Origin of the sequence: Paenibacillus hunanensis (assembly GCF_014645615.1) — a bacterium.
GTDB classification, from domain to species: domain Bacteria; phylum Bacillota; class Bacilli; order Paenibacillales; family Paenibacillaceae; genus Saccharibacillus; species Saccharibacillus hunanensis.
Genome location: NZ_BMMB01000001.1, coordinates 749,728 through 807,398 on the forward strand (window position 1 = coordinate 749,728; position 57,671 = coordinate 807,398).

Consider the following 57,671-nt stretch of genomic DNA (forward strand, 5'->3'; position numbering starts at 1 on the left):
AAGCTACAGGTGTATTTTCAATTGTCACGTAGTCCACACCAAGCTGTAGCAATTTACTGATATCACTGGAATGGAGAGTATGGCCCTTTTGCATAATGTGAATGCCGAATGAGTTAAATGTGTCGCTTGATAGTGTATCTCCCGGCTTTAAATCGGTCACATGTACTCTCAATGCGGGGCACCTCCGTAGATGAATAATACGTTTATCATATCAAGAAAAAAAATTGATCACAATCAAAAAATACTTGAGAAATTAAGACTTTGGTTGGACAGGATTCCAGGGGCCAGTCTGTACACCTTTCCATTCTGAGCCGTCTGCCCACATTTCCTTTTTCCAGATCGGTACGGTTTCTTTTAAGCGTTCAATGGCAAAGCGACTCGCTTCATACGCATCGTTTCGATGAGCAGAGGAGACGGCGATAATGACACTTGTTTCGGCAATACCTACCGCACCGATGCGATGACTGATTGCACAGCGGCTACCCCGCCATTGCTTGGCAATATGCTGACCGATCTTTTGTAGCTCAGACAATGCCATCGGCACGTAAGCCTCGTATTCCAGATACGTCGTCTGCATATCTCCAGTCATTTCGCGTGTTGTTCCGATAAAGGCGATCGTGGCACCATGATTATTATCGCTCACCTTGGCAACAACCTCTTCCGCAGATAGGGCGAGTGAAGTGATGACAAACAGCCCATCCTCGGTCTGTGCACTATTCTGATTGGCTCCAGAGCCACCGGATACGGGAGGAATTAGAGCAATCTCATCCTCTGGTTTAATATTATTATCGACAGAAGCATACTCCTGATTAACAGCAGCGAATGAGTGTGCAATCGCCTGAGCGGCTTCGGGGTATTGGGATGTGAGCGCAGCTTTAAGATCGGCTACGGTACACGATCCACTGTCTCCATCCGTTGCGGAGGTGATGTTCAAGGTGATCTCAGTCTGCCCGATCCGTTCGGCAAGCCCTGCGAACAATTTAATGGTATACTGCATAAAAGTAACGACCTCCAAACGATAGATTTATCCAATTTCATCTTATCATATTCACACGTTCATGATGTGAAAAGAAATACAATGACCGGAAGGAGCTGCCCGATGAGCAGAGATCAACGAACTTCTAATGATACCATTACCCTACTTCATACCAATGATATTCATAGCCATTTTGAAAATATGGGCATTCTGGCGGCGATTGCGAACGATTATCGGGAGCGTTATGGACCGGAGCATGTCGTACTGCTCGATATTGGCGATCATATGGATCGAATGTCACCGGAGACAGAAGGCTCGGAAGGAGCCGCAAACGTTGATATTTTAAACTTAAACCAATACGATGCAATCACCATCGGTAATAATGAAGGACTTACCTATACATCGGCTATTTTGAATCAGGCGTATGCCGGTATTCTGTGTCCTGTTGTCTGTTCTAATGTGACTGAGCATGCAACCGGACAGCCTCCAGTATGGATGCAGACCCATCGCATCATCGAAAAAGGCGGCTGGAGAATCGGTCTTGTCGGTGCAACTGCGCAATATGGGGACTTTTATGAGCTGCTAGGCTGGGACGTGGATGAGCCGGCTCGCTGTCTGGAGCCGCTTGTACGTGAGCTACGCGATCAGGTCGATCTGCTTGTACTCATGTCGCATCTGGGACTGTCTACCGATCAGCGGCTTGCCGAGCAATTACCACAGCTGGATGTGATTCTAGGTGGGCACAGTCATCATGTGCTGGAGCGTCCATTGTGGATCGGTCATACGGTCATCGGTGCCGCAGGTAAGTTTGGACATTATATGGGACATATGTGCTGGCAAAAAGCAGTCGATGGCGGACGTCCCAAGCTGCTGGACGGAGGACTGATTCCGACAGCCGATGAAAATATGCCGCGCGATGAACGTATCGAGTCGGCGATTGCACTGCATCGAGAGCGCGCTGCAGAGCGCATGAGTCGCACAGTAGCCATTCTAAAGGAGCCACTGGAGATTGGTTATGAGCATGAATCGCCGCTGGGCAATCTGCTTGCACAGGCAGTTCGTCGCTATACGGGAACCGAGCTGTCGATTGTGAATGCAGGGCAATGGCTAGGGCCGCTGCCAGCAGGCGAGATCAGCGAGGCACTGCTTCATCGTCTCTGTCCATCGCCGATCAATCCAAGCCAGACCTTATTAAAGGGACGCAGCATTCGTCTTGCATTGGAGCAGTCGCTGCTACCGGAATTTACCGGTCGAGCGATTATGGGCTTTGGTTTTCGAGGGAAGGTGCTTGGTTGTCTGTGTGTGGATGGTCTGACCATTCAATATGACCCGAATCGTGCGCCGTATGATCGTATCGTATCGATTACGACAACAGCTGGAGAACCGCTGGAGGACGAGCGTGAATACAGCGTAGGCACACTGGATATGTTTACCTTCCGTATCGGCTATGAGTCGCTCAGCGAGAGCACGAGTGTATCGTATATGCTGTCCGAATTTATTCGCGATCTGCTGCGTACCGAGCTACAAACACCGGGTGCGATCGATGTCTCTGCCGAACCTCGCTGGTTTATGTTATGATAAATAGGACCTTGTACCAACAATTGCATAATTGATGTGCATGACACTCGTTATGAACGGACCGGTTTGGGGTTAATACATGAAATAAGGTGAAAAACAAATGACAGTAATACACAGAAGTGAGTGGCCACTCAAGGAGCTTTCTCCAAGTAATGATCCGTGGGACCCGTTGCAATCACTTCGCCAGTATGGAAAACATACACTCACCAGTGTTGAGATGACCGTAACGAATCTGTGCAATATGCGCTGTGAGCACTGCGCCGTCGGCGATTCGCTTGTGATGCGTGAGCCGGATATGATTCCATTGCCGTTGATGCTGAAGCGTCTGGATGAGGTAGAGAATCTCAAGACGATCAGTATTACCGGTGGTGAGCCGACCTTCCGTAAGAAGACGGTAGACGAGGTAATTATCCCTTTGCTTCGCTATGCGCGTGAGCGTGGAGTACGTTCGCAGATTAACTCCAATCTGACGCTGGATATCGGTCGTTATGAGCCTATGTTGCCTTATCTTGACGTGATGCATATCTCGTTTAACTATACATCGCCAGATGACTTCCATGAGGTTGGCTTTGCGAATAGTGGGCATCCTGTTCCACGCGAAGCGGCTGTACGGATGTATGACACCATGATGGAGAACACACGCAAGTTAAGCGATGCCGGCATGTTCATTTCGGCAGAGTCGATGATTAACTACCGTACGCATCGTAAGCTACCAGAGATTCATCGTCTTATTCGTGAAATGGGCTGTAAGCGCCATGAGGTGCATCCGATGTATGCGGCTGATTTTGCGGCAAGCCTGCCGGTGCTGGCGCTGGATGATTTCCGGACAGCTATTCATGATTTGCTGGATCACCGTGATCCTGAGCTATGGATGCTGTTTGGCACATTGCCATTTTTCAGCTGTAATCCAGGTAAAGCAGATCGTGATCTGGTCGCACGTCTGCGGAATGAACCGAATGTGACGGTACGTAATGATCCAGATGGTCGTAATCGAGTGAATGTGAATATGTTTACTGGAGATGTATTTGTAACGGACTTTGCTGCCATTCCTGCGTTTGGCAACATTCATGAGCACAAGCTGGATGATATTTTCGGCGAATGGAGCAATAATCATCCGCTGAATCAGCAGGTCAACTGTCATTGCGATGCAGCCGCCTGCTGTGGTCCGAATCTGCTCGTTGCGGATATGTACTACAAAGGAACCGACTTCAAATCACGCAGAGCGATACTGTAAAAGCCGCATAGCTAGCGGACGTCGGTACGCCATGTATGGGCTCCGGCGGTGATTTGTGGCTGCTGTACCATATATCCGAGAAATGGGGCGTTCTGGTTGGAGCATGAGTTTGAGCTAGGTAATTTAATACTCAATTTGGCTCTTGTATTTATACTTGTATTTTTAAATGGATTTTTCGTCGCGGCGGAGTTTGCGCTTGTGAAGGTGCGTCATTCCCGGCTTACCGAGCTGCAAAGCGAAGGCAATCGATTGGCTGGCTATGCGCTCAAGGTAAACAGTAAGCTGGATGCCTATTTATCGGCGACGCAGTTCGGTATTACGCTGGCTTCACTTGGGCTTGGTTGGATCGGAGAGCCAGCTATATCGGAGCTGCTTTTAGAGCCGCTCATGTATAAGCTTGGATTTACCGATGGTACGCTGATTGCGACGATCTCGGTCATTATTGGATTCGCAGTCATTACGTTCCTTCATATCGTGCTGGGCGAGCTCGCGCCCAAATCGCTTGCGATTCAGCGGACAGACGGCGTATCGCTTGCATTGTCGGCGCCACTGTTGTTCTTTTACCGTGTGTTCTTCCCATTCATCTGGTTACTCAATGTCGCTGCGAATGCAGTGTTGCGTGCAGTCGGAATCGAGCCAGCCAGTGAGGCGGATGGTGCCCACTCAGAGGAAGAGATTCGTATTCTCATGAATCAGAGCGCAAAGAGCGGGATTATGGATGAGGGCGAGATTGAGCTGGTGAACAATATTTTTGAATTTTCCGACCTGCTTGCCCGTGAAGTCATGCTGCCACGTACCGATATGAATTGCCTGTATACGAATCTATCCAAAGAGGAAAATCTCGCAATCATTCAGGAAACGAAGCATTCTCGTTATCCGGTTGCTGTAGAGGATAAGGATCGGATTATCGGCTTCATACATATTACCGATGTGCTTCTCTCACCGGTCAATCAGCCGTATGATCTGGCTGCACTGGCAAGACCGATCCTGAATGTGCCGGAATCGATGGAGATCAGTCACGTACTACAGCTGATGCAGAAAAATCATGCTCAGATGACCCTTGTTGTCGATGAATACGGCGGTACAGCCGGCTTGCTGACAGCAGAGGAGATTCTGGAGGAGATCGTCGGCGAGCTGTATGATGAGTTCGAGGATGAGCGTCCAGATGTGGAACGTATTGGTGATATCATCTCGGTGGATGGACGGATGCTGATTGAAGATGTGAATGAGCTTGCCGGCGTAGAAATCGACGATGACGAGGTCGATTCGATCGGCGGCTGGATGTTCAAGGAGCTTGAAGGCGTACCGGAAAATGGGAAGACGGTCGAGGTCGATGGCGTAGTCTTTGAAGTGGCTGAATCGGAGCGTCTTCGCATTATGCGCGTGAATATTCATCCATTGCCTGAGCCAGAAGAAGAGTCTGAAGGCGAAGAGAAGGGTGAAGCGAGCCCGTCGTAGGTTTTGTAGGCTATGGTGAACCATGTTGGGCTCAAGATATAAAGTCCTTTAAGCTATAAAAAGGCGTTCATAGTATGGATGCTGAACATCATACACAGGTGCGGTTATTGTTGCCGCACCTGTCTTATTTTCCAAACTGCTATAACATTATAATCGTACATAACAAAGCGAGATAGATGATACGGATCGAGACGACAACGACATAAACTGTAATTAAGACAGATAGTAATGATAAGCACTGCAATGATGAATACAGACAAAAAGGAGTCGATCGAATGCACAATCAATCGGTATTGCACAAGCCGCAGGCGATGATGTTTGATATGGATGGAACCTTGTTTGAAACGGAAACGGTATTGCTACCTGCATATCATCGTACATTTGAACAGCTTCGCAGTGAAGGGTTATACGAAGGCGAGACGCCGCCAGAGTCGATTATATTGGGCTCACTCGGCATGCTGCTAGAGGACATCTGGGCGCGCGTGATGCCAGGGGCAAGCCGTCAGACGGTGGATCGTGCGAATGAGCTATTGCTGGAGCTACAGCTACAATTTATGGAGGAAGGGCTGTCCCGTCTGTATCCACACGTAGAGGAGACATTAGAGACGCTACACGCGCAGGGTGTCCGTTTATTTATCGCCAGTAATGGATTAGAGGGCTATGTGAAAGGGATTACTCGGGTGCATCAGCTGGATCGACTGCTGGATGGTGTGTATAGCGCAGGTGAATATCAGACAGAAACGAAAACGGAGCTGGTACGTCTGCTCATGGAGCAGCATGGACTACAAAGTGCATGGATGGTCGGTGACCGTTCGTCTGATATGGAGGCAGGAAAAGGAAATGGACAGCCGGTAATCGGGTGTCGTTATGCAGATTTTGGGGATGATAGTGAGCTCGCCGGAGCGGATGTTATCATCACATCGTTTGAGCAGTTGCTGGATGTGTTTAATAAAGCGAAGTGAGTACACCTGTTTTACTTCTGACAGCAAATCAGTTAACCTGTATAGGATGTGCTTGCGCCTGTGCTGTCTGATGCTTGAAGACAGGCTTTTAAGCATAAAATAACGAACATCCGTATCCATAAGGTGATGCGGCTGTATCGGAAAGTGGGGCTTATAATGACAAACATTTATGACAAGGCTAATGAGCTATCCAGCGCGATTCGTGATAGCAAGGAAGTTACGGATATTACAGCAGCGATGCAACTGATCGAGGCTGATCCAGAGAGCAAGCGTATGCTGGATGATTTCCGTGCGCGTCAGATCGAGGTTCAACAGCGTATGATGTCTGGCGATATGCCAAACCCGGAAGAAATGGAACAAATGGAGAAGCTGTTTGAGGTGTTGAACCTGAACCTCAACATCCGTCGTCTGTTTGATGCCGAGCAACGTCTGAGCACGATTATTGAAGATATTAACAAAATTATCACAGATAGCCTGAGCCATCTGTACGGTGGTCCTGAGCAATAATCTGTTGCATTCATCACTGCATAGCAAAGTATAACAGTGGCATAGTAGATAGCAGGAAAGAAGTGTATGGTGGTTATATTTTCATGTTATAGCTTCTCCTGCTACGATAATCTATCGCTTCTTAGCCTAGCTGTTAATGAATAAAGGAACGCATTTCACCCAACATAGGGTGAGATTGCGTTCCTTTTTTATGCTATAATGGAAAAACAGTAATACAGCTACGGAAAGGTGGTGCTACAGTTGCAGGAACATGATGAATCTATTACCAAGCATGAGCAGCTTTTGCAGCATATTGAGAAGTTAAAGATCGGTTCTAAAATTTCCGTCCGCAAGCTGGCACGCCAGATGGGCGTGAGTGAAGGAACAGCATATCGCGCCGTGAAGGAAGCCGAAAATATGGGAATCGTTGTCACCCGCGAACGGATCGGTACAGTACGGATCGAGAAGCGACCTCGTGGTGCCTCGGATCAGCTTACCTTTTCTGATGTGGTCGATATTATCGATGGTAAGGTGCTCGGTGGCAGCAGTGGTCTGGATAAGACGCTTGTAAAATATGCGATCGGTGCGATGAAGCTGGATGCGATGATGCGCTATGTCGAAGCGGGAAGCCTGCTTATTGTCGGTAACCGTGAGGATGCGCATCAGCTTGCGCTGGAGCATGGTGCAGCCGTGCTGATCACAGGTGGATTCACCACCAGCCCTGAGGTGAAGGCACAGGCAGATGTACGCGGACTGCCGATTATTTTATCCCGTCATGATACGTTCACCGTGGCATCGATGATTAACCGTGCGCTGTTTGATCGGATGATTAAAAAGAAAATTATGCTGGTGGAGGATATTATCGCTGGCAAGCCAAAGCCAGGCGTGCTCAAAGCCTCAAGTACCGCCGAAGACTTCTACGAAATGGCAGAACGGACAGGCTATCTGCGACTGGCTGTCGTGGATGAATGGAACCGGATTATCGGTATTATCGGACGCAAGGAAATGGAACAGCTTCCGCCAGGACAGCCGATTGAAAAGGTGCTTATTCGTCGCCCGATCACCGCAACACTGCAAACATCACTGGCATCAGCTGCTCAGACGATGATGTGGGAAGGGATCGACTTCCTGCCGATTGTCGATCGCAATCGTAAGCTGATCGGCACGATTACACGTCGTGAGGTGCTGCAAGCGATGCGTGATGCACAGCAGGAGCCAAGTGCAGGCACGATGGAGACATTTGATTATCTGATCTGGAATGGCTTTGCAGAGGAACGGGATGAAGAGGGAACGATCTTCTTCCACGGATTCATTACGCCGCAGATGGCGACTCAGCTCGGCAACATTTCCGAGGGGATTCTTATTTCCGTCATGATTCAGGCAGCGGTACGTACAGCACGTCTGCTCACTGGCAATGATTATGTACTCGATAATATGTCGACTTATTTCCTGCGTCCGGTTCAGATTGAGGATGCGATTACCGTTCGTCCGACCGTGCTGGAGGCGAGTCGACGTACGTATAAGCTGGAGATTGAGATCGTGTATGATAATGCGCCTGTATCCAAGTCGATGCTGACACTGCAATCGATCGATCACGGCTAATCGATCATCGCTAAGGGAAAGAAAGCATTGGATACAAAAAGTAATATTTGTTTTCTATGCAGCAGGTATAACAGGTAACAGTAGTAAGGTTTTATCGGAAATAAAAGTGTACTATTCCATGCCACTTCAAACGTTCATGCCTGCTACTCGTGATATAGCTATACGCAAAAAAGGATGACCTCAAGCCGAGGTCATCCTTTTGTATAAGCATGATGTGGTTCTGTATAGAGTGAAGCAGATCGTTAGACTTTGAGGATATACGGTGTAGCTATAGAGTACAGTCACAAGTCATTAGAGTGCTTAATAGAGCATGGCATCTCGCCACACTTTGAAGATATAAGGTGCATCTATATAGCAAAGTACAAGTGATATTGCTCGCTCAGGTATTTATACGATTATAGTTGATAAATGATAACCATATTAAACTTTAAAGCGTTCAACCATCGTTTTCAGATCATTTGCTACACTGGACAGCATTGCCGAGGAAGCAGAGATTTCCTGCATCGTTGCTAGCTGCTGCTCGGTAGCGGCAGAGACGGATTCGATCTCGCCTACTGCTTCACTTGTAATGCCAGACATCTGATTCACCGATTGGATGACCTGCTCGGTGCCTTGAGACAGCGTGGAGGAAGCTTCGGATACCCCTTCGATGCTTGTTACCACTTCATTCACATAGCTGCGAATGAGCTGGAAGGATGCGCCAGCAGTTTGTACCGCCTGGATGCTATGCTCGACCTCATGGGAACCCGAATTTGTTTTATTGACCACGGCTTCGATTTCCGATTGAATACGATCGATCAGTGAGCCAATCTGGTTGGCAGACGAGGAGGCTTCGTCTGCTAGATTACGAATTTCTTTTGCTACGACACTAAAGCCTTTACCATGCTCGCCTGCGCGAGCGGCTTCGATGCCTGCATTGAGCGATAGCAGATTCGTTTGCTTGGCAATCTGAGCGATCGCAACGACAATTTCACCGATCGTTTGAGAATGCTGACTCAGGCTACCGACCGAGCCGGATAGCTCACCGAAGATCGTTTGCAGCTTGTTGATTTCACGGCTAGCGGATTGTAATGCTTCATCGCCTTCATTGACTTTACTGGAGGTCAGTGACGCAGTAGCAGCTACCTGCTGAGCACTGCCAGCGATATGCCCGATACCATCTGCCATGCGATATACCGTTGCCGAGGTCTGTCCGACCTGCTCGGATTGACGCTCTGAACCCGTCGCTACCTGCTGAATCGATTCTGCGATATGCTGTGAAGCCTCTGACGTTTCACTGGCGCTGGAATTGAGCTGCTCTGAGGATGAAGCCAGATGCAGAGAAGTATCTTTTAAATGAGATACGATCTCTCGCAGACTGGAGGTCATCCGAGCAAGTGCATTCGACAGCGCGCCGACTTCATGCTTGGCTTTGATATCCCATGTCGTTGTCAGATCACCTTGAGCGACTGACTCGGTCACTTTGACCAATTGCAGAAGCGGACGGGCAATTCGGCTGGAGAACACATAGCCCGCTGTGATCGCAGCGATCAGCGATACGACCATAATGATGATACTGCTATAGAGCAGCTTGAAGTAATCCTGCATGATGACATTGTAGGATTGCTCGCTAAATACCGTCCAGCCTGTAATCGGGTCATGCACATAGGAGACTAGCTTTTTCGCACTACCTGCTCCTGATTCTACGGTACCCTGATTGCCTGCTGAGCCCTGCTGAAAAGCAGCGGTAGTATGGATATCAGCATCGAGCTGTTTGGAATCTGGATGTGCCAGAATAATCCCGGCGCGGTCAGCGATATACGCCGTCTGCCCATTGGTGGAGAACTCCTTGGCATAATCACTCATCGTATCGAGTGGAAGCGAGCATTGAACCAATCCGCTCAGCTTTTTATCATTGTCAAAGATCGGGTAAACGATATTTATAATCTTTTTCCCACTCGATTTACTGACGATCACATCAGAGATGACTGGCTTTTGAGTGGAAACTAATTGTTTGAAATAATCACGATCGCTCACATTGTCCAGTTCGGCGTCTGTGTTTTTAGCGATTTGCTGACCATTTACACTGCTGAACACGATCGTTTGCAGCTCGGGGTGAATCCCTGCCGTTTGAGCAAGCAGATTTTTTACCTGAGGCAGCTGTTCGGGATTGTATTGCTTTAATTCGGGATTGGTTGCGAGCTGCTGTAGCATCGCTAGCTCTGTGTTGACGAGTGTTTGTGCTTTTTGCAATACCAGCTCTACATTTTGCTCATTCATGCTGTAGGCATCTTTCTGAATTTTGTTGGTCGTACTGATCAAGCTGAAAGCGCCGAATACAAGCAATGGCACAATCGTAATGATCGATACGATCATAATGAGCTGTTTTTTCATCGTGTTATCCCCTGTCCTCATCATGAGAATGTTGTTTGAACATGTAATGAGCTATTTATCGGCAAATATTGGATGAAGTTTAGCTATTTATGTCAACATTTGTCGAGGTTGGCGAATAAATCTGTAATCACATACTGTTCCGTTGTCCGGATGTGATAAAATATAATAGCGAGGTATGGGCTGAAATGCCTGCTATCGCTGTAGTTAGGCGAACAATGATAGCTCTACCATTTTATAAATAGAAAGCAGGGAAGCGTATGACCCCATTCGTCCATTTGCATGTGCATAGTGAATACAGTCTGCTCGACGGGGCTGCGCGTATTCATGATCTGGTTAGTCGTGCAGCAGCGTCAGGTATGACCTCGCTCGCATTGACTGATCACGGTGTCATGTATGGAGCCATCCCTTTTTATAAAGCCTGCCTTCAGCACGGTATTAAGCCGATTATTGGCTGTGAGGCGTATTATACTGCCGGTTCACGGCGAGAAAAGGCAGCACGCAAGGATCAGCCGATCCATCATCTATTGCTGCTTGCCAAAAATGAAACAGGTTACCGGAACCTGATGAAGCTGTGTTCGATCGGGCATCTGGAGGGCTTTCATTATAAGCCTCGGATTGACGGGGAAGCATTGCGTCAGTATCACGAGGGTATTATTTGCCTGAGTGCCTGTCTTGGCGGCGAGATTCCACAGCATTTGCTGCATGGAGAGCCAGAGCTAGCCAAGCAGGCGGCACAGCGGTACTTGGATATTTTCGGTGAGGACTTTTATATCGAGCTTCAGGATCATGGGCTGGCAGAGCAGAAGAAGGTTACACCTCAACTGATCGCGCTGGCGCGTGAGCTGAATATTCCGCTTGTAGCTACGAATGATGTGCATTATCTGACTGAGGATGATGCAAAAACGCAGGATGTGCTGATCTGTATCGGGACGGGAAAAACGGTCGATGATGAGAGCCGTCTGCGGATTCCAACCAATCAATTGTATTTAAAAGATGGCGAGCAGATGGCAACACTGTTCCGTCATGTGCCAGAAGCGATTACGAATACCGAACGCATTGCCGAGAAATGTGAGCTTACCATTCCGCTCGGTCAACCGCTGCTGCCTTCGTATCATCCGTTACCAGATGATTGGAGTGCAGAGCGTTATCTGGAGCAGCTCTGCCATGAAGGCTTGGAGCGTCGTTACGCGGATGGCGAGCTGTGGAACGATACAAACGAACGGAGCAAGCTGGAGGAACGACTTGCATATGAGCTATCGGTAATTGGTAGCATGGGCTTTGCTGATTATTTCCTGATCGTTTGGGATTTTATGAGCTTTGCGCATCGAGCAGGTATTGCCACCGGGCCAGGGCGGGGTTCGTCCGCAGGCAGTCTGGTTGCGTATGTGCTTGGCATTACCAATGTCGATCCAATTCGCTATAAGCTGCTATTTGAGCGTTTTCTGAATCCAGAGCGGGTATCGATGCCTGATATCGATATCGACTTTAGCGATCTGCGCCGGGATGAGATGATCGATTATGTCGTTTCCAAATATGGACGTGATCGCGTCGCTCAGATTATTACCTTTGGTACGCTGGCAGCGCGAGCAGCTGTACGTGATGTGGGACGAGCATTAGCGGTGCCTTATGCGGATACCGACCGCGCTGCCAAGCTCATTCCTGCTCAGATTGGTGTAACGATTCAGCGCGCGCTGGAGCAGGTGCCAGAGCTGCGCGAGCGCTATGAAAAGTCTGCGGCTGTGCGCGAGCTGATTGATACGGCGATTAAGGTGGAGGGCATGCCACGGCATGCGTCTACCCACGCGGCAGGTGTCGTTATTTCCAGCGGCCCGCTGACCGATGTAGTGCCTCTACAGGAAGGCAGCGAGCATGCGGTATTAACGCAGTATGCGATGGAAAATCTGGAAGCGATCGGTATGCTGAAGATGGACTTCCTCGGTCTGCGTACCTTATCGATTATTGAACGCTGTCTGCAATGGATCCAGGAGCAGACGGGGGAAACGATTGATTTTAACCATATTTCTGTTGAGGATAAGCTGACGTATTATATGCTCAGTCAGGGCGATACGATGGGGGTATTCCAGCTTGAGTCTGCTGGGATTCGTCGTGTGCTACGCGATCTCAAGCCGAGTGAGTTTGAAGATATCGTATCTGTAAATGCCTTGTATCGTCCGGGTCCAATGGACTTTATCCCGCGTTATATTGATGGCAAGCATGGACGGATTACAGTGGAATATCCGCATCCAGATTTGAAGCCGATTTTGGAGGATACGTACGGTATTATCGTGTATCAGGAGCAGATTATGCAGATTGCCTCACTGATGGCAGGCTTCTCGCTCGGTGAAGCTGATCTGTTGCGTCGTGCTGTCTCCAAGAAGAAGCGCGAAGTGCTTGACCAGGAGCGGGAACACTTTGTTCGGGGTAGCCTCAAGCTGGGCTATACAGAGAAGGATGCGAATACAGTTTATGATATGATCGTTCGCTTTGCCGATTATGGCTTCCCACGTGCGCATGCGACGGCTTATGGTGTACTTGCATTCCAGACTGCTTATCTGAAGGCGCATTATCCAGTGCAGTTTATCGCGTCCATGTTGACTGCGGTAATGGGCACACATCGTAAAGTAGCTGAATACGTGCTGGAGTGTCAGCGTATCGGAGTAGAGGTGTTGCCGCCGGATATTCATTTGAGCGGTGTGAACTTTACGCCCGTGCTGGAGGAGTCGTCTACCGATTCTTCTACCTCTATTGCCGATCAGAATGATGGAGCAACAGCAACGGATGATCAGCCGGAGCTGCGTTTATATCAGGGAGGCGGGCATATCCGCTTCGGTCTGGGAGCAGTCAAAAATGTCGGTACACAGGCGATTAACAGCATTATCAAGGAGCGTCAGGAGCGACCATTTGATAGTCTGGTGGACTTTTGCCGACGCGTTGATCCCAAAGCATGCAATAAGCGCGTAATCGAATCGCTTATTCAAGCAGGCGCCTTTGATAGCTTGCCTGGACATCGTGCACAGCTGCTACAAATGCTGGACGAAACGATAAAGGAAGCGGCAAAATGGCGCAAGGAGCGCGAGGAGCTACAGATCGAGATGTTCGATTTTGATCTGGGCGAGAAGCCGAACTGGGAGGTATCCTACCCGGATGTGCCTCCATTTACAGCAGGAGAGCAGCTGGAATTTGAACGCGAGCTGCTAGGGTTATATCTATCTGGTCACCCACTGGATGACTACGAAGATGCCATCGAGCAATCCGGTTTATCACGATTGATGAATCTACATGAAGCGGCAGATGATTCAATTGTGGCGGTTGCGGGTATGGTTGTTTCACTCAAGGCAATTACGACCAAGCAGGGCAAGTCGATGGCATTTATGGAGATGGAAGACCAGATTGAGAAATGTGAAGTGGTCATGTTCCCTGAAATCTGGCGTAAATGTCGTGAGCTGGTCGATAAGGGCGTACTGCTGATTGTACGCGGACGCTTGCAGCAGGACGACGAGAGCTTCAAGCTGCTGGCAGAGGAGGTTGTCTCATTGACTCCATCCGCAGCAGCCGAGATGGCAGACAAGGTCAAGCAGCGGGCGCAAGCCACACGAAGCAAGAAGCCGGAGCGCAGTGAAGCTGCATCTGCAAGTCGTGCTACGGGTACAGGGGCATCGACAACAGCGACAAGCACGCGAACCTCGCATACCAAGTCGTCGACCTCGACTGTCAATGTGACCCGAACGGCTTCGAGTGATACAGAGGCTAACGTGAAGACCGAATCTGCTCCAGCGCAAGAGCGTACGCCTAAGCAGCACGTATATATCAAAATTACACGCGAAGCTCAGCAGGCAGGACAGCTAGAGCAGCTCAAACAGCTGTTAGCGGATCATCCGGGTCAGCTCGGTACGATGCTCTTTTATGAAGAGGGGCAGAAGCTGCTTGATCTTAGCGGAAGCTATCGTATCAAGCCGTCACCAGCATTATTTAGCGCCATTGAGCAGATGCTGGGCGAAGGCACGGTGCGTGTGAAGTAACGCGTAAAGTTCATCGCTGGATGCTGGCAAGCCATTGCTGGACGGCTTTAATGAAGTAGCAAGCATGGATTTTACGATTGGTTTGATCTGCGTTAAACTCGTTTTTTCATCCATTCCCTTTGGAATCGATCCATCTGATAGACGATACAGGTGGATCGATTTATTGTGTTGTCTCTTTGTTGCGGTAAAAAAGTGTGGTATGGTATCATTATCCCATTATGTGGGCTTACCACGTCCGGTTTTCACATCCCTGATGATCTGCCAGCAGACAGGTCCGGATGAAGTCCGGTTATACACGTTATTGATCTGGTAGCGCATACGCGCCTTAGGGCACAGCGCGCTAGCAGAATTACACGCTAATCATGCAGCAAACGCACATTGATAAACCGGGGAATAAGTATACGTCTGAAGAGGTGTAGTTGTGTTTAGAGATTTATTCCAAAAGAAAAAAAAATATGCGACCATTCCTTCACAACGTTGGAGCAATGAGCCCGCATCAGATGATGAGCAGCCACAGGAACGCCCAAAACGTGAAATTCCCGAAGGCCTGATGAACAAGTGCAGCAAATGTGGCACGATTCATTACAGTAAAGAGCTCGAAAAGAACCTTAAGGTATGCAGCAATTGTGGCTACCATATGCGTCTAAATGCGATCGAACGCATCGTTATGACTGTGGACGAGGGTAAATTCACCGAGATGGATGCAGGATTGGAATCGATCGATCCGCTGAACTTCCCAGGCTACGCGCAAAAGCTGGAGCAGCAAAAGATGAACTCGGGTCTACGTGACGCGGTAATTACCGGTCAAGGCGAGATTGATGGTCATCCGGTTATGCTTGCTGTAATGAGCTTTGACTTTTTCAGCGGTAGTATGGGCTCGGTTGTTGGGGAAAAAATTACCCGTGCTATCGAAGCAGCTGACGAGCGTGGCTTGCCACTAATCATGTTCTCCACTTCTGGCGGAGCACGGATGCAGGAAAGCATCATCAGTCTGATGCAAATGGCGAAGACAAGCGCAGCGCTTGCACGCTATCAGGAGAACGGCGGACTGTACATATCCGTCATTACCGATCCAACGATGGGTGGCGTATCCGCCAGCTTTGCGATGCTGGGCGATATTATTATCGCTGAGCCGGGCGCACTGTTTGGCTTTGCTGGACGCATCGTTATTGAACAGACGATCCGTCAAAAGCTGCCGGATAACTTCCAGACTGCCGAGTTCAACCTGGAGCACGGACAGCTGGATATGGTCACACATCGTAAGGATATGAAGTCCATGCTGGGCGATCTGCTGGACTATCATACGGGAAAAGGGGGATTTTAAGTGGCAGGAGAGATGCCTTTTGAAATGCCTCTCGTTGAATTGCGCAAAAAAATCGACGAGCTGAAGCAGTTTAGCCAGGATAAGGAAATTGATTTTACCGACGAAATTAACCGTCTGGAAGAGCGTTATCGCCAGATGGAAGGTGAAATTTATACGAATATCAGTGCCGCGCAGAAAATGCATCTGGCGCGTAATCAGCAGCGTCCAACAACGCTTGATCTGATCCCGCTGATCTTCACCGACTTTATCGAGCTGCATGGCGACCGCATGTTCGGTGACGATCTGGCAATCGTGGGAGGTCTCGCACGTCTGGAAGGCAAGCCGGTAACGATTATCGGTCACCAGCGTGGTAAAGATACAAAGGATAATATTGCCCGTTTCTTCGGTAGTCCGCACCCGGAGGGATTCCGCAAATCGATCCGTCTGATGAAGCAAGCCGAGAAATTTGGACGTCCGATTGTGACATTTATTGATACCAAAGGTGCGTATCCGGGTAATACAGCAGAGGAGCGCGGTCAGTCTGAAGCGATCGCTCGCAGTCTGTGGGAGATGGCGAAGCTTCGTGTGCCAGTAGTGTGTGTAGTTATCGGTGAAGGCGGTAGTGGCGGCGCGCTGGCGATTGCTGTCGGTAATCGGGTACTAATGCTGGAGCATGCGATCTATTCTGCTATTTCGCCTAATGGTGCAGCCTCCATTCTGTGGAAGGATGCGTCCAAGGCAGATCAAGCAGCCGAAGCGATGAAGATCACAGCAGAGGATCTGCTGGGAATGGAAATCATCGAAGGCATCGTGCCAGAGCCACAAGGCGGAGCGCACAAGGATTATGAGGAAACAGCTGCTGCGATCAAGCAGGAACTGCTTCACCATTTACAAGAGCTTGCTGGGATGGATGCAGAAGCGCTTGTATTGGATCGTTATAACAAATTCCGCAAAATTGGCGAATTTGTAGAAAAGCAGATTTCGACCAGCTTCGGAACACCCGATCAACAGGAACAAGGCACGGAGGCGACAGAGCAAGTAGCAGTCGCCGATGAAGACAGTGAGCATCTGTCTTCGGTTACGAACGCTTTCCATAACAGTGATTCGACGGATGCACTGCCTCACTAAGTGCTCCCATCGTCACAGCGTGTAATCATCGATGCCGTCCATGCCTCCCGGCAGGGAAGGTCATGGGCGGTATTGGTGCGTTTGGGAGGATATGGATGGCGACAGGGTGGCGGGATAAATATTGTCCATCTCCTGTATACAAAAGCGCGAATTTGTAGTAAATTTAATTGTTGGGGCCTGTTTGCTGTGAGGCGACAGGTTATGTTGGAAAACACACAATAGAGAGCCTTGAAAACGGAGGAAATCAATTATGCGCAAAACGAAGATTGTATGTACGATTGGACCTGCAAGTGAGTCCCTGGAGAACACAAAGAAGCTGATCATGGCAGGTATGAACGTAGCCCGTCTGAACTTCTCTCACGGTGATTTCGAAGAGCACGGCAACCGTATCAAAAACATTAAGCAGGCAACCCAGGAGCTGGGCAAAACTGTAGCGATTCTGCTGGATACAAAGGGTCCTGAGATCCGTATCGGCAAGCTGAAAGAAGAGCCTATCGATCTGGTACAAGATGAGTACATCACGCTGACTACCGAAGAGATTCTGGGCGACCAGCATCGTCTGACTGTATCCTATCAGGATCTGCCAAGCGACGTTGAAGTAGGCTCCACAATTCTGATCGACGACGGTCTGATCGGACTGAGCGTTGTACAGGTACAAGGTACAGAGATCAAGTGCCGTATCGTAAACGGTGGTCAAATCAAAGGCCGTAAAGGTGTAAACGTACCGGGCGTAAACATCTCCCTGCCAGGCATCACAGAAAAAGATGCGAATGACATTATTTTCGGTATTGAGCAGGGTGTTGACTTCATCGCTGCCTCCTTCGTGCGTAAAGCAAGCGACGTACTGGAAATTCGCGAGTTGCTGGAGCAAAAAGGTGCTAAGCACGTTCAAATCATCTCCAAAATCGAGAACCAGCAAGGTGTAGACAACCTGGAAGAAATTCTGGAAGTGTCTGACGGTCTGATGGTAGCTCGTGGTGACCTCGGCGTAGAAATCCCAGCTGAGCAAGTACCACTGGTACAAAAACAAATGATCGAAAAATGTAACCGTGCCGGCAAACCGGTAATCACGGCTACACAAATGCTGGATTCCATGCAACGTAACCCGCGTCCGACTCGTGCGGAAGCAAGTGACGTAGCGAATGCAATCTTCGACGGTACAGATGCAATCATGCTGTCCGGCGAAACAGCTGCGGGTAAATACCCAGTAGAATCCGTACTGACAATGTCCCGTATCGCTGAAAAAGCGGAATCTGCACTGAACTATCGTGAGATCTTCCTGAAGCAAAGCCATGCACAGCAAACAACAGTAACGGAAGCAATCAGCCAATCCGTAGCAAGCTGCGCAATGGATCTGAATGCAACAGCGATCATTTCCTCTACAGAGTCCGGTCACACGGCTCGCGTGGTAGCGAAATATCGTCCACAGGCACCAATCATCGCGGTAACAACGAACGAGCAAACGATGCGTCGTCTGTCTCTGGCTTGGGGCGTGCATCCGGTTAAAGGTTCACAGGCTCACTCCACAGACGAGCTGTTCAACGTTGCTCTGCAAGGTGGTAAAGATTCCGGTCTGCTCAAAGATGGCGATCTGGTTGTAATCACAGCTGGTATCCCACTGGGTAAATCCGGTTCCACAAACCTGATCAAAGTAGCACAAATGTCCTCGAACTAATCGAAGACCTGTGCTGTATAGCATAAGCAAAAAAGCAGTGGCATTGTCCATTGCTTTTTTTGCTGATTTTAGAAACGAAAAGTATGCTAATACGTACACATCAGTGTGAGCGGCCTCCTCACACGGGGTGAAATGAAAAAAGGATTTTTGCGAAGCAAAATATCCATACTACAGTGTGAGCGACCTCCTCACACGCGGTCAAATGAAAAAAGGATTTTTGCAAAGCAAAATATCCATACTACAGTGTGAGCGACCTCCTCACACGGGGTGAAATAAAAAAAGGATTTTTGCAAAGCAAAATATCCATTCTTCAAAGTGTGAGCGACCTCCTCACACGTCATCCAATGAAAAAGCGGCTATACGTTCGTCTACCTATAGCCTTGAACAGACTGCAATGATGATTGGGAGAGTGAAGTATGAGTAAGCAACAATTGAATCTGCCTAGTAACTGGCATGGGATTGCTTTTCGTGTTCGTTATCAGGAGAATGACCCGATGGGTGTCGTGTATCATACCAACTATTTGAACTGGTTTGAATTGGGACGTACGGAGATGATTCGTGATCTGGGCTTCCGTTATCGCGATATGGAGCAGGCAGGCGTGCTGCTGCCGCTAATCGATGCTTCCCTGGCGTATGGTCGTCCAGCCAGATATGATGACCGAGTAGCCGTATATACACGTATTGTAAATTTCTCGCGTCTTCGGATTGACTACGAGTATCGTATCCATCTACTCGCGGATGATGATCTGTCAGTAGGCGATGCATCGGCAGCGGGGACAAGACCGATATTTACAGCAGACGATAAGCTGCCCGGCGAGCCGCTTACGAGTGGTTCAACACGGCATGTATGGGTGAATCGTGAGTTCGCTCCGATCCGGCTTGATAAAGTGTTGCCATCGCTGTATGATGCACTTGTACGGTCCTTGCAGGACTAGAGAGGAGAGCTATCGTTTGAAAAAGTGGATTGCTGCATGCATTATTATTATACCGCTACTGGAGTGGTACGTTTTCCTACAAATGATTGATTGGATCGGCGGCTGGAATACGCTATTTCTGCTTATTGTGACATCGTTGATTGGCGTAGTGATGATGCGCTTTGAAGGTCGCAAGGTGCTTGAAGATACACGTGCTCTAATTGAAGCGAATCAGCCACCAGGACGTAAAATGCTCGATGGATTATGTGTGTTTATCGGTGGTATTATGCTCGTCCTGCCTGGTTTTGTATTGGATGTAGTAGGCTTCACGCTTGTATTTCCACTCACCCGACCACTTTATCGCAATTTGCTGCTCAAATGGATTGAAAAGCGTATGAAAAATGGCTCGATTACGATTTATCGTCCATAAACATAAGCGATAGTGCTTATGCGAACTTTTGAATTTGATAATGACCACCTTATTCATGGTGATCAAAATAGAAGCCTTTCATCGTCATCGAAGTGGAGCAGTCCACTTGCCAGACGGTGAAAGGCTTTATTTGTGCAGGTATTCATAAAATACGTTGATGAAGCGTATACGCAAATTTGCATAAATGTAAGTTGCATGAATGTAAGCCGTACAGAGCGAAGTCGATCCCCTTAATCTTTATGAAAGGGTATCTTCTCTTAGTAAAACCTCAGCAAGACAGATTGCGTACATACGCTAGATAAGTGAAGTCATATCTTTTCAGAAAGTACGATTCCATAGGTATTCCTCAGCGAACCTTCCCATTTACAATATAATTCCGCAGATCGCGAAATACATTGGCACGATTAAGCGCGGCTACCAGTACGAGTGTAACAGGCCCGATAATCAGACCGAGTGCGCCGAATAGCTTCAAGCCGACGAACATACTGATAAGTGTTGCTAGTGGATCAAGCCCGACATTGCTGGCAAGGATTTTCGGCTCCATCATCTGGCGTACGATCAATACAATCACATACAGTACACCCAGACCGATACCGAGTCCTACATTGTCGCTCATAAAGCTATAGATGGCCCACGGCACCATCACAATCCCAACGCCGAGATAGGGCAGCAGATCGACCAGCCCGATGAGCAGACCGATAATCAGCGCAGAAGGCACCTGCAAAATAAATAAGCCTACGATCACGATCAAGCCTGTAATCGAAATCAAAATGACCTGTGCCTTAATATAGCCGAATAGAGCCTTTTGCAGATCGTTCCAGATCGCGGTTGCAGGCTGCCGCACAGTAGCAGGGAACCAGCCGGATACGATACGAGTATGCCGCTCCCAGCTATTACTAATGAAGAAAGCTGACAGCACAACGACTACGATAATCCAGGCAAAGTTAGGTAGCGCCGTCAGGAAATCAAGCACATAATTCAAAATGCTTGTGACGATTCCGCTAACCATGCCGGTTAAACTTTGCGTGGTCTGTGTCAAATTGTCATTCAAGGCGCCCTGCGCTTGTCCCTGCTGTAAAAAGCCGTTGATCTGATCAATGATCGACTGAATACGATCATTTTTCGTCCAGCCGACAAACATGTCACGCCAGCTATCAATATGATCGTTAAACGAGTCCATTAAAGAGATCGTTTCCTGCACCAGTCGTGTAATCAGCAGCGATAGAATCGTGATCAGACCGCCAAAATATAGCAGCAACGAAAGGGATACAGCAAGCCAGCGCGGAAAGCGGAGCCGCTTTTGCAGTAAACGTACCAGTGGGTTCATCGAATAAGCGAATAGCCACGCCAGTAATAGTGGATAAAGTAAGGGAAACAGATAGCGTACGCCGATAATTGTCAAAACAATGATGATCAGCACCCAGACTCCCCGCAAAATCCGTCCACGGATAATAGGATTCAAGTAGTTTGTACTCCTTTCGATCGATCTATAGTGCCAGACAGCAAAATTCGATCTACTCGCCATGCCAGCAATATTATGTAATACCGTTCATAGTAAGAGTTAAACGAGCAAGCAGACCTTTGAAACGAATTCAGCTAGCAAGCGATATTCATTATTTTGCTCCGATTCTGATAATATACATTCGTGGGTGTGACAGTAAACCGATATGGAGAAGAATTGTGAGGTATGTATATGTAATTAAAATATGAAAATGAGTTTGCTATTCGTGATTGAAGCAAAATGTATACAGGCTAGCGAATTATAATCCAACGCGATGCACTATAATGAATGATTTGAATATTTATTCTTTATAATGAATATATAAACGAAAACTGAACTGTTGATGGATATAAGTTTTAACTGCGCATACCCTGTGCAGACGATATATCCCGTAACCAATAATGCTGTCTACACCGTCACTAATCGTCTATTTCCAAGCGAGCCGATGATCCTTTAACGCTCACAAGGCTCGCTTTTTAACTTCCAGAATAAAGGAAAAAACGTTGATAAAATGGTAAATTTCACAGTAATCTATTAGGTATGCAAAGGTTTACAAAAAAAAGTTATCCTCGTGATAAAACAATTTGATATACTAACAATATCTACTTTTGTTCACAAGTCCGTCAAAATAAAGTATGATGATATAAGGTTCTTGGAAGGTTAGTGGCAGGTGTAAGGTCCGGCGATGACAATTTACCCCGATTCCTGCATACAGTAATCTTCATTTTTTACATTTTTAAAAATGTAACGGTTTTCATTTACAAATTGGACAAACTTCAAGAATCGTTCTGCAAAGGAGAGAAGAATATGACAGCTACCAAAGGTTTGGAAGGCGTTGTCGCTGCAAGCTCATCCATTAGCTCCATTGTTGATGGAGTTTTAACGTACCGTGGGTACAATATTGATGACCTGGCTGTGAACGCTAGCTTTGAGGAAGTCGCGTATTTGCTCTGGTTTGGTAAGCTGCCAAATCAGAACGAGCTTGACCAGTTACAAAAGGATCTGGATAAATATGCAGTATTGCCGGATGCACTTATCGAACAAATCAAACTGTATCCTAAAAATATGAACCGTATGGCTGCTCTGCGTAGTGCGGTGTCTGCACTGGCATTGTATGATGAGGATGCCGACGACATGAGCCTGGAAGCGAATCAGCAAAAGGCGATCAAGCTGCAAGCACAGCTGCCAGCGATCGTTGCTGTACTGGGACGCATTTCCGAGGGACAGGAGCCTGTTGCACCGCTTCAAGGTGTATCGATTGCACATAATTTCCTCTATATGCTGACTGGCAAAGAACCGGATCAAGTTGCGATCAAAGCACTGGATCAGGCACTTGTGCTGCATGCTGACCATGAGCTGAATGCCTCTACATTTGCTGCGCGCGTAACCGTAGCTACGCTGTCGGATATTTATTCTGGCGTAACGTCTGCGATTGGCGCACTCAAAGGCCCACTGCATGGTGGCGCGAATGAGGCGGTAATGAAAATGCTGGAAGAGATCGGTTCCCCAGACAATCTGGAGAGCTATATCCAATCCAAGCTGGATAACAAGGAAAAGATCATGGGCTTCGGTCACCGTGTCTACAAAAACGGCGATCCACGTGCCAAGCATCTGCAACAGATGTCCCGTGAGCTGGGTGAGCTGAACAACGATCTGACGCTGTATGATATGAGCGTTCGTATCGAGGAGATCATCACCGAGCGTAAAGGTCTCAAACCGAATGTCGATTTCTACTCGGCTTCCATGTACACGATGCTGGGCATTCCGCGTAACCTGTTTACGCCGATTTTTGCGATTAGCCGTGTATCCGGATGGTCGGCTCACATTCTGGAGCAGTATGAAAATAACCGCATTATCCGCCCGCGTGCTGAGTATGTTGGTCCAACAGAGCAACAGTACAGCCCGGTAGAAGCACGCTAATTTAGCGTGTCTTTTGAGGCGATGTATTACACAGTATACAAATCCCGCTTTTCAATAACTTCCAGTGTCTGCTAAAATAAATACAACCGTTGTCTGAAGCGCATGTCAGTGATGTTGTTCACACCATATCGTGAAGAGCAAGCAGCCTACATGGAGCCGGAACGCTGGAGACCATCCAAGCGTAACGGCTTCGCGTGCGCATGTGTGCTTAACGATCGAGCAGAGTCTGTAGGTTCAATGAACGTCAGCCTTGTGGTGAATAGAGTTCATACGTATGTGCTATCAAACATAAACGGGTTGTTTTTCCCGGCGATGCTGTGGCTTTGAAAAGCTAACGGGACACGATCGATTATAGAATGAATCTGAGGAGGAACTTCAATCATGCCGAACTTTGAAAAGTACGAATTGCCAACTGCTGGTGAGCAAATCACCATTAACAATGGAACACTTCAGGTGCCTAACAACCCGATCATCCCTTACATCGAGGGTGACGGAACAGGTCGCGATATTTGGAAAGCTTCCGTTCGCGTTCTGGATGCAGCTGTAGACAAAGCTTACGGCGGCTCCAAAAAGATTGCATGGTACGAAGTATTCGCCGGTGAGAAAGCATTTAATACATACGGTGAATGGCTGCCAGCTGATACGCTGGAAGCGATCCGTGAGTACATCGTGGCGATCAAAGGCCCTCTGACTACACCAATCGGTGGCGGTATCCGTTCCCTGAACGTTGCCCTGCGTCAAGAGCTGGATCTGTACGTGTGCCTGCGTCCAGTACGTTACTTTGACGGTGTTCCTTCCCCTGTAAAACGTCCTGAGCTGGTTGACATGGTTATTTTCCGTGAAAACACAGAGGACATCTATGCAGGTATCGAGTATCAAGAAGGTACAGAAGAAGTGAAAAAAGTACTGGAATTCCTGAAAAACGAAATGGGCGTTAACAAAATTCGTTTCCCAGAAACATCCGGTATCGGTATTAAGCCTGTATCCGAGGAAGGCTCCAAGCGTCTGGTTCGTGCAGCGGTACAATACGCAATCGATCACAGCCGCAAGAGCGTTACACTCGTACACAAAGGCAATATCATGAAATTTACAGAAGGTGCGTTCAAAAACTGGGGCTACGAAGTGGCTGAAGCTGAATTCGGCGACAAAGTATTCACATGGGCGCAATACGATAAAATCAAAGACGAGCAAGGCACAGATGCAGCAAATGCTGCACAAAAAGCAGCTGAAGATGCTGGCAAAATCATCGTAAAAGATGCGATTGCTGATATCGCGCTGCAACAAGTACTGACTCGTCCATCCGAGTTTGATGTAATCGCAACGCTGAACCTGAACGGTGACTATCTGTCTGATGCACTGGCTGCACAGGTTGGCGGTATCGGTATCGCACCGGGCGCAAACATCAACTATGTAACAGGACACGCGATCTTCGAAGCAACTCACGGTACTGCACCGAAGTATGCGGACAAAGACGTAGTAAACCCTGGTTCTGTTATTCTGTCCGGCGTTATGATGCTGGAGCATCTGGGCTGGCAGGAAGCGGCTGACCTGATCTACAAAGGTCTGGAAACGTCGATCAACAACAAAACCGTAACGTATGACTTTGCTCGTCTGATGGATGGAGCAACCGAAGTGAAATGCTCCGAGTTTGCCGATAAAGTAATCGAAAACATGTAGGAGGATGCTTCATGACAGCGATTAAGCGCAAAAAGATCACGATCGTGGGCGCCGGTTTTACCGGTGCAACCACTGCTTTGATGATAGCCCAGAAGGAACTTGGCGATGTAGTGCTGGTAGATATTCCGCAGCTCGAAAACCCAACCAAGGGAAAAGCGCTTGATATGCTAGAAGCAAGTCCGGTTCAAGGCTTCGACAGCCGGATTCGCGGTACAGCAGATTATGCGGATACCGCAAGCTCGGATATCGTCATCATTACGGCAGGTGTTGCCCGCAAGCCGGGCATGAGTCGCGATGATCTGGTCAATACGAATGCAGGGATTGTCCGTGCCGTATGCGAACAGGTCAAGCAGCACTCGCCAGAATCGATTGTCATTATTTTGAGTAATCCGGTCGATGCCATGACCTATGTAGCTTACGAAACACTCGGTTTCCCGAAAAATCGTGTCATCGGACAATCCGGTGTACTGGATACGGCACGCTACTGTACCTTTATCGCCGAAGCGCTCAACGTATCGGTTGAGGATGTACGTGGCTTTGTGCTTGGCGGTCACGGCGACGATATGGTGCCGCTTATCCGTTACTCCAGTGTCGGCGGTATTCCGATCGATACACTCCTTTCACCCGAGCAATTAGAAGCGATCGTACAGCGCACCCGTGTGGGTGGCGGCGAGATCGTCAATCTGCTCGGTAACGGCAGCGCCTACTATGCGCCTGCTGCGGCATTAACCCAGATGACGGAAGCAATCCTGAAGGACAAAAAGCGCATTCTACCTGTGATCGCCCTCCTCGAAGGCGAATACGGCTATGATAGCCTGTTCCTCGGCGTTCCTGTTATTCTAGGTGGCGATGGAATCGAACGCATTTTCGAGCTGGAGCTGACTGAAGACGAGCAATCTGCTCTTAACAAATCAGCCGACTCCGTTCGCAGCGTATTGCAGATCGTGACACGTTAAAAGAATTGTAGACAGGGCAGTCGTTGCTGCCATTGCCGATTCTTTGTTAAAGCTGTGTACGACGCTCAATCCAGTTGATTCGATAGTCTGAGAGCCCTTAACCTTCCGCGATTGCGGTAAAGGTTAAGGGCTCTTTTTGCTTTTCGGGAAGATTCCCGCAGTTCCATCCGAGTCACTCTTCTCGTTCTTTGGTGCAGTGTTATATGTAATGCCATCATAAAATACATCATCAAATCTATGGAGTATTTTGGAACAAGCTATATTTTTGACAATAGTTTAGTTAAAATAAGATTGCAAAGGATCTTGCCCAGCGTTAATCGGTCAAGGTTGAAGCCGTATTCAACTTGATTTTCCGACCGATTGGAAACGACGCGATAGAGGTAAGATCATAATCCAATCTGATGGGAGAGAAAAGCTTTGGAACGATTTCTCGTGTTTTTGCACATTCTAGGCGCTTTATCGACAGGCTTCTATATTTTGCTGCCGTTTATTGCGGCTAAGCTGCCAGCTCTCGATGGATCATCGCAGTCCGGTGCGATCTCTATTATTCGTGTGCTAAACCGTATCGCTCAGTTCGGACTGATCGTACAGCTGCTCACAGGCGGTTATTTGATGACAAAGGGTACATATTCGATTGCATGGATGGTCATTGTCGTGGTTCTGCTGCTCGCAATCGCTGCACTGGGCGGTATTATGGGTAAGCCACTTCGCCTCGCACTGGCAAACATCCAGCAAAAGCAAGATATCGCTGTCTACACAGGCAAGATCCGCGGGCTTGCGCTGGGACTGGCAGTATGTCTGCTCGTGATGACATTTTTCATGGTGTATCGTCATATTATCTAAATCCATTCCGCTTCAGGCTTGGATCTATAGTGTAAGCCGAATCAAGCAAGCCGATCCTGTTCGATATCGAGCCGGATCGGCTTATTTTTATTTGAATGAAAGGGCGAGTATCTTAGTCATAATCGATGACGCTTTATTTTTCGTAATAAGCTTTATTGTACATAAGGAATGTGTTTAGTTCCAATGATTTTTATTCTGAATAATACCCTTAAAGCCCTGTTGTTTATGAGAATTATATTGTAAATGGAAATTGTATTGTAAATGAATGGTTTTGCTAAATTCACGAAATAGTTGTCCAACATCTGTCCTATGTATCATTTGCCCATCAAATCCATTTCAGACATAGCTATTTTATCTGAATATAGGCGCAACTATGGAACATAAGCGTAACTATACAACATAGGCACAACTATAAATGGGGTACCCAATAAATGAATTAGGATATTTATATTTCACTATCCGTTCTTCGTTGTTTGTTGAAGAATGATTACAAATTCAATGTATTTTGTTTAATCGCAAGAGGTGGGTGGTAATAACGCAACGTAGTGAACTGGGAGGCATTTTCCAGTTCAGCGCATTAAGAATGACTTCCTAAAGTTAAATCATCATGCACTGAATGAGAGGAGAACTGAACATGTCCAGTAAACCACAAAGCATACCAGAACAGGATCAATCGTTGCCAGGTCATGAGTCGGAAATGACACCATGTCCACAGTCTCAAGCCTCAGAATACAAGGCAGCAGGCAAGCTACAGGGCAAAAGAGCTATCATCACCGGAGGCGATAGCGGAATCGGTCGCTCGGTTGCTGTCCATTTTGCCAAGGAAGGTGCTGACGTTGCGATCATCTATCGTGAAGAGGATCATGACGCAGAAGAAACGAAACGTTATGTTGAAGCCGAAGGACGTAAATGCGTAGCCATCGCAGGTGATATCGGAGATGAGAGCTTTGCACGTTCTGCGGTAGAGCAGGCAGTACAAAGCCTGGGCGGCCTGGATATTGTCGTGAATAATGCGGCAGAGCAGCATGTGCAGGAATCAATCGAGGATATTACAGCAGAACAGCTGGAACGCACTTTCCGCTCGAACATTTTCGGAATGTTCTATATTACGAAGGCTGCGATGCCACATCTAAAAGAAGGCTCGACAATCATCAATACAACGTCGATTACCGCTTATCGTGGTAGCCCAACGCTACTCGATTATTCCTCAACCAAAGGGGCAATCGTTGCCTTTACCCGTTCCCTGTCGATGAATCTGGCAGAGAAGGGTATCCGTGTGAATGGTGTAGCACCAGGTCCGATCTGGACACCGCTTATTCCAGCTACCTTTGACCCGGAACGTGTCGGCGAATTCGGACAATCTCAGCCACTGGGACGCCCGGGACAACCAGACGAAGTCGCTCCAGCCTATGTCTATCTGGCAAGCACCGACTCTTCCTATGTGAGCGGTCAGATTATTCATGTCAATGGCGGCGAAGTCGTGAACGGTTAATGATGAATACCATAGCGGTTATACAATAGAGTCAATGTCATTGGGTTAGATGCAATGATATGCATGAGAGGAGCCTTATGAGGCTCCTTTTTGTGTTCTTTAATATAGAATAAATGGAAGATTTAAGCATAAAAAAATACATTTGAAAAGGAAAAGTAAAAGAAAGAGAAAGAATTTATACTAAACTATACATCATCTATAGAGCTACAAAACCGCAAAACCCCAAAACCGCAAAAACGCAAAAACTCAAAACTCAAAACTCAAAACTCAAAACTCAAAACTCAAAACTCAAAACTCAAAACTCAAAACCCATATAACCTGTTGTATCCACCCAATACAAAACGTACAAAGATACATACATCATCATCGAATCCTCAACTATCATCCAAAATAAACCTCAAAACGATCTAATCTACATCGCCAGATATAAGAACTTACTCATTTATGCACACGTTAAACTTTTTATGACAAATATCCCTATTCATCGTTAGATTGCCAGCGGAGTATGCTATCATGGAAGATAATCATTTCAAAAAATAGAATTCAAGTGAGTCATTTTATCACTCCATGCTTGCTTAAAAGAGTCGAAAAGCAGTCTTAACCAATACACAATTGGTAAATGGACACTACCTACTATCCAACACCGACACAGAAAGGAACAACCTATGAGGGAAACGATGGATAGCTTTACACGCCTATTTGAAAAATATATGTTTGCGATTATTCCGTGTACGTTGTTACTTGGCTTTGTATTATCGAAGCAACTGATTGCGTATACGAACTGGATTCCGTACTTATTTGCCTTTGTTACATTTGTGATGGGCATTGGCTGTGGTAGACAGCATGTACAGGGCGTATTGAAAAAGCCACTACCTGTGCTGCTCACACTTGTTTTAGCCCACGTCATTGCACCGCTGCTTGCGTATGAGCTGGGTACATTATTATTCGGTGCAGGCTCACCGTATACGATTGGACTGGTTTTATTCACAGCGATTCCGCTGGGGGTATCCTCTGTGCTATGGGTAGGCATGTCATCGGGAAATGTAGCGCTAGCTCTCGCACTCGTCATTGTCGATTCGGCGATCAGTCCGTTTGTCGTGCCCGGTCTGATTGAATGGCTATTCGGTGCGAGTATTCAATTTGATACGCTTGGGATGATTCGTGATCTGCTGCTTATCATTGTCATTCCGACCATCCTCGGCATGGTGGTGTATGAGCTGTCCAGAGGTCAATTTAAGCGATGGTCAGCACCGATCACACAGCCGCTGTCCAAGCTCTGTTTTGCTGGTGTGGTACTACTTAATGCCGCTGCAATTGCGCCGCAGCTTAGCGCGCTCAAGGGCGATCTGTTGCTCGTGATCCCTTCGGTGCTCATTACAGTTGCGCTTTGCTATGGACTCGGTTACGTCTGTTCTGGTATACTTCGCGCGAAAGGTCGTGAATTGCCGGTGACGCTGGCGTACACATCTGGAATGCGTAATATATCGGTCGGGATGGTCATTGCGATGGGCTATTTTAGCCCGCAGACCGCGGTGCCTGTTGTGCTCGGCATTATGCTACAGCAGCCGATGGCAACACTGCAATATTCCGTATTTCAGCGTGTGGAGGCGTATCGGAGTAGACAACGACTCAAGGAAGCAAACTATATCAAAGGAGATTGACGCAACCGCATGAAACCGTTCCGCATTCGCCTGACTATTATTATTATGCTTCTGCTGGCTGTGCTCGGCCTGGCGGCAGCCTTTACGATGGCGCATATTTACCGAGATTCGCATGAGCAGACGCTGGAAGACAATATGCTACGGGAGATTCGGCTGCTGGAGTCCACATTTACCTTTCAGCCTGTCGGTAGTGAAAATGGAGCGCCCTCCAATGAAGTATTTAGCTATTATTCCCGTGAAGCACTAGAGATCGGACGGCTGACCGATTCACGTGTTACGTTTATTGAAAAGGACGGCACGGTGATCGGTGATTCTGAAAGTGATCCCCATACGATGAACAATCATGCCAGTCGCGAGGAGATTGTTGCTGCGGCGCGCGATGGGGTGGGCAGTGCTGTTCGATACAGCAGCACGCTCAAGGAAAATATGCTGTATGTCGCTGCCCCTGTGCAAAAAGCAGGAGAATTTGACGGATATATTCGGCTGTCGATGAGTCTTGTTGCCGTGGAGGATGGCGTGCGCAGCACATGGACGATTATGGGCATTAGCTTGCTTGTGCTGTTTGTGATTGCTGCTCTGGTCAGCTATAGCGTTGCTGCCAGCCTGACGCGTCCGCTGGAGCATATTACACGTGTGGCGAATCGTATTTCTCGTCTCGATTATGGGGCAAGGGTGCGATTGGATCGCAAGGATGAGATCGGTGATCTGGGCAAGGCGATTGATAATATGGCAGACAGTCTGGAAATGCAGCTCAAGGTCATTCGTGATAACGAGGATCTACTGCAAAGCGTACTTGCCAACATGACAGGCGGTATGGTCATGGTTGATGATAGCGGCAAAATTGCACTCATTAACCGCTTTGCCGAGGAAATGCTCAGCATTAACTCGAAGCGTATGATCGGCAAATCGTATCAGGAGCTGAAGCAGCACTATGAGCTGAGCAAGCTGCTTGGTGATGGGCTACGGCGCAAGGAGCGTATCCATGATGAGCAGACGCTGTACAATCCAGAGCCACGTCTGATCGAGATTGATGGTGTGCCGATGTTTGAGGATGATGATACGTACCGTGGGATGCTTTTCCTGATTCAGGACGTATCGAATATCCGTCGTCTGGAGCGGATGCGCAGTGAGTTTGTCGCTAACGTGTCGCATGAGCTCAAGACGCCGATTGCAGCGGTAAAAGGCTTTGCCGAGACGCTCCTGAGCGGTGGGGTGAAGGATGAGCAGACCTCGCGCTCCTTTTTACAAATTATTTATGACGAGAGTGAGCGGCTAAATCGCCTGATCGGTGATATTTTGGAGTTGTCTAAAATCGAATCCAAGCGCTCACCGCTAAATTTCTCACCGATTCATTTACAGCCATTTTTCGAGACGATTCGGGAAATGCTGAATGCTTCGGCAGCGAAGAAGAATATTACGCTTGATATGCAGGTGCCAGAGGAATTGTTTATGGAGGCAGACGAGGATCGGTTACGTCAGATTTTTGTGAATTTGATCTCCAATGCGATAAACTATACACAGGATGGCGGACAGGTACGTCTGAATGGACGTGAAACGCTGTCCCAGCAGGGTGAGGAACGGATTATCTTTGATGTGACCGATACGGGGATGGGCATTCCGCGTAAGGACCTGCCACGTATCTTTGAACGCTTTTACCGGGTGGACAAAGCACGCTCACGTAGCTCAGGTGGCACGGGGCTGGGATTATCCATCGTGAAGCACCTGGTAGAGCTGCATCACGGTCAGGTGACTGTGGAGAGCGAGGTTAATATCGGTTCGACCTTTACGGTAAATCTGCCACTGCTACAGGCTGATGAGACGGAATAAAGGTGAATTTTAATCACTGCATAACTGCTGGATAACCAAATTCAATATTTTTACACTGTGTTAACAAAATAGTGATATGCTGGTCACGGTGAAAGAAATGTAAACCCGAGTGGAGGTTATCATGACTAAACGATTGCTGGTCATTGAAGATGAATCAACGTTGTCCCGTCTACTTTCCTACAACCTGACCCAGGAAGGGTATGAGGTAACGGTGGAGGATCATGGCAGTGCCGGATTGGAGCGTGCTCAGAACGAGTCGTTCGAGCTGATCCTGCTCGATCTGATGTTGCCGGGTATGTCGGGATTGGATATTTTACGCAAGCTGAGAAGCTCCGGCATTCGCACACCGGTTGTTATTTTGACCGCGAAAAATGCGGAAGAGGAAGTTGTAGAAGGATTGAAGGCAGGCGCAGACGATTACATTACCAAGCCATTTGGTGTTTCGGAGCTGCTTGCTCGTGTCGCTGCTGTATTGCGCCGTGCAACCGGGCGTGAAGATCAGCCGGCTGACGAGGATGTGCAGGAGAGCCGGATCGAGCTTGGCGATCTTATGATCTATCCGGATAAATACGAGGTTGCACTGGGAAGCCAGCAGATTACGCTGCGCCCTAAGGAATTTGAAGTGCTGCTGTATCTTGCACGCAAGCCAGGTGTTGTTATGACGCGGGATGATCTGATGAACGCGGTATGGGGCTTTGACTATATTGGTGGACAGCGTACAGTCGATGTACACGTCAGCTCCTTACGTAAAAAGCTTGAACTTGATCCCGATTCCGTGCATATCGATTCGATTCGCGGTGTCGGTTATAAATTAGTCGTACGTAAAAAAGCAGGTGCTCCTCATTCCGGTTAACGGAGTGACGAGCATCTTTTTTTCTAGTTCTATTTTACGAAATTAAATCAGGAAGAACCATCATATTACATACTTATGCAGAAATATGGCAATTTATTTTACAATAATCCAGTAGTCTTTAAGGGATAGTAATACTAAAGAACTAAGGAGTCGATACAATTGACTACTCAAGCCTTAAAAGAACGGGAACAAACAACAGTCGCTAACACTTCGGAATCGACGGTCACTGAACGCCAACCAGTAGCCTCTCCCCCTACCCATACACAGCCTAGCCATACAACGACAACACCGTCATCCAACACAGAGCCACAAAGCACGAATCGTAGTGCTGGGTCGATAGACGATCAGGCTACAGTAGGAATGAAGAATACCGATGATGTGTCAACGTCAAAGCCATCCTTAACCGCAAATGAGCCAGTAATGTCTATGAACGAGTCGCCGATGCTCAAGGAGGAACCGACAGCTGAGGTCAAAACCTCTTCAGTTGCTACGAACAAGCCAGCAGCTGCTGTGAACCAGTCGTCAGTTCAAGTGAATCAGCCAGTCGTTGCTAACACTCAGCCCTTCGTTGCTGCGAACAAACAGGTATCTGCTACGAATCAGTCAGCCAGGGTAGACTCCTCATCTGCGGTCAACCAGAAGCAGTCGGTTACTGCTGCGCCTGCTCTATCAGGCAATTCAACCACAACCACAATAGAGAAAAAAGCGACAGCTCAGGCACAGCCAAGCCTTAATCGTCTCGCTCATGCCACTACAACGGGTACAACTGCACCAAAGCCAGCAGCTTCAGCAACACAAGCGGTTTCCAATCGTAAGGTTGTACCATCGTCAACTACGACGAAGACAAGCACCGCTGTAAAAACGAACCCAACAAAAGCGAACTCGACGAATGCTAGCGCAGCAGTTCAGGATCGTTCGATGACTCAAACGAATTCTATTCGACAGACCAGCTCGACAGCGCAGACTCATATGGTGCGCCCATCTAGCCCGACAGCTCCGTCTAGTTCATCTACTCAAAACACACCAGCATCAGCTAAGTCAGCTACACCATCAAGTACGATAACAAAGTCTACAAGCTCGAATCATGTTGCAAATACGAGCCGTACGACCCCTACGAGCATAATGACGAACACAACCAGCCATAAGACTAACTCCAAAGCAAGCAGTCCAATAGCAACCAATCAAGTACAACAACGCGCAACAGTTGCTCAACCGAGTATTATGACTCCATCAGCATCTGCATCAGGGGTGAATACACCAGTCCATGCTTCCTCTGCTGCTCCTATTGCCACAACCACATGGGTAGCCGAGCAGCCGACTTTATCCCTGCCGGAATGTGAGCTAGGTCATTATCTGATCAAGGTGCCGCAGATTCGTAGTAATGAGACATGTGGAGAAACATTACAGCGATTCCGCGATCAACCCGAGCTACCGTGCGTGACGATCTGTAATGAGCACGATGAGCCGATGGGTCTGATTATGCGTGAGCAATTTTATCGACGGATGGCAAGCCGATTTGCTACAGAATTATATTATGGACGCAGTACGAGTCGATTTAGCCAGAATGAGCCATTGATCGTAAACTTGAATGATCAGCCAGCAGATGTCGTAGATGCTGCGCTTGCTCGTGAGGGCGAAGCCTTTTATGAATGTGTATTGCTAACGGATCAAGGCAAGCTGGCAGGTGCGATTACGATTCGCGATCTGATGGAGCTGTCACGTCATTTACAGACAGGGGCTGAACAGCAGCGCGTACAGTCTCTACAAGCGTCTTACACCTATGTTGAGCAGATCGGTCAAGCTGTTAATACGGTGAGCCATGCTGCGGATGAAACGTCGCGTCAGCTCGTAGAGATCAAGGAGCGTACCGTTGCTGGTCACCATCAGCTGACAGAGGCGAATCAACAATTCCGTCAGGCACAGCAGCTTGTGAATGATCAGCGTATTCAAGCCGAGCAAATGCTGGAGCATACGGTACAAGCGCGTAAGGTCGTGGATGATGTCGCTCAGCTTGCCGGTCAGAGTAGTATGCTGGCGCTAAACGCATCTATTGAAGCCGCACGTGCACAGCAGGCTGGACGTGGCTTCGCAGTGGTGGCGTCTGAGATGCGATTGCTTGCAGAGCGCATTACAGGCATGTCCTCCGATATTGCACGTCTGCTCGGTAGCTTGAATGAGATGATCGGACAATCGGCTCAGTCGAGTCAAACGGCTGAGCAGACAATGGATGCGAGTATGCTGCGTATTACACAGGCAGATCAGTTATTTGGCGAAATGGCATCGGCAGCTGATCATGCGTCTGCACAGGCGAAGCATCTGCATGGAACCGCAGGTGAAGCAAGCCGATTAACCATGCTCGTCATGGATACACTAAAGCAGCAGGCGCAAAGTAAATCGATGCTGCGATAAGCATCAGTAGAGCATAGAAATCTGTCAAAGCAAGTTTTACACTCCCTTTACAATTCGGGAGCTCACGCTTTACAAACATCCCGTATCATGTATAGATGCCAGCCGCTGTATGTAGCGGCACAGCGTTATGAATATAGAGAAATCAGGGGAGTGTGACCTTGTGTCAGACATTATTCGTATCGAACAATTAAACTTATACTATGAGAAGCATCATGCTCTTAAAAATATCGGACTTAGCATTAAAGAAAAAGCAGTCACTGCATTTATCGGCCCATCCGGTTGCGGTAAATCGACATTGCTGCGTACATTGAATCGAATGAATGACATGATCCCCGGCACGCGTATTGAAGGCAAGGTCGAGATTGCCGGCGCGGACATTTATGGCGACGACGTTGAGGTAGAAGGCTTGCGTCAGCAAGTAGGTATGGTATTCCAGCAACCGAATCCATTTCCGAAATCGATCTTTGAAAATGTCGCCTATGGCCCGCGATTGCAAGGTATCCGATCCAAGTCGGAGCTGGAAGCGATTGTCGAGCGTAGCTTGAAGCAATCTGCACTCTGGGAAGAGGTCAAGGACCATTTGAAAAAGTCCGCTTTTAGCCTGTCAGGCGGTCAGCAGCAGCGTCTGTGTATTGCGCGTGCGATTGCCGGGCAGCCGGATATTTTGCTTATGGACGAAGCAACGTCAGCGCTTGATCCAATCTCTACACTCAAGATTGAAGAGCTGACACAGGATCTGAAAAAGGACTATACGATCGTGATGGTGACACATAATATGCACCAGGCAGCACGTATTTCCGATCAGACCGCCTTTTTCCTGAATGGAGAGATTGTAGAGGCTACCGATACGACTGAGATGTTTTCCAATCCGTCCGATTCTCGTACGGAAGATTATATTTCTGGACGCTTCGGCTGACAGGCACTGCTTGACTTCTACTCACGAATATCCAGCTTTTCCAAACAAGTAATCAGCCATAGGAGGATCATGTATGCCTAACCGGAAAGGATTCGATGAAAGCCTGTACGAGCTTCGCGAGTTACTCGCTTCCATGGGAGATCATGTTATCGAAGCACTTCAAGAAGCGGTACAATCGCTGCAAAGCAAAAATGTGGAGCTAGCGAAAAGCGTTGTAGACAACGATTACCGTCTAAACGAAATGGAAGAAAAGATTATGGATATCGGCTCGCGTCTGATCATCACGCAACAGCCAGTAGCGAAGGATCTGCGCCGTATTATTGTCGCATTCAAAATCTCCAGTGATCTGGAGCGTATGGGTGATCTGGCGCTGGATGTGGCGAAGGTTACCCTGCGTCTGCAAGGCTCTGAGCTGATCAAGCCGCTCAAGGACATTCCGCAAATGTCGGAGATCGTAGTAGAGATGATTCGTGATTCGATTCGTTCTTATTTGGACGAAAATACCGATCTTGCCCACAAGGTAGGTACGGATGATGATCAGGTCGATCATCTGTACAGCGGTATGATTCGTGAGCTACACGAGTATGTGAAGGAAAATGGAGCAGATGGTCCGCAGGTGATGCTGATCAATCTGACAGGTCGTTATATTGAGCGTATTGCCGATCATGCGACCAATATTGCAGAGAGCGTCGTATATCTGGTAACAGGTAAACGTCCGGATCTGAACAGCTAAACGAATTCCTCTATGCTGCGGTGCGTAGCTACAATAGCATGCATCCCTGCATCGTATGAAACCAATCGTACCCTGCATCTTGCTTCAATGATTCAGAAGACGTTAACAACAGAAAACATCCTATATATCTTTGGCATGTTGCAGAACAGCAGGCACCGGAAACTTCTCCGGTGCCTTTTGTTTTGGAACGCAGGGGCTTGTGGTATCATAGAAGAAGGAAGAAAACGTCCTGTTTCGACAGGATATCGGTCTGCTTTTATATAGAACGTACAGTGTTCGGAAGCAGGAATCGCAGGCAACACGAGACCTACACAATGACCTGCTTATAGCAACGGTGCAGACGGTATCGATCCGAAGGCACCAATCACAGGAGGAATTATGGACAAATTCATGTTAATAGATGGAAACAGTATTATTTACCGCGCGTTCTTTGCGATGCAGCAGCCGATGACGACGTCGTCAGGCTTGCATACGAATGCGGTATACGGCTTTACGAATATGCTATTACGGGTGCTGGAGGAGCATAAGCCGACCCATGTGATGGTCGCATTTGATGCGGGGAAGATCACCTTCCGTCATAGTAGCTATCAGGACTACAAGGGCGGTCGCCAGAAGACACCACCTGAGCTATCCGAGCAATTTCCGTTACTCAAGGATTTGCTAACTGCGTTCGGTATTTCTCATTATCAGCTAGAGGGCTATGAAGCGGATGATATTATCGGTACGTTATCTCGTCAGGCAGAAGAAAAGGGCTGCGAGGTACTCGTATTGAGTGGCGATAAGGATATGCTCCAGCTTGCCTCTGAGCATGTACGCATCGCACTTACACGCAAGGGTGTCAGCGAAATCGAGCAATACGGCCCCCATGAGGTGCAGGAGCGTTATGGATTGACACCTGAGCAGATCATCGACCTGAAGGGTTTGATGGGCGATGCTTCCGACAATATTCCGGGCATTCCGGGTGTTGGGGAGAAGACTGCGCTCAAGCTACTACATCAGTTTGGAACCGTGGAAGAAGTGCTGGAAAATACCGATCAGCTCAAAGGTAAAATGAAGGAAAAGGTCGAGACGCATGCAGAAGATGCACGTCTAAGTAAAGAACTGGCGACCATCTTCCGTGAGGTTCCATTCGATGCAAGCTGGGATAGCATGAAGTACGAAGGAATTCAAGCCGCGACAGCAGTAACCGCCTTGCAAAAGCTGGAGTTCAAGTCGATTTTGCAGCGACTTGATCTGAGCGATGTAGCGGCTCATCCAGATGCAACGCTCGATGAGCTGAATGCCGATGCAGATGGTGGCTCAGCGCCAATGCCTGATCTGAAGGTGACCATGCTGGACGAACCGCAGGTATCCGAACTTGAAGCCGCGCTGAGTACAGTGGATGTTGTTCATGTGGAGAGTCATGGCGATAATCCGCATCATGCGGAGCTGGTGGGCGTGCTATTCGGTACACCAGAGGAATATTATTTCCTTACACCGGATGTGCTAAAAAGTGATGCAGCAGCAGCGATTCGCAGATGGCTGGGCGATAGCTCCATTCCGAAGCAGGGACATGATCTGCATCGCGCCGATCTGGTGCTGTTCTGGGAAGGCATTGCTTTTGCCGGAGCTGCCTTTGATATTCAGATTGCTGCGTATTTGCTCGATCCGACGGAATCCGGTCAAAGTCTGAGCGCACTGGCTTCCAAATATGCGCTACCTGTATTGTCAGAAGATGAAGCGGTCTTCGGTAAAGGGGCAAAGTACAAAGTACCCGAGCAGGACGTACTGAGCCAGCATCTAGCCCGTAAAGCAGCAACGATTCGCCAGCTGGTTCCACTGCAACGCGAGCAATTAGAGCAAAATGAGATGACACCACTGTTCAGCGATCTGGAAATGCCATTATCGCGTATTCTAGCCGATATGGAAAAACAGGGTGTAGCCGTGAATACGGATGAACTACGCGCACTGGGCAAAGAATTTGAACAGCAAATCAGTAAGCTGGTCGCGCAAATCTATGACATGGCAGGCACGGAATTCAACCTGAATTCGCCGAAGCAACTGGGCGAGATTTTATTTGATCGCCTGGGACTGCCTGTGAAAAAGAAAACAAAAACGGGCTATTCCACCAGTGCAGATGTGCTGGAGGAGCTGGCACCGTATCATGATATCGTGCAGTACATTTTAACGTATCGTCAGCTAGCCAAGCTGCAATCAACCTATGTTGAAGGACTGCTCAAGGAGATTCATCCGAAGTCAGGTAAAGTACACACGTACTTCCGCCAGACAATCACAGCAACCGGACGCCTCTCCAGCCAGTTCCCAAACCTGCAAAATATTCCGATTCGTCTGGAAGAAGGCCGCAAGCTGCGTAAAGTATTCGTACCGTCCGAGCAGGGTTGGTCGATGCTATCTGCCGACTACTCCCAGATCGAATTGCGTGTACTGGCTCATATCTCCGACGATGCTGGCTTGAAGGATGCGTTTGTCCATGATATGGATATCCATACCAAGACAGCGATGGACGTATTCGGTGTAGCACAGGAACAGGTCGACAGCAATATGCGCCGTTCTGCCAAAGCCGTTAACTTCGGCATCGTATATGGTATCAGCGACTACGGCTTGTCCCAGAATCTCGGTATCACCCGAAAAGAAGCAGGCGATTTCATTAATCAATACTTCGACGTCTTCCAGGGCGTGCGCCGCTATATGGACGAGATCGTCGATGAAGCCAAACAAAATGGCTATGTAAAAACAATGCTAGAACGTCGCCGCTATTTGCCAGAAATTCGTTCGTCCAACTTCAACCTGCGCTCCTTCGCCGAGCGTACAGCGATGAATACACCGATCCAGGGCACTGCAGCCGATATCATCAAGCTCGCCATGGTACACATGGATCGCGCATTAACCGAAAATGGACTCAAAAGCCGCATGCTACTACAGGTACACGATGAACTAGTATTCGAAGTCCCAGCCGATGAGTTGGAACAAATGAAAACACTCGTACCACAGGTCATGAGAGACGCACTGGAACTTTCGGTACCCTTAAAAGCAGATGTAAGCTACGGTGCCAACTGGTACGAAGCCAAGTAATACGATGATGTCTTATAATTTAGCAAGCTAAAATGCTTATTCCAGGTTTAGAATGGCTAGAACGCGCATACAGACGCATACACGAACCAAGATTTTATAAAACTACGATACTAAATCTGTACAACTATGAGTATGATGCAAGCAACACGTAACGGAGGGAAGGAAATAAGGGGAAAGGACGACTTATAGTGTTAGTGATTTCCTAACACGGGGTTCAATGGAAAAGTGATTTTTGCGCAGCAAAATATCTTACAGCTTTGGAGGAGCGTGAATCTTCATGTACTCCCAATTCCAACAGATTCCCGCGGCTCCACCCGAGTCCGTACCCTTATTCCTTCCCGCAGTGATTGCTGCTAATTGCACACACTCACAGACGTACACCCAAAGGATAGGTGAACAACATGCCGGAATTGCCAGAAGTAGAAACAGTCAGACGCACGCTTAACACCCTGATTCCCGGCAAACAGATTGAACGGGTTACCGTATCGCTGCCACGTATTATTCAGCGACCGGATGATCCAGAGCAGTTTGCATTGGAGCTACAGGGACATACCTTTGAAACGGTAGAACGTCGCGGGAAATTCCTGCGCTTTATTTTAGATGGATTAGTGATGGTATCCCATTTGCGGATGGAAGGACGCTACGGCGTATATCGCAGCGATGAGCCAGTGGAGAAGCATACCCATGTTATTTTCCATTTTACCGATGGCACTGAGCTAAGATACAAGGATGTTCGTCAATTCGGTACGATGCATCTGTTTGCGACAGGCGAGGAGCTTCAATCGAAGCCACTGGTGCAGCTTGGATTAGAGCCGCTGGATCCGCAGTTTACAGATGAGCAGTTTATTAGCGTGATTAGCAAGCGTAGAACGATGATCAAGCCAGTGCTGCTCAATCAAGCCTATGTCGTTGGGATCGGTAATATTTACGTGGATGAAGCCTTATTCCGTGCTGGCATTCATCCCGAGACGATTGCATCTGATCTGAGCCGGGAGCAGTTGATTCGTCTGCATGAAGCGATTGTATCTACTCTAAGTGATGCAGTTGCCGCAGGCGGCTCGTCGATCAAGTCGTATGTGAACGGTCAAGGCGAAATGGGCATGTTCCAGCATAGCCTTCGTATTTATGGACGCAAAGCAGAGCCTTGCCAGGAATGTGGTACATTGATCGAGAAAACAGTAGTCGGCGGCAGGGGCACGCATTATTGCCCGGTATGCCAGCCTTTGCCAGCGCGTCAAAAAGCAATGGGGTGACAACATGAATATAGGATTAACCGGAGGAATCGCTACGGGCAAAAGCTCTGTAGCTGCATGGCTGGTACAGCATGGAGCGGCGTTGGTAGATGCGGATCAGATTGCACGCGAGGTTATGCTGCCCGGACATCCGGTGCTTCAGCAGGTCAGCGAGCGCTTTGGTGCCGATATGCTACTGGAGGATGGGACACTGGATCGCAAGCGACTGGGCGCGCATATTTTTGGACGCCCGGAGGAACGGAAGGCGCTGGAGAATATTACACATCCGGCTATTCGTGAGCTCATTCATACACGAGTTGCCGAGCTGGAGCAGGCTGATCCCGATCGCCTCGTCGTAGCGGATATTCCGCTATTGTACGAATCGAAGGGTGCCTATATATTTAGCGAAACGATGGTCGTCTACGTACCGCGAGAGATTCAGCTACAACGCTTGATGCAGCGCGATGGTCTGGATGAGCAGCAGGCGTTACAGCGACTCGCTGCACAGATGGATATCGAGGAAAAGAAGCAGCTTGCGGATGTGGTGATCGATAATAGCGGGACATGGGAGCAGACAGTGGTTCAGCTGGAGCGTTATTGGACAGGAAAGGGATTAGGATGAATAAGCTCAAACGAACTGTTATCCGTAAGCGAGTGTTGCTTCCACTGTTCGCGATTGTGCTTGTGCTTGTCCTGTTCAATGCACGCTGGCTGTCGCTCATTTATCCGATTGAATATCGGGATGAGATTCGCGCCCATGCTTCCAATTACGAGGTTGATCCGTATTTGATCGCTTCGATTATTCGTGTAGAGACGAACTACCAGCCAAGCATGGAATCGAAAAAGGGTGCGCTTGGATTGATGCAGCTAATGCCAGATACCGCCACCTGGGCGATGGAAAAGGCACATCTCAAAGATGTCACGCTGGATTCCGTGAAGCATGATGTAGAGCCGAATATCGAGCTGGGCAGCTGGTATATTAACAATTTGATGCAGCAGTTCGGTGGGAATGAGGTAGCGGTTATCGCCGCTTATAATGCAGGGCCAGGTAAAGTGAAAAATTGGATCAAAAACGGTCAGTGGGACGGCACGCTCGAAGACGCCAAAGATATTCCTTATGGCGAAACGAGACATTATGTGCAACGTGTATTATATTATTATAAGCAATATACCAAATTGTATGACCGATTTTGACAAGGCATAGCTGCCTTGTTACCTTTTCTGAATCATGCAGCCTGTATAACGCACTTATAGACGAACCATGAATGCTATTTAACACAACGAACAGACACACCAGAGCGATGAACAAGCATTAGCAATGAAAGGAAGGTGACACAGCGGTGAAATGCCCCTACTGTGGTCACAATGGAACGAAAGTGCTAGACTCAAGACCGGCTAACGATAATAAATCGATTCGCCGCAGACGTGAATGCGAAAGCTGTAGTCGCCGCTTTACCACGTTTGAGATGGTCGAGGTAACCCCATTAATCGTCATCAAAAAGGACGGAAGTCGGGAAGAATTCAGCCGGGATAAGCTGCTGCGCGGCTTGATCAGAGCGTGCGAGAAGCGTCCGGTATCGGTCGATCAGCTGGATGCGATCGTATCCGAGGTGGAAAAGAGCCTGTATGCAACAGCACTTGCTGAGGTGGAGAGCCGTGCTGTCGGAGAACTGGTTATGGAGCAGCTGTATCCAGTGGATGAAGTGGCCTACGTACGATTCGCCTCGGTGTATCGTCAATTCAAGGACATCAATATGTTCATGAAGGAGCTGCAAGGACTGCTCAGCGACGATCCGAAGCATGAGAAGAAGTCCAAGCCTCAAGCCGGTACTACCTCCTCCAATACCTATGCAGATGCACAGGATCTGGAGGATACGCAGTCAGAGCAGGACTGAATGGACTAGATTATTAACGAGTAGTTGAGTAAGTTAGAAGTAACTGGAACTAGTGCAGTCTGGTACAAGGCAGACTGCATACAGGGCAGATTAGATTTGGAATAAAAGTTAGTGCTCTTTGCTGAATTTCCATGTCTGATCTGTATCGCTACAGGATAACATCATCGCTTTGGAGTGCATAATTCACTCTACAGTGATGATGTTTTTTTGATGTTATTTTAAAATAGGCACTCCTGTATACAAGTCGCCTAACATCCGAATACTAATACGCAACGTTTGGTAATTATATGGTAATTTCCATATAGTTGTGTCTGCATTTTCAAGATATAAACTATACTTAACTTGAGCACAATTTATACATTGGAATGTATTTCTATATTGTTGGTGATCCGCTTCACAAGCATTACGCGATTATAATATTGCTCAATAAATGTATAAAAATACATAATAGATATAGTAATACGAGTAACTGCTTCATTTAAAAACAGCTAAGGAGATGATATTTTGTTTGATCTGACGAAGAAATCGATCAGTGTCATGCTCGTCGTTGCTACTCTATTCTCATTGCTGACACCTGTTGTCTCACCGACACCGGTATCCGCGGCAGGGGATGCAGTAGTGAATCTGTCCTCCACCAAGCAGGTTATTCGTGGCTTTGGTGGGATCAACCATGCACTGTGGGCTGGCGATCTGACCGCTTCACAGCGCGATACTGCATTTGGTAATGGCAACAATCAATTAGGCTTCTCTGTACTACGTGTGTATATCGACTCGAACAAAAGCAACTGGGCAAAAGAGTTGCCAACCGCTCAAGCCGCTGCCGCACGAGGTGCAATCGTATTCGCTTCGCCATGGAATCCGCCAGCCGAGATGACAGAGACGTTCAATCACGATGGAGATACCTCTGCGAAGCGTCTGCGTTATGACAAGTATGCGGATTATGCCAAATTCCTGAACGACTTTGTCGCTTATATGAAAAACAATGGTGTGAATCTGTACGCGATCTCTGTACAAAATGAACCGGACTATGCGCACACCTGGACATGGTGGACACCACAGGAAATGCTGCGTTTTATGAAGGAAAATGCAGGCTCGATCAATGCGCGAGTTATCGCTCCCGAATCGTTCTCGTATTTGAAAAATATGTCTGACCCGATTTTGAATGATTCGCAGGCACTGGCGAATATGGATATTCTCGGCACGCATACATACGGGACATCCTTCAACAACTTCTCCTATCCGCTGTTCCAGCAAAAGGGAGCCGGAAAAGAGCTATGGATGACCGAGGTTTATTACCCGAACAGCGATAACAACTCTGCCGATCGCTGGCCGGAAGGTGTAGATGTGGCATACCATATGCACAAAGCGATGGCAGTCGGTAATTTCCAAACGTACGTATGGTGGTACATCCGCAGACAATATGGGCCGATGAAGGAAGACGGTACGATCAGTAAACGCGGCTATAGCATGGCGCATTTCTCCAAATTCGTTCGCCCAGGCTATACTCGTGTCGATGCTACGGAAAGCCCGAATAACAATGTGTTCGTCTCTGCTTACAAAGGTGACGGTAAGGTAGTCATCGTAGCGATTAACAAGAACAATGCCGCAACAAACCAGAATTTTGCGCTGCAAAACGGTAGTGTATCCAAAGTCTCCTCCTGGACAACCGATGCTAGCCGTAATCTGGCACCCGGCACAGTGAATACATCCGGTTCGTCGTTTACGATGAGTCTGCCTGCGCAGAGTGTGACCACTTTTGTTGCAGATCTAAAATAAGGAATAAGGGAAGGTATGGAGTGTAACCTGATGCAGCTATGTAAGTGCTGTAACATATGAAGTTAGTATGTTACTGTGTATGCGCTATGATCTATGAAGCTATTATGCTACTGTGTATGCGCGTGATCTATGAAGCTATTATGCTACTGTGTATGTGCTGTGATCTATGAAGCTAATTATGTTACTGTGTATGTGTTGTAATCTATGTAGCTATGTATTTCTGCACTTTATATAGCCACGTAATTGCTATAAGTGATGTGGTAGCCTAGCAATACTGCATGTTATCATCATAACGCAACTCTCCACCGCCCCTACAATTCTAAGCAAGATACATGTGAAAAACAAATAAGCCGCCGATCTGCACATGAAGTGCGGTCGGCGGCTTTACTTTGAAGAATCAAAAAAGCACGTAATCGACGAATCAATTACGTGCTGGTTATAAGCATATGGTGCGGTCGAGAGGACTCGAACCTCCACGGGGGTAAGCCCACACGGACCTGAACCGTGCGCGTCTGCCAATTCCGCCACGACCGCAAGCAATATGTAACTTCCCGTTCCTCTTGTTGTGTGGTTCATGATGTGAGACAGGAAGTGGTGAAAGAATCACCGTATTTAAGATAATACTACATATGGTGAGGGATTGCAACAATATTATTGTAGGGATTGTGTGAAGATCCAGGATTAAAATTTAGAATATAAATGTTATTAAGCTTGAATGTTGTACCCCAAGAGAATTAAGAATGATATTGCAGAAGGTATCAGATTGAAAGGGCGCGCTTGAGTAGCTGTAGCAACAAGATTACATGAAGGATATGTATCGAGGTGAATACGGTTTTATAAACGTATATATAAAACGCATAGCTGAAACAAGTATACGGCTAGCTAAAGTGATTATAAGACGTACAAACGAAACAGTAACAGTAATAGTAACAGGAGGAGGAATTAAAGGCGAGCCATAAATAACAAAGAACCACTAGCGCTAGAGGATACAGCACTAATGGTTCTGTTATCGGTAACAATTTTTATTTATTGGTAAGCTTATCCGCAATCGTCTGAATCACGTACGACTTGGCAAGTGGTGTATCGTTGAAGAAGCCGGAATCAACGATGTATACTTTTCCATTTTGTACAGCCTTCAATTCGTTCCATGCTGCACCATCCGCAGATGCTTCCATACGCTTGCTCAGTGCGGCGGCAGTATCATCTTTTTCACCTGTAGCAATAAACAGGGTATCTGGATTCATTTGCTGGAGCTGTGCCATGTTGATCGTTGTGGAAGCTGCACCTGTTGGGATACCTTCCGGTGCTTTCAATGCCAGATCCTGATAGATTACCGCGCCTGCACCTTGCTGTGAGCTACCGTATACTTGCATCGCATTGTCCTTGATCATCACGGCTGCGATTGTACCTGGGTTCGCTGCTGCAATCGTATTTTTCGCACTGTTGGAGTCTTTCTGGTATGCATTCATATATTGACGTGCGATCGTATCGCGGTCAAGGAATGTGCTGTACATATACAGCTCACTACGCCAGTCCAGTGTTGGATCGATGTAGACGGTTGGAGCGATTTTGGACAGGGCATCATATGCACTGCGATCGCTACTGTCGGTAAAGATCAGATCCGGCTTCTGTCCAGCAAGTGCAGACGGATCAAGGGAGCCATTCGACGTTTCGATCAATGTCAGGCTATCGCGTTGCTCCTGCTCGGTGTAAGGCGGGAATACATAGCTGCCACCTGCCGGCTTCGCCGCCAGAGATACCGTTGCATCCAGCGCATTCAAATAATCCATCGCTAGCTGATCCGTAACCGCAATTCGTTTCGGTGAGATCGGCACATTCACCATCTGTCCGAATGAATCGCGTACAGGCATCACCTTAATACCATTTGGATTAAAAATATCTGCCCGTGTTTCCTTCGGCTGTCCACAGGCGGTCAGAAAAACAAGTAATAAGGCAAGACCCAGTCCTGCCTTTGCTAAAGCTGAATACTTCAACGATATTCGCCTCTTTTCGTGTGTATCGATAGGTCCGGTAAGAAAGGCTGGTACGCAACATAATGAAATATTATAAAAATGCATTATGAAGCAGCATATCCCCTTCATCCGGCTTGTTATCTTAAACTATTCAATAACTTTATTATACCAGTTGCATAGGAACGGAAGTCAACGCAGTCGGCGAACTGTCACGGGGTTGTCACAGAGTAGTGGGGTGGGCGTGAGGATTGGGGTTGAATGTAGTAGCGAGAGTGGCAATGAATGAAGAGGTTACTTTCAATGAAATGACTGAATTGGTGTAGTTGAAGTAGTACATATAGTGAAAGTAGTGTATAGAGTTGAGGTGGCGTATAAAGTGGAAGTAGTAACAGCAGTAGATGTAATCGGATGGTAGAGTCATAAAAGACTACAATAATTGCTCCTAGTGTAAATAAAGATACAGAGAAAGAGGTAGGTATTTACCATGAATAGTGAAGTAGAATTTCATAGAGAATTGGAATTTTCTATCGAAATGTTAAATATTGACTCATAAATTTCAGCATGCTATATTAAGAGAGTTGATTCATTGGAGTCATACATAATCATACCGCGTGGGGCCTTAGCTCAGCTGGGAGAGCGCATCGCTGGCAGCGATGAGGTCAGGGGTTCGATCCCCCTAGGCTCCATATTTAAAGAATCCTTATGTAGCAGGGATTCTTTTTTTTGCTTATAAATTAGTGAATATAATTGTTAAGTAAAGAATTTGATAACCTGTATATGGAATTTGATGTGATTATGACTTAATCAATTCTTTTATCTTTAAATTAGAACATTTGTTCGAAAGGTATTGAGTCTTTAGATGTAGAAATATACTTATATAGAACTAAATTACAAATTTTCTTGGAATGGTGATGGTACTATGGATATAATAATGGAAAGATATTTCGGTAAATTTTTAAATGAATTTAGTATAAGTGGTGGTTTAACTGACAGAAATTTCGAGAAATTCATAAATTATTCGATTCTTTTCCCAAAAAACATTTCTAATTTTAACTTAGCTTCAGTATCTACAGGAGATAGTGGGGACTGTGCTATTGATGGATTAGCAATAGTGTTAAACAATAAATATATTTCGACATTTGGTGAGCTAGAAGATATTTTAGAATCAGGCATGGAGTTTTCTGTGGAAATATATTTTATACAAGCGAAAACGTCAGATAAATTTGACGGCAAAGAGATGCTTCAATTTGGTACTGGAGTATTAGATGTTTTTAAAGATGGTAATAGTTTGACTAAAGTAAGAAATGAAAAAATTAAAGAAAAGTGTAAAATGATTCAAATGTTACTAAGTAATTATGACTTTTTTAAGCCTTCTCCGCGTTGTTATTTATACTATGTTACGACAGGAACATGGCTTGATGATCAGAATTTACTGAGTGATAAAGAAAAAATAATGTCAGATATAAAGAATTTAGATATATTTGAAAACAATATTGAATTTTATACCTATGGTTCAAAAGAAATTAGAAAACACTATGAATTAACAAAAGTACAAAATAGTGCAACATTCGAACTCAAAGAAAAAATAGAATTACCTTATATGGAAGGTGTAGAGGAATCTTATTTAGCTACTTTACCTATTAAAGAATATCTTAAGCTGATAGTGGATGATCAGAATAAAATTATAAAAGGAATTTTTGAACTTAATGTTCGAGACTTTAATGGTATTCAAAATAATCGTGTAAATCAGGAAATAATTAATACAATTAATTCTAATACAAAAAATTATTTTGGATTAATGAATAATGGAATTACAATAGTTGGTAAATCTCTTAGCAAAGGAAAGGGTTTGTATACAATAAAAAATTTTTATGTTGTAAATGGTTGCCAAACTTCCAATATACTTCATTTAAATTCTGAGCATCTAGATAATAATATGTGGATTGCGATCAAAATAGTAATTACAGATGATGATACAATTATAAAAAATATTGTCAAAGCAACAAATAACCAAACTGAAGTTCAAGAAATCCAGCTTCTTTCACTAAGTGAGTACCAGGAGTTGCTAGAAAGCTACTTTAATAGTTACAGTGGAGAATTCAATTTATACTATGAGAGAAGATCTGGACAATATAATTACAACGGTAATATTGATAAATCTAAGATTATTAATCCAGAAATTCAAATGCGTTCTTTTGCGTCTATCTTTTTAGATGCACCACATAGAGCAAGCAGATTTTATGGAAGTTTAAGAGAGGACATTGAAAAAGATGACGGAAAAGATGTAGGCAAAGGAATTTTTGTGACTGGACAACAACCTATTATTTACTATACGTCAGCCTTATTACTGCATATAATTGATAACTACTTTAATGATGATAAAATAGATGATAAGTATTCTAAATTTAGATATCACCTGTTATATGTGATTTCTAAAATTGTATGGAAAAATGAAAAACAACCTCAATTAAATTCAAAAAAAATAGAACAATATTGCAATATATTAATAAATCAAATTGTAGATACACAACAATTTGAGGATTTATTGGAACAAGCTAAAGAAGTTATAAATAAGGTTATAGTAAATTTAGATGATCAAGAAGCAAATAGATCCGCTCAAGTAGTTAACTCTCTGCTTATGTATATTGAACTTGGTGTAACGAATCAAACTCTCAAATTAATGGTTTCATTTTTAAATGGTATAGATTATCTTTCAGCGCCATTTTATAATATGAGACTCGATGGCGACTTAAGATATAATTTCATTGATCGACTTAATGATCTTATTAGACGTTTCAGTTACTATAAACTAAATAGTAAGGTAAATGAACTTGAAATTATAAAAAGTGCTGTGGATGTTGAATCCAGAGCTAGTCGCAGAACGTCTGCTAAAGAGATATATGATAAAGTTGAAGATTTATGCAAACAATTCAAAAAAAGCTTGGAATTATCCAAAAAGTATCAAAAGCAACAAACTTAATTCAAATACAAAATAACTACAAATAGATCCTATTTATAGTTATTTTGTTGTTATATTATTTTTACTAGAAACAATTTGCATTCTAAAGTGTATAAATCTAATTCATTCTAATCTCCACCCACCTACCTGCTCAAGCTCATCTCACTTTGAACCTCAACATTTTCCAAATGCTTGAGCACACAGAAAGGACTACCAACCTTATGAAATTCATCGAAACCAAACTAGAATCCTTCGACGGCACCAAGCTCTACTTCAGTACCAATCTGATCTCTAAACCAAAAGCAGCTGTTTTGATCGTTCACGGTCTATGCGAGCATGCTAGCCGCTATGACTATCTTACCGAAAAGCTCAACACGCGCGGCTTCAATGTATACCGATTTGATCATCGCGGTCATGCACGCTCGGAAGGCAAGCGGGTGTATTACAGCGATTTGCATCATATGATTGATGATGTGAATGCAGCCGTTGAACAGGTTAAAGAATCAAGTGGTGATCTTCCGATTTTTGTCATCGGGCACAGTATGGGCGGATTTGCTACGTCCTCTTTTGCCACCAAGTATCCTGAAAAGGTGCAGGGAATCGTATTATCTGGCGCGCTCACTCGTTACAATACACAGGTTGCAGGCGGGCTGCCGATGGATTTACCGCCTGGAACGTATATCCCGAACTCACTCGGTGATGGCGTATGTAGTGTGCCAGAAGTTGTAACCGCTTACGCCAACGATGTACTGGTGGAAAAGGAAATCTCAGTAGACCTATTCAACAGTCTGGGCGAAGGCGTTAACTGGCTGAAGGCGCATGCGACTGATTTTGTCGAGCCTGTGCTTGTATTGCATGGAGCGAATGATGGATTGGTGAGTGAACTGGATTCACGTCAATTTTATGGAGAGATTGGCTCAACAGATAAAACGCTCAAAATCTATGCGCATCTGATGCACGAGATTTTCAATGAAACAATCCGGGATGAAGTGATCGAGGACACGATTAGCTGGATTGAAAAACGCGTGTAATCTCGATAAACTCGGAGAAAGCCACTTCTCAAGCACATGTTCGCTCATGAGCGAAACGACTACTTTTGAGAATATAACTTTGATGGGAATACAACATATGAGAATACCCTATGTGAACCCACAGCATAGCTTGAGAAGATAACGCGAAACATGAAAGGGGGTCCCATGAAACTTCATTGGATGGGTAACCATCGGACATTGATTGAGAAGATTATCAAATACGGCAATGCGTATTCGAACACGTACAAGCTACAGCGCAGCTATGGCACCGATGTGATGTTCTCGGCAGCGCAGATTCAGACACTGGAATATATTTTGGAGGCGGAGGACAAGGACGAGAAGATGTCAGAGATGGCAGCACGTCTCGGCGTGAGTCCGAGTACCTTTTCCAAAAACGTCAAAAATCTGACGGAAAAAGGTCTGCTGGAAAAGTATCATCGGAGCGGGAATCGCAAAGACATCTATGTCAAGCCGTCTGAGAAGGGGCGCGAGGTATACACGGAGTATACAAAGTTCGTGCGTGAGCTGTGCTTTGATGAGATGTTCAAGCATGCAGATACGATTTCGGAAGCGGATAAGGAGAGTTTTATACGCATTCTGGATCTGCTGGCAGATGTGCTGGTCTGGTATGGAGAGAAGGAGCCGCCTGTGCGCAAGCTGATCAAGATTGAGCAGGATGAGGAGTAGCAATCGCTTGTCTTCTGTACTTGTATGCTAATCGTCCTCCTATTCATATTTGCATTGCTATCCGTATTCGATTCAGTGCTTCGTGCGTAGAGGTTTCTGTACCCATACACATATCAGCGTATATGGATTGATCCTAAATTAAGACTGTGCTTATTGACTTGTTATAGTTAAATGTCAAGCATGTCTGCTCCTTAGAACGGACAACATATGAGTGAATAACATGTGGACAAATAATATGTGATATACAATCCACATCACTACAATGGGTAGAATAGCTTTTGATCCGATCATCTAATTGGATCATGATATAAGCTGTGAACTTAGCCTACGAACCTGTGTCCTGCAAAGGAGACAGGTTTTTTCTTTTACAGCGGGTAGACCCGTATAGTATCGGGTAGACCCATATAGTATATCGACTTGTATAGTATAGAAGCCAAGCTATGCCAGCAATCTAAATTATAAGTTCCTCCATGCCCGAACCTTCCTAATCCAATCCGTGCTATTCATCTCCTACAAAATCTATCCTCAACACCTATCCTTACCATCTATCATTGAAAAGTGATCCAACGATCCAGCATCTACACATGTAATACACATCGCTCCGTATAATAAGAATAGACAGAATTTCTTATTCATCACCAATTAGCTACATCAATCCGCTGCTATACAGGCAAATATTCTCTCCAATTCCTGTTTTCTTTTTGTGCTAGCGGCTAATAACGTTTAATATGGAGATAGACGATAGGAGGTAACGATGTATGTTGAAACGAAAGCCGTTCATTGTCTGTTTTGCAGCCTTGTTGCTGATGGTACTGGCTCCATGGGGAGGACGAGTGGAGGCGGCACAGACCTTTAGCTCGCCGCCGCTACTAAAAATAAATGAATATGCGGTGCTATTTACAGGCCCGGTATCGCCTTTTATCGATTCGGCTGGACGAGCGCAGGTTCCGCTTCGCTCGGTCGGTGATTTACTTGGCGCGCAGGTAACCTATTTTCCACAGGGACGCTCGGCTACGATTGCATTGAATAGCCATTTATTGACGGTAACGCTTGATTCCAAGCAGATTCGCGCAGATGGACGCACCTATACGATGGATACTGTTCCGATGTTGCGTAATAATGCCGTTTATATTCCGATCCGCGTACTGATTGACCGCTTGCAGGTAAATGGTACATATCATAATGGGATTATCGAATTGCAGGATCGCCGTTATATGCGTAGTATTCCGCCGCTAACGTCGGATTGGAGTGGGCGCTTTGCCGCTTACCAGACTGCACGGGCTCTGGATGTGCGATCCTATCATCTGACCTGGAATGCAGATACTGCTCAGGGTGGGCGCTGGACAGGCAAGCTACAGGTGACCGCTCGTAATATTAGTCGTAATACATTGAGCAATGACTTAAAGTATTTTCAGCCGATTGTACAATACGCAGATGGCAGTACACAGATTGGATTTGATTCAGCGCATACGCCAACAGCTGTACCCCCAGGTGCGCTTGTCAATGTGACATGGACGCTGGAAGGTACCAAGTCGCCGCAGTATATACTGTTGCGTAATTATGCGTAACACTTGCCTGTGTCGCGTAGGAATAGCACCATGTGTGTTGTTAGCTGATGGGTATCAACATTCCAAGAAGTGATGTGCTATGCAAGGGCTATACTAATGCACGAAGATGAAATTACATCAACTGACAGGGTCATATAAAAGTCGTCTTACGATGATCGAATAGCGACGGAGCAGAAGCGATAGAATCTTGTAGATGCTTAGAGCGCATCGGATTCTATCGCTTTTTACTGTATCTGCGTAGTGGCTGTGGTATCTGGAGATCATCCAATGGGCAGCACATCGACATCGAATTGCTATAAAACACATTTCAAATGTAAAAAAATTCATATCATTTAGTATAAGAATAGAGAACGAATCTTAACCTTAAAAAATATCAATTAAAATAAAAAGAAAGCGCTTGCCAAATTGAAAAATAGGTGTTATTCTAACCTTGGGATTGTTACTGAAAAGGCAAAACCCAGTACATGTATAGCTTTGTTGAAGCTTGTTTACATGTGTTGGGTTTTGCCTTTTTGTTTTCCAGTCCTGACAGGTACGGCTTGTTCGCTGTCCACTCCATATAAAGAAAGAGTGATGCAACGTACGGTAGATTGCTGAAGCAAGACAGTAGAAGGATTGCCTTTCCTACTGTTCGCCCTCAGGTTCCTGGAAGATTGCGAATGAATCAAAGAACACAATCAAACACGAGCTAAAGGACCCTACTGATGTGATACTTCAAGCTGTAACTGAACTTTTGTCCGGCATCTGAGTCCTCGTGCAAAACTATACAGGATAAGGAGGGCAGCTTGGATGATTATCCAAAAGATATTCAATAATAACGCGATCATTGCCAGTGATCCGGGCAAGCGTGAATTTGTCGTTATGGGTCGTGGAATCGCTTTCAAGAAGAGTGCGGGCGAGCCGGTCGATAAGAGCTTGATCGAAAAGATCTTTGTGCTTCAGCAAAAGGAAGCCTCCGAAAAGTTCAAGCTGCTACTTGAGGATGTGCCACCGGAATACATTTCCGTCTGCTACGACATCATCGAGTACGGCAAAAACAATCTGGAAGGCACGCTCAGCGATTACATTTACGTCACGCTCACCGATCACCTGAACAATGCGATGAAAATGTACGAAGAAGGCATTTTCAATACGAATCCGTTAAGCTGGGAGATTCGTCGTTTTTATCCAAAGGAATACAAGGTTGGGGTCAAGGCGCTGGAGTTCATCGAGTCGACACTTGGCAAAACGCTGCCAGAGGACGAAGCTGCGAATATTGCGCTTCATCTGGTGAACGCCGAGCTGAACGGCTCCAGCAGCAAGTTTCACAATGTCGCCGTACAGGCAGAGAAGATTCAGGACATCCTGAACATTATCAAGTACACGTACAATATTGAGCTGGATGAGCAGTCGATCAGCTACGAGCGCTTTATTACACATCTCAAGTTTTTCTTTCAGCGTCTTATGCAGGCGCAGAAGCGCTGGCTGGAGGATGATTTCTTACTTCAGCAGGTGAAGAGCAAGTACAGACGAGCGTATGACTGTATGCTCAAAATTGAGAAGTATCTGGATACCGAGCTGACGGATGAGGAAAAGCTGTATCTGACCATTCATATCCAGCGCATTACAAGCGATACAATCGAATAAAATCATCGGATCGTTACTGGTCATGCAGGCGAAACCAAGCTCAGAATCGTCACGGGTCCTGCCCGTGTGGACATTCTGTTTGGTTTCGCCTTTTTATATGGATATTCATAAAGGAGGAAGAACGATGAAGTACGAACAATTAGCAAAGGACATTATCCAAAATGTTGGCGGCAAAGAAAATGTGAACAGTCTGACTCACTGTATTACGCGTCTTCGTTTCAAATTAAAGGATGAGAATAAGGCGAATACGGATGTCCTGAAAAATATGGATGGTGTTGTAACCGTTATTCAGAGTGGTGGTCAGTATCAGGTTGTTATCGGTAACCACGTACCTGAAGTATATGCAGATGTGAATGCGGTAGCAGGTCTGGGCGGTGAATCATCGACAGCAGCCGATACTTCAGGCGAGAAGATGAGCCTGTTCAGTCGCTTCATTGATATGATCTCCGGTGTATTCGCACCGACACTGGGCGTGCTGGCAGCGACCGGTATGATCAAAGGTTTGACAGCATTGCTCGTATCGATGGGCGTGCTGGTGAACACCTCCGGTACGTACATCATTTTGAATGCTATTGGTGACTGTCTGTTCTACTTCTTCCCAGTCTTCCTCGGTTACACGTCGGCGAAGAAATTCAATATGAACATATTTATCGGTATGGCGATTGGTGCAGCGCTGGTGTATCCGACGCTGTCAGCTGTATCCGCAGGTAAGCCACTGTATACGCTATTCGCAGGTACGCCATTTGAATCTCCTGTTCATATTACGTTCCTGGGGATTCCGGTCATTCTGATGACGTATTCCTCCAGTGTTATTCCGATTATCCTGTCTACGTATGTAGGCTCTAAGATTGAAGGATTTTTCAAGCGTGTCATTCCAAGTGTGGTAAGAACATTTATGGTTCCATTCTGTACATTGCTGATCACCATTCCACTGGCGTTCCTGATTATCGGCCCTGTTGCAACATGGGCAGGTCAACTCGTAGGTGCAGGTATCCTGGCTGTATATAACCTGAGCCCAATCGTAGCAGGTCTGCTGCTGGGTGCATTCTGGCAAGTATTCGTTATCTTCGGTCTGCACTGGGGCTTCGTGCCAATCGCGATCAACAACCTGACTAACCTGGGCTCCGATCCGATTCTGGCAGGTATGTTCGGCGCATCGTTCGCACAAACAGGTGTTGTACTCGCGATCCTTATTAAAGCGAAAAGCAAAAAGCTCAAATCCCTGTCGATTCCAGCCTTTATCTCCGGTATCTTCGGTGTAACCGAGCCAGCCATTTACGGTATTACTCTGCCACGTAAAAAACCATTCATTTTGAGCTGTATCGGTGGTGCAGTCGGTGGCGCGATCATCGGTGCGATGGGTACCAAAGCTTACATTATCGGCGGTCTGGGTGTATTCGGTATTCCGTCCTACATCGGTCCAAACGGCTTTGATCTTGGCTTCTATGGCGCAATTATCGGTATGATCGTCAGCTTCATCCTTGGCTTCGTGCTCATGTTCTTCACCAAATTGACAGACGACGAGCCGGAAACTGGCAAAACAGAAGTATCTAACAATGATGTACTCGTCAAACAAGAAACGGTATTCAGCCCAATGAAGGGTGATGTTATCGCACTGTCGCAAGTAAAAGACGAAGCGTTCTCCACAGGCGCACTCGGTAAAGGGATCGCTATTGAACCGATCGAAGGTAAAGTATACTCCCCAGTCGATGGTGTACTGACCTCGCTGTTCTCTTCCGGTCATGCGATCGGTATTACGAGCAATAACGGCGTTGACGTTCTGATCCATGTTGGTCAGGATACGGTTAAGCTGAAAGGTAAATATTTTACACCAAAAGTCAAACAGGGCGACACCGTCAAAAAAGGCGATCTGCTCATGGAATTTGATGTGGAAGCGATCAAAGCAGCAGGCTATGTACTCACTACACCTGTTATCATTTCCAACTCCGGTAACTATCTGGATGTTATCGAAACAGGTAAAAAATCCGTTAGCTATCAAGAAGACCTGTTAACTGTAGTGATCTAAGCATAACTGTAGCCATCTACGCATCATTACGATTTGAAAAAGCCGACTTCACCGTCTGTCATCTGGAATTGAAGATGATAGGAGGAAGTCGGCTTTATTTATCCTTTTCCAATTATAATGAGCGATAGTAGAGCCACGAGGCTTGTTAGCTACGGAAAATGTACAGATCACGCTCTCATTTTATTTCTATCCTACATCCTCTACTGGTAAAATATGTGTTTTTATTGATAACAGTTAACACTACGTCAATCTTTTCCTCGCATTGCGTTAACACAGGTGCCTTATGATGTTCAAGGTGTAATTAATCGAGATCGAGGAGGACATGTACCACATGAAATTATCCAAATCAAGCGTGATTGGACTTTCCATCACTTTATCCGTCTTTTCAGGCTCTATCGGAGGTAGCTATGCCAGTGCCGCTACGGTTCCATCATCCATCACCTCGGTCAAGCCGGAATGGGGCTATGTGGTTGATACATATAAAACGAATACGAAGGATCATTCTACTCCTGCTTCCAATTCGATTATCGGTACATTGTCTGGCTTCGATAAGCTGTGGACACCGGGACAGACATGGGATTCCGGTACGATGCTGAATGAGAAGCTGTTGAATCAAAATATCCAAAAGGTCATTAATATCGCGAATAAGCGTACTCCTGAGCAGGAGCAACGTGCGTATCTAGACGATCGCCGCAATCAGAGCTATAGCATTATGGAGGGCATGGGTAAGCTAACCGATGTGTATCGTAAGGATGCAGGAGCAACGACGACCATTACCGAGGTGCCTGCGGATGCAACGACTCAAAAATACGATGATGGTGGCAATGATGCAGGTGATCCGAACTCCAAGCTCGGTAGCGTCGTCAGTCTGGTGAAAAAGCTGCGTGGTGATTACTCCTC

At 46.6% G+C, this 57,671-nt stretch carries 41 protein-coding genes and 2 tRNA genes (2 of these 43 only partly in view); 37 read left to right on the forward strand and 6 right to left on the reverse strand.

Annotation, left to right across the window (positions count from 1 at the left end; genetic code table 11):
- A protein-coding gene (locus IEX62_RS03130) for an HD-GYP domain-containing protein (protein ID WP_188773925.1) crosses the window boundary here: on the reverse strand, positions 1-172 show its 5' end (the start). The gene continues 866 nt to the left of window position 1, outside the view; only the first 172 of its 1,038 coding nucleotides appear in the window; the start codon lies at positions 170-172; the stop codon falls past the left edge of the window.
- Between the two features lie 81 nt (positions 173-253).
- Positions 254-997, reverse strand: a complete 744-nt coding sequence (locus IEX62_RS03135; RefSeq protein ID WP_188773926.1) for a molybdenum cofactor biosynthesis protein — start codon at positions 995-997, stop codon at positions 254-256.
- A gap of 102 nt (positions 998-1,099) precedes the next feature.
- Between IEX62_RS03135 and IEX62_RS03140 the strand changes: the two genes are divergently transcribed.
- From IEX62_RS03140 to IEX62_RS03165, 6 genes are all read left to right on the forward strand, one after another.
- A complete protein-coding gene (locus tag IEX62_RS03140; protein ID WP_188773927.1) occupies positions 1,100-2,554 on the forward strand; it encodes a bifunctional metallophosphatase/5'-nucleotidase in 1,455 nt (484 codons plus the stop codon).
- A gap of 100 nt (positions 2,555-2,654) precedes the next feature.
- The gene (gene yfkAB, locus IEX62_RS03145) at positions 2,655-3,788 is read left to right on the forward strand and encodes a radical SAM/CxCxxxxC motif protein YfkAB (RefSeq protein WP_188773928.1); all 1,134 of its coding nucleotides are present in this window, start codon (positions 2,655-2,657) and stop codon (positions 3,786-3,788) included.
- A 96-nt stretch (positions 3,789-3,884) separates the two neighbouring features.
- On the forward strand, positions 3,885-5,246 hold the full coding sequence (locus tag IEX62_RS03150) for a hemolysin family protein (RefSeq protein WP_188773929.1): 1,362 nt from the start codon (positions 3,885-3,887) through the stop codon (positions 5,244-5,246).
- 275 nt (positions 5,247-5,521) lie between these two features.
- The gene (locus IEX62_RS03155; protein WP_188773930.1) at positions 5,522-6,208 is read left to right on the forward strand and encodes an HAD family hydrolase; all 687 of its coding nucleotides are present in this window, start codon (positions 5,522-5,524) and stop codon (positions 6,206-6,208) included.
- Positions 6,209-6,364: 156 nt separating this feature from the next.
- On the forward strand, positions 6,365-6,715 hold the full coding sequence (locus IEX62_RS03160) for a YlbF/YmcA family competence regulator (RefSeq protein ID WP_188773931.1): 351 nt from the start codon (positions 6,365-6,367) through the stop codon (positions 6,713-6,715).
- Between the two features lie 240 nt (positions 6,716-6,955).
- The gene (locus tag IEX62_RS03165; protein WP_188773932.1) at positions 6,956-8,296 is read left to right on the forward strand and encodes a DRTGG domain-containing protein; all 1,341 of its coding nucleotides are present in this window, start codon (positions 6,956-6,958) and stop codon (positions 8,294-8,296) included.
- A 420-nt stretch (positions 8,297-8,716) separates the two neighbouring features.
- On the opposite strand, the gene IEX62_RS03170 is transcribed toward IEX62_RS03165, so the two are convergent.
- Positions 8,717-10,669 (reverse strand): methyl-accepting chemotaxis protein, encoded by a 1,953-nt coding sequence (locus IEX62_RS03170; RefSeq protein ID WP_188773933.1) that lies wholly within the window; start codon positions 10,667-10,669, stop codon positions 8,717-8,719.
- A gap of 257 nt (positions 10,670-10,926) precedes the next feature.
- Here IEX62_RS03170 and IEX62_RS03175 point away from each other — a divergent pair, with 257 nt between their 5' ends.
- The 6 genes from IEX62_RS03175 (at position 10,927) to IEX62_RS03200 (ending at position 20,138) form a co-directional block, all read left to right on the forward strand.
- Positions 10,927-14,688, forward strand: coding sequence for a DNA polymerase III subunit alpha (locus tag IEX62_RS03175; RefSeq protein WP_188773934.1), 3,762 nt, complete (start codon positions 10,927-10,929; stop codon positions 14,686-14,688).
- A gap of 421 nt (positions 14,689-15,109) precedes the next feature.
- Positions 15,110-16,012 (forward strand): acetyl-CoA carboxylase, carboxyltransferase subunit beta, encoded by a 903-nt coding sequence (gene accD / locus IEX62_RS03180; RefSeq protein ID WP_188773935.1) that lies wholly within the window; start codon positions 15,110-15,112, stop codon positions 16,010-16,012.
- Positions 16,013-17,119, forward strand: a complete 1,107-nt coding sequence (locus tag IEX62_RS03185) for an acetyl-CoA carboxylase carboxyltransferase subunit alpha (protein ID WP_188773936.1) — start codon at positions 16,013-16,015, stop codon at positions 17,117-17,119. It abuts the gene before it with no gap.
- 250 nt (positions 17,120-17,369) lie between these two features.
- Positions 17,370-18,794 carry a pyruvate kinase gene (gene pyk / locus IEX62_RS03190; protein ID WP_188773937.1) on the forward strand — a complete coding sequence of 475 codons (1,425 nt, stop codon included), beginning with the start codon at positions 17,370-17,372 and terminating at the stop codon, positions 18,792-18,794.
- Between the two features lie 416 nt (positions 18,795-19,210).
- Positions 19,211-19,729 carry an acyl-CoA thioesterase gene (locus IEX62_RS03195; RefSeq protein WP_188773938.1) on the forward strand — a complete coding sequence of 173 codons (519 nt, stop codon included), beginning with the start codon at positions 19,211-19,213 and terminating at the stop codon, positions 19,727-19,729.
- A gap of 16 nt (positions 19,730-19,745) precedes the next feature.
- Positions 19,746-20,138 carry an FxsA family protein gene (locus IEX62_RS03200; protein WP_188773939.1) on the forward strand — a complete coding sequence of 131 codons (393 nt, stop codon included), beginning with the start codon at positions 19,746-19,748 and terminating at the stop codon, positions 20,136-20,138.
- Between the two features lie 346 nt (positions 20,139-20,484).
- Here IEX62_RS03200 and ytvI read toward each other — a convergent pair whose 3' ends face one another.
- Positions 20,485-21,600, reverse strand: coding sequence for a sporulation integral membrane protein YtvI (ytvI, locus tag IEX62_RS03205; RefSeq protein ID WP_188773940.1), 1,116 nt, complete (start codon positions 21,598-21,600; stop codon positions 20,485-20,487).
- A gap of 846 nt (positions 21,601-22,446) precedes the next feature.
- On the opposite strand from ytvI, the gene citZ reads away from it, so the two are divergent.
- The 17 genes from citZ to xynC all read left to right on the forward strand — a co-directional run bounded on the left by citZ (position 22,447) and on the right by xynC (position 44,901).
- Positions 22,447-23,559 (forward strand): citrate synthase, encoded by a 1,113-nt coding sequence (gene citZ, locus IEX62_RS03210; protein ID WP_188773941.1) that lies wholly within the window; start codon positions 22,447-22,449, stop codon positions 23,557-23,559.
- A gap of 381 nt (positions 23,560-23,940) precedes the next feature.
- Positions 23,941-25,236, forward strand: coding sequence for an NADP-dependent isocitrate dehydrogenase (gene icd, locus IEX62_RS03215; RefSeq protein ID WP_188773942.1), 1,296 nt, complete (start codon positions 23,941-23,943; stop codon positions 25,234-25,236).
- A gap of 11 nt (positions 25,237-25,247) precedes the next feature.
- Positions 25,248-26,192 (forward strand): malate dehydrogenase, encoded by a 945-nt coding sequence (mdh, locus tag IEX62_RS03220; protein WP_188773943.1) that lies wholly within the window; start codon positions 25,248-25,250, stop codon positions 26,190-26,192.
- 417 nt (positions 26,193-26,609) lie between these two features.
- Positions 26,610-27,035, forward strand: a complete 426-nt coding sequence (locus tag IEX62_RS03225; RefSeq protein ID WP_188773944.1) for a hypothetical protein — start codon at positions 26,610-26,612, stop codon at positions 27,033-27,035.
- A 634-nt stretch (positions 27,036-27,669) separates the two neighbouring features.
- Positions 27,670-28,527, forward strand: a complete 858-nt coding sequence (locus IEX62_RS03230; protein WP_188773945.1) for an SDR family oxidoreductase — start codon at positions 27,670-27,672, stop codon at positions 28,525-28,527.
- Positions 28,528-29,204: 677 nt separating this feature from the next.
- On the forward strand, positions 29,205-30,188 hold the full coding sequence (locus IEX62_RS03235; RefSeq protein WP_229685573.1) for a bile acid:sodium symporter family protein: 984 nt from the start codon (positions 29,205-29,207) through the stop codon (positions 30,186-30,188).
- A gap of 9 nt (positions 30,189-30,197) precedes the next feature.
- Positions 30,198-32,015, forward strand: a complete 1,818-nt coding sequence (pnpS, locus tag IEX62_RS03240; protein ID WP_188773947.1) for a two-component system histidine kinase PnpS — start codon at positions 30,198-30,200, stop codon at positions 32,013-32,015.
- 121 nt (positions 32,016-32,136) lie between these two features.
- Positions 32,137-32,868: a response regulator transcription factor gene (locus IEX62_RS03245; protein WP_188773948.1), complete on the forward strand. Its 732-nt coding sequence runs from the start codon at positions 32,137-32,139 to the stop codon at positions 32,866-32,868.
- 159 nt (positions 32,869-33,027) lie between these two features.
- Positions 33,028-35,277, forward strand: coding sequence for a methyl-accepting chemotaxis protein (locus IEX62_RS03250; protein ID WP_188773949.1), 2,250 nt, complete (start codon positions 33,028-33,030; stop codon positions 35,275-35,277).
- Positions 35,278-35,404: 127 nt separating this feature from the next.
- Positions 35,405-36,193 (forward strand): phosphate ABC transporter ATP-binding protein PstB, encoded by a 789-nt coding sequence (gene pstB, locus IEX62_RS03255; protein WP_188773950.1) that lies wholly within the window; start codon positions 35,405-35,407, stop codon positions 36,191-36,193.
- A 73-nt stretch (positions 36,194-36,266) separates the two neighbouring features.
- A complete protein-coding gene (phoU, locus tag IEX62_RS03260) occupies positions 36,267-36,926 on the forward strand; it encodes a phosphate signaling complex protein PhoU (protein WP_188773951.1) in 660 nt (219 codons plus the stop codon).
- A 378-nt stretch (positions 36,927-37,304) separates the two neighbouring features.
- The gene (gene polA / locus IEX62_RS03265) at positions 37,305-39,998 is read left to right on the forward strand and encodes a DNA polymerase I (RefSeq protein ID WP_188773952.1); all 2,694 of its coding nucleotides are present in this window, start codon (positions 37,305-37,307) and stop codon (positions 39,996-39,998) included.
- Positions 39,999-40,399: 401 nt separating this feature from the next.
- Positions 40,400-41,251, forward strand: a complete 852-nt coding sequence (gene mutM / locus IEX62_RS03270; RefSeq protein ID WP_188773953.1) for a DNA-formamidopyrimidine glycosylase — start codon at positions 40,400-40,402, stop codon at positions 41,249-41,251.
- 4 nt (positions 41,252-41,255) lie between these two features.
- On the forward strand, positions 41,256-41,852 hold the full coding sequence (gene coaE, locus IEX62_RS03275) for a dephospho-CoA kinase (RefSeq protein WP_188773954.1): 597 nt from the start codon (positions 41,256-41,258) through the stop codon (positions 41,850-41,852).
- Positions 41,849-42,424: a lytic transglycosylase domain-containing protein gene (locus IEX62_RS03280; protein WP_188773955.1), complete on the forward strand. Its 576-nt coding sequence runs from the start codon at positions 41,849-41,851 to the stop codon at positions 42,422-42,424. Before coaE ends, IEX62_RS03280 begins: the two co-directional genes overlap by 4 nt.
- A 146-nt stretch (positions 42,425-42,570) precedes the next feature.
- Entirely contained in the window at positions 42,571-43,125 is a 555-nt protein-coding gene (nrdR, locus tag IEX62_RS03285; RefSeq protein WP_229685574.1) for a transcriptional regulator NrdR, read from the forward strand.
- Between the two features lie 537 nt (positions 43,126-43,662).
- Positions 43,663-44,901 carry a glucuronoarabinoxylan endo-1,4-beta-xylanase XynC gene (xynC, locus tag IEX62_RS03290; protein ID WP_188774051.1) on the forward strand — a complete coding sequence of 413 codons (1,239 nt, stop codon included), beginning with the start codon at positions 43,663-43,665 and terminating at the stop codon, positions 44,899-44,901.
- 447 nt (positions 44,902-45,348) lie between these two features.
- On the opposite strand, the gene IEX62_RS03295 is transcribed toward xynC, so the two are convergent.
- Positions 45,349-45,435: transfer RNA gene (locus IEX62_RS03295), tRNA-Leu, on the reverse strand.
- Positions 45,436-45,923: 488 nt separating this feature from the next.
- Complete coding sequence (locus IEX62_RS03300; protein WP_188773956.1) at positions 45,924-46,895, reverse strand: ABC transporter substrate-binding protein; 972 nt, start codon at positions 46,893-46,895, stop codon at positions 45,924-45,926.
- Between the two features lie 592 nt (positions 46,896-47,487).
- Here IEX62_RS03300 and IEX62_RS03305 point away from each other — a divergent pair.
- The 8 genes from IEX62_RS03305 to IEX62_RS03340 form a co-directional block, all read left to right on the forward strand.
- A tRNA-Ala gene (locus IEX62_RS03305) sits at positions 47,488-47,560 on the forward strand.
- A gap of 233 nt (positions 47,561-47,793) precedes the next feature.
- A complete protein-coding gene (locus IEX62_RS03310; protein ID WP_188773957.1) occupies positions 47,794-49,854 on the forward strand; it encodes an AIPR family protein in 2,061 nt (686 codons plus the stop codon).
- Positions 49,855-50,054: 200 nt separating this feature from the next.
- Entirely contained in the window at positions 50,055-50,864 is an 810-nt protein-coding gene (locus tag IEX62_RS03315; RefSeq protein WP_188773958.1) for an alpha/beta hydrolase, read from the forward strand.
- A gap of 165 nt (positions 50,865-51,029) precedes the next feature.
- Complete coding sequence (locus tag IEX62_RS03320; RefSeq protein WP_188773959.1) at positions 51,030-51,551, forward strand: MarR family winged helix-turn-helix transcriptional regulator; 522 nt, start codon at positions 51,030-51,032, stop codon at positions 51,549-51,551.
- A 758-nt stretch (positions 51,552-52,309) separates the two neighbouring features.
- Positions 52,310-53,119, forward strand: coding sequence for a copper amine oxidase N-terminal domain-containing protein (locus IEX62_RS03325; protein ID WP_188773960.1), 810 nt, complete (start codon positions 52,310-52,312; stop codon positions 53,117-53,119).
- Positions 53,120-53,908: 789 nt separating this feature from the next.
- Entirely contained in the window at positions 53,909-54,745 is an 837-nt protein-coding gene (gene licT / locus IEX62_RS03330) for a BglG family transcription antiterminator LicT (RefSeq protein ID WP_188773961.1), read from the forward strand.
- Positions 54,746-54,869: 124 nt separating this feature from the next.
- Positions 54,870-56,771 carry a beta-glucoside-specific PTS transporter subunit IIABC gene (locus tag IEX62_RS03335; protein ID WP_188773962.1) on the forward strand — a complete coding sequence of 634 codons (1,902 nt, stop codon included), beginning with the start codon at positions 54,870-54,872 and terminating at the stop codon, positions 56,769-56,771.
- 331 nt (positions 56,772-57,102) lie between these two features.
- Positions 57,103-57,671, forward strand: the beginning of a protein-coding gene (locus tag IEX62_RS03340) for a phosphatase PAP2 family protein (RefSeq protein ID WP_188773963.1). The gene runs 1,210 nt beyond the window's last position; the window shows 569 of its 1,779 coding nt (coding positions 1-569); its start codon is at positions 57,103-57,105; its stop codon lies beyond the right edge, outside the window.

Excerpts from the sequence above, each read along its gene's own strand:
- polA (WP_188773952.1), top strand. The coding sequence starts at position 37,305 with ATGGACAAATTCATGTTAATAGATGGAAACAGTATTATTTACCGCGCG.
- IEX62_RS03195 (WP_188773938.1), top strand. The coding sequence starts at position 19,211 with ATGAGTAAGCAACAATTGAATCTGCCTAGTAACTGGCATGGGATTGCT.
- IEX62_RS03160 (WP_188773931.1), top strand. The coding sequence starts at position 6,365 with ATGACAAACATTTATGACAAGGCTAATGAGCTATCCAGCGCGATTCGT.
- coaE (WP_188773954.1), top strand. The coding sequence starts at position 41,256 with ATGAATATAGGATTAACCGGAGGAATCGCTACGGGCAAAAGCTCTGTA.
- IEX62_RS03135 (WP_188773926.1), bottom strand. The coding sequence starts at position 997 with ATGCAGTATACCATTAAATTGTTCGCAGGGCTTGCCGAACGGATCGGG.
- licT (WP_188773961.1), top strand. The coding sequence starts at position 53,909 with ATGATTATCCAAAAGATATTCAATAATAACGCGATCATTGCCAGTGAT.
- pnpS (WP_188773947.1), top strand. The coding sequence starts at position 30,198 with ATGAAACCGTTCCGCATTCGCCTGACTATTATTATTATGCTTCTGCTG.
- IEX62_RS03325 (WP_188773960.1), top strand. The coding sequence starts at position 52,310 with ATGTTGAAACGAAAGCCGTTCATTGTCTGTTTTGCAGCCTTGTTGCTG.
- IEX62_RS03310 (WP_188773957.1), top strand. The coding sequence starts at position 47,794 with ATGGATATAATAATGGAAAGATATTTCGGTAAATTTTTAAATGAATTT.
- IEX62_RS03170 (WP_188773933.1), bottom strand. The coding sequence starts at position 10,669 with ATGAAAAAACAGCTCATTATGATCGTATCGATCATTACGATTGTGCCA.
- mdh (WP_188773943.1), top strand. The coding sequence starts at position 25,248 with ATGACAGCGATTAAGCGCAAAAAGATCACGATCGTGGGCGCCGGTTTT.
- IEX62_RS03230 (WP_188773945.1), top strand. The coding sequence starts at position 27,670 with ATGTCCAGTAAACCACAAAGCATACCAGAACAGGATCAATCGTTGCCA.
- IEX62_RS03140 (WP_188773927.1), top strand. The coding sequence starts at position 1,100 with ATGAGCAGAGATCAACGAACTTCTAATGATACCATTACCCTACTTCAT.
- IEX62_RS03315 (WP_188773958.1), top strand. The coding sequence starts at position 50,055 with ATGAAATTCATCGAAACCAAACTAGAATCCTTCGACGGCACCAAGCTC.
- mutM (WP_188773953.1), top strand. The coding sequence starts at position 40,400 with ATGCCGGAATTGCCAGAAGTAGAAACAGTCAGACGCACGCTTAACACC.
- IEX62_RS03235 (WP_229685573.1), top strand. The coding sequence starts at position 29,205 with ATGGATAGCTTTACACGCCTATTTGAAAAATATATGTTTGCGATTATT.
- phoU (WP_188773951.1), top strand. The coding sequence starts at position 36,267 with ATGCCTAACCGGAAAGGATTCGATGAAAGCCTGTACGAGCTTCGCGAG.
- icd (WP_188773942.1), top strand. The coding sequence starts at position 23,941 with ATGCCGAACTTTGAAAAGTACGAATTGCCAACTGCTGGTGAGCAAATC.
- pyk (WP_188773937.1), top strand. The coding sequence starts at position 17,370 with ATGCGCAAAACGAAGATTGTATGTACGATTGGACCTGCAAGTGAGTCC.
- IEX62_RS03245 (WP_188773948.1), top strand. The coding sequence starts at position 32,137 with ATGACTAAACGATTGCTGGTCATTGAAGATGAATCAACGTTGTCCCGT.
- IEX62_RS03175 (WP_188773934.1), top strand. The coding sequence starts at position 10,927 with ATGACCCCATTCGTCCATTTGCATGTGCATAGTGAATACAGTCTGCTC.
- IEX62_RS03280 (WP_188773955.1), top strand. The coding sequence starts at position 41,849 with ATGAATAAGCTCAAACGAACTGTTATCCGTAAGCGAGTGTTGCTTCCA.
- IEX62_RS03335 (WP_188773962.1), top strand. The coding sequence starts at position 54,870 with ATGAAGTACGAACAATTAGCAAAGGACATTATCCAAAATGTTGGCGGC.
- IEX62_RS03320 (WP_188773959.1), top strand. The coding sequence starts at position 51,030 with ATGAAACTTCATTGGATGGGTAACCATCGGACATTGATTGAGAAGATT.
- citZ (WP_188773941.1), top strand. The coding sequence starts at position 22,447 with ATGACAGCTACCAAAGGTTTGGAAGGCGTTGTCGCTGCAAGCTCATCC.
- xynC (WP_188774051.1), top strand. The coding sequence starts at position 43,663 with ATGCTCGTCGTTGCTACTCTATTCTCATTGCTGACACCTGTTGTCTCA.
- pstB (WP_188773950.1), top strand. The coding sequence starts at position 35,405 with ATGAATATAGAGAAATCAGGGGAGTGTGACCTTGTGTCAGACATTATT.
- IEX62_RS03155 (WP_188773930.1), top strand. The coding sequence starts at position 5,522 with ATGCACAATCAATCGGTATTGCACAAGCCGCAGGCGATGATGTTTGAT.
- yfkAB (WP_188773928.1), top strand. The coding sequence starts at position 2,655 with ATGACAGTAATACACAGAAGTGAGTGGCCACTCAAGGAGCTTTCTCCA.